This window comes from Acidobacteriota bacterium, from assembly GCA_026707545.1.
In the GTDB taxonomy this organism is placed as follows: Bacteria; Acidobacteriota; Thermoanaerobaculia; order Multivoradales; family Multivoraceae; genus Multivorans.
Map to the genome: position 1 here is coordinate 172,128 of JAPOWR010000005.1, position 57,671 is coordinate 229,798.

45 protein-coding genes (2 of these 45 cut by a window edge) are annotated in these 57,671 nt (G+C 69.3%); 34 read left to right on the top strand and 11 right to left on the bottom strand.

Annotation, left to right across the window (positions count from 1 at the left end):
• From OXG83_16810 to OXG83_16840, 7 genes are all read left to right on the top strand, one after another.
• Positions 1-1,148: the final stretch of a hypothetical protein gene (locus OXG83_16810; GenBank protein ID MCY3966682.1), read on the top strand. It extends 1,315 nt beyond the left edge of the window; only the last 1,148 of its 2,463 coding nucleotides appear in the window; its start codon lies beyond the left edge, outside the window; its stop codon occupies positions 1,146-1,148.
• 121 nt (positions 1,149-1,269) lie between these two features.
• Positions 1,270-2,466: a hypothetical protein gene (locus OXG83_16815; protein ID MCY3966683.1), complete on the top strand. Its 1,197-nt coding sequence runs from the start codon at positions 1,270-1,272 to the stop codon at positions 2,464-2,466.
• 141 nt (positions 2,467-2,607) lie between these two features.
• Complete coding sequence (locus OXG83_16820; protein ID MCY3966684.1) at positions 2,608-3,852, top strand: hypothetical protein; 1,245 nt, start codon at positions 2,608-2,610, stop codon at positions 3,850-3,852.
• On the top strand, positions 3,840-5,444 hold the full coding sequence (locus OXG83_16825; GenBank protein MCY3966685.1) for a hypothetical protein: 1,605 nt from the start codon (positions 3,840-3,842) through the stop codon (positions 5,442-5,444). Before OXG83_16820 ends, OXG83_16825 begins: the two co-directional genes overlap by 13 nt.
• A gap of 40 nt (positions 5,445-5,484) precedes the next feature.
• Positions 5,485-6,648, top strand: a complete 1,164-nt coding sequence (locus OXG83_16830; protein ID MCY3966686.1) for a glycosyltransferase — start codon at positions 5,485-5,487, stop codon at positions 6,646-6,648.
• Positions 6,645-8,786, top strand: a complete 2,142-nt coding sequence (locus OXG83_16835) for a radical SAM protein (protein ID MCY3966687.1) — start codon at positions 6,645-6,647, stop codon at positions 8,784-8,786. Before OXG83_16830 ends, OXG83_16835 begins: the two co-directional genes overlap by 4 nt.
• Positions 8,787-8,788: 2 nt before the next feature.
• Positions 8,789-9,817, top strand: a complete 1,029-nt coding sequence (locus OXG83_16840) for a Gfo/Idh/MocA family oxidoreductase (protein ID MCY3966688.1) — start codon at positions 8,789-8,791, stop codon at positions 9,815-9,817.
• A 389-nt stretch (positions 9,818-10,206) separates the two neighbouring features.
• Here the strand turns inward: OXG83_16840 and ilvD are convergent, their stop codons facing one another.
• Positions 10,207-11,883, bottom strand: coding sequence for a dihydroxy-acid dehydratase (gene ilvD / locus OXG83_16845; protein MCY3966689.1), 1,677 nt, complete (start codon positions 11,881-11,883; stop codon positions 10,207-10,209).
• 88 nt (positions 11,884-11,971) lie between these two features.
• Here ilvD and OXG83_16850 point away from each other — a divergent pair, with 88 nt between their 5' ends.
• Positions 11,972-12,316, top strand: a complete 345-nt coding sequence (locus tag OXG83_16850; protein MCY3966690.1) for a hypothetical protein — start codon at positions 11,972-11,974, stop codon at positions 12,314-12,316.
• A gap of 81 nt (positions 12,317-12,397) precedes the next feature.
• On the opposite strand, the gene OXG83_16855 is transcribed toward OXG83_16850, so the two are convergent.
• Entirely contained in the window at positions 12,398-13,483 is a 1,086-nt protein-coding gene (locus tag OXG83_16855) for a protein kinase (GenBank protein MCY3966691.1), read from the bottom strand.
• A gap of 373 nt (positions 13,484-13,856) precedes the next feature.
• On the opposite strand from OXG83_16855, the gene OXG83_16860 reads away from it, so the two are divergent.
• The 16 genes from OXG83_16860 (at position 13,857) to OXG83_16935 (ending at position 36,215) form a co-directional block, all read left to right on the top strand.
• Positions 13,857-15,683 (top strand): VWA domain-containing protein, encoded by a 1,827-nt coding sequence (locus OXG83_16860; protein MCY3966692.1) that lies wholly within the window; start codon positions 13,857-13,859, stop codon positions 15,681-15,683.
• Between the two features lie 440 nt (positions 15,684-16,123).
• Positions 16,124-17,872, top strand: a complete 1,749-nt coding sequence (locus tag OXG83_16865) for a VWA domain-containing protein (protein ID MCY3966693.1) — start codon at positions 16,124-16,126, stop codon at positions 17,870-17,872.
• A 1,150-nt stretch (positions 17,873-19,022) separates the two neighbouring features.
• Positions 19,023-20,267: a prolyl oligopeptidase family serine peptidase gene (locus OXG83_16870; protein MCY3966694.1), complete on the top strand. Its 1,245-nt coding sequence runs from the start codon at positions 19,023-19,025 to the stop codon at positions 20,265-20,267.
• 108 nt (positions 20,268-20,375) lie between these two features.
• On the top strand, positions 20,376-21,434 hold the full coding sequence (locus OXG83_16875; protein ID MCY3966695.1) for an ATP-binding protein: 1,059 nt from the start codon (positions 20,376-20,378) through the stop codon (positions 21,432-21,434).
• Positions 21,435-21,582: 148 nt separating this feature from the next.
• Positions 21,583-21,795 carry a hypothetical protein gene (locus OXG83_16880; protein MCY3966696.1) on the top strand — a complete coding sequence of 71 codons (213 nt, stop codon included), beginning with the start codon at positions 21,583-21,585 and terminating at the stop codon, positions 21,793-21,795.
• Positions 21,792-22,127, top strand: coding sequence for an SCP2 sterol-binding domain-containing protein (locus tag OXG83_16885; protein ID MCY3966697.1), 336 nt, complete (start codon positions 21,792-21,794; stop codon positions 22,125-22,127). The genes OXG83_16880 and OXG83_16885 overlap by 4 nt, the downstream gene beginning before the upstream one ends.
• Before the next feature lie 34 nt (positions 22,128-22,161).
• Complete coding sequence (locus OXG83_16890; protein MCY3966698.1) at positions 22,162-23,343, top strand: DUF2235 domain-containing protein; 1,182 nt, start codon at positions 22,162-22,164, stop codon at positions 23,341-23,343.
• Between the two features lie 516 nt (positions 23,344-23,859).
• Positions 23,860-25,062, top strand: a complete 1,203-nt coding sequence (locus OXG83_16895; GenBank protein MCY3966699.1) for a hypothetical protein — start codon at positions 23,860-23,862, stop codon at positions 25,060-25,062.
• Positions 25,063-25,273: 211 nt separating this feature from the next.
• Positions 25,274-26,371 (top strand): hypothetical protein, encoded by a 1,098-nt coding sequence (locus OXG83_16900; GenBank protein MCY3966700.1) that lies wholly within the window; start codon positions 25,274-25,276, stop codon positions 26,369-26,371.
• Positions 26,372-26,383: 12 nt separating this feature from the next.
• Positions 26,384-27,415, top strand: a complete 1,032-nt coding sequence (locus OXG83_16905; protein ID MCY3966701.1) for a hypothetical protein — start codon at positions 26,384-26,386, stop codon at positions 27,413-27,415.
• Positions 27,416-27,546: 131 nt separating this feature from the next.
• Complete coding sequence (locus OXG83_16910) at positions 27,547-27,909, top strand: DUF1640 domain-containing protein (GenBank protein ID MCY3966702.1); 363 nt, start codon at positions 27,547-27,549, stop codon at positions 27,907-27,909.
• A gap of 148 nt (positions 27,910-28,057) precedes the next feature.
• Positions 28,058-28,492, top strand: coding sequence for a hypothetical protein (locus OXG83_16915; GenBank protein MCY3966703.1), 435 nt, complete (start codon positions 28,058-28,060; stop codon positions 28,490-28,492).
• A gap of 10 nt (positions 28,493-28,502) precedes the next feature.
• On the top strand, positions 28,503-29,303 hold the full coding sequence (locus tag OXG83_16920; GenBank protein MCY3966704.1) for an ABC transporter permease: 801 nt from the start codon (positions 28,503-28,505) through the stop codon (positions 29,301-29,303).
• Positions 29,293-30,342, top strand: coding sequence for a glycosyltransferase family 2 protein (locus tag OXG83_16925; protein MCY3966705.1), 1,050 nt, complete (start codon positions 29,293-29,295; stop codon positions 30,340-30,342). The genes OXG83_16920 and OXG83_16925 overlap by 11 nt, the downstream gene beginning before the upstream one ends.
• 10 nt (positions 30,343-30,352) lie before the next feature.
• Positions 30,353-31,732 carry a GNAT family N-acetyltransferase gene (locus OXG83_16930; GenBank protein ID MCY3966706.1) on the top strand — a complete coding sequence of 460 codons (1,380 nt, stop codon included), beginning with the start codon at positions 30,353-30,355 and terminating at the stop codon, positions 31,730-31,732.
• 1 nt (position 31,733) lies between these two features.
• Positions 31,734-36,215, top strand: coding sequence for a PKD domain-containing protein (locus OXG83_16935; GenBank protein MCY3966707.1), 4,482 nt, complete (start codon positions 31,734-31,736; stop codon positions 36,213-36,215).
• A 44-nt stretch (positions 36,216-36,259) separates the two neighbouring features.
• Here OXG83_16935 and OXG83_16940 read toward each other — a convergent pair whose 3' ends face one another.
• Both OXG83_16940 and OXG83_16945 read right to left on the bottom strand, forming a co-directional pair.
• Complete coding sequence (locus tag OXG83_16940; protein MCY3966708.1) at positions 36,260-36,655, bottom strand: nucleotidyltransferase domain-containing protein; 396 nt, start codon at positions 36,653-36,655, stop codon at positions 36,260-36,262.
• Entirely contained in the window at positions 36,606-36,995 is a 390-nt protein-coding gene (locus tag OXG83_16945; protein MCY3966709.1) for a HEPN domain-containing protein, read from the bottom strand. Before OXG83_16945 ends, OXG83_16940 begins: the two co-directional genes overlap by 50 nt.
• Positions 36,996-37,169: 174 nt before the next feature.
• Between OXG83_16945 and OXG83_16950 the strand changes: the two genes are divergently transcribed.
• The 6 genes from OXG83_16950 (at position 37,170) to OXG83_16975 (ending at position 41,678) form a co-directional block, all read left to right on the top strand.
• Entirely contained in the window at positions 37,170-37,463 is a 294-nt protein-coding gene (locus tag OXG83_16950; GenBank protein ID MCY3966710.1) for a type II toxin-antitoxin system prevent-host-death family antitoxin, read from the top strand.
• Positions 37,454-37,885: a type II toxin-antitoxin system VapC family toxin gene (locus tag OXG83_16955; GenBank protein MCY3966711.1), complete on the top strand. Its 432-nt coding sequence runs from the start codon at positions 37,454-37,456 to the stop codon at positions 37,883-37,885. Before OXG83_16950 ends, OXG83_16955 begins: the two co-directional genes overlap by 10 nt.
• Positions 37,886-38,174: 289 nt before the next feature.
• The gene (locus tag OXG83_16960) at positions 38,175-38,690 is read left to right on the top strand and encodes a macro domain-containing protein (protein MCY3966712.1); all 516 of its coding nucleotides are present in this window, start codon (positions 38,175-38,177) and stop codon (positions 38,688-38,690) included.
• Between the two features lie 4 nt (positions 38,691-38,694).
• A complete protein-coding gene (locus OXG83_16965) occupies positions 38,695-39,111 on the top strand; it encodes a hypothetical protein (protein ID MCY3966713.1) in 417 nt (138 codons plus the stop codon).
• 11 nt (positions 39,112-39,122) lie between these two features.
• Complete coding sequence (locus tag OXG83_16970; protein ID MCY3966714.1) at positions 39,123-40,391, top strand: 2,3-bisphosphoglycerate-independent phosphoglycerate mutase; 1,269 nt, start codon at positions 39,123-39,125, stop codon at positions 40,389-40,391.
• 270 nt (positions 40,392-40,661) lie between these two features.
• Positions 40,662-41,678 (top strand): hypothetical protein, encoded by a 1,017-nt coding sequence (locus tag OXG83_16975; protein MCY3966715.1) that lies wholly within the window; start codon positions 40,662-40,664, stop codon positions 41,676-41,678.
• A 312-nt stretch (positions 41,679-41,990) separates the two neighbouring features.
• Here the strand turns inward: OXG83_16975 and OXG83_16980 are convergent, their stop codons facing one another.
• From OXG83_16980 to OXG83_16995, 4 genes are all read right to left on the bottom strand, one after another.
• Positions 41,991-42,278, bottom strand: a complete 288-nt coding sequence (locus OXG83_16980; protein ID MCY3966716.1) for a hypothetical protein — start codon at positions 42,276-42,278, stop codon at positions 41,991-41,993.
• 82 nt (positions 42,279-42,360) lie between these two features.
• Positions 42,361-42,948, bottom strand: coding sequence for a Maf family protein (locus OXG83_16985; protein ID MCY3966717.1), 588 nt, complete (start codon positions 42,946-42,948; stop codon positions 42,361-42,363).
• Complete coding sequence (locus OXG83_16990) at positions 42,945-45,680, bottom strand: VWA domain-containing protein (GenBank protein MCY3966718.1); 2,736 nt, start codon at positions 45,678-45,680, stop codon at positions 42,945-42,947. Before OXG83_16990 ends, OXG83_16985 begins: the two co-directional genes overlap by 4 nt.
• 153 nt (positions 45,681-45,833) lie before the next feature.
• Positions 45,834-48,386 carry a VWA domain-containing protein gene (locus OXG83_16995; protein ID MCY3966719.1) on the bottom strand — a complete coding sequence of 851 codons (2,553 nt, stop codon included), beginning with the start codon at positions 48,384-48,386 and terminating at the stop codon, positions 45,834-45,836.
• Between the two features lie 1,115 nt (positions 48,387-49,501).
• Here OXG83_16995 and OXG83_17000 point away from each other — a divergent pair.
• From OXG83_17000 to mnmA, 3 genes are all read left to right on the top strand, one after another.
• Positions 49,502-50,131 (top strand): transposase, encoded by a 630-nt coding sequence (locus OXG83_17000; GenBank protein ID MCY3966720.1) that lies wholly within the window; start codon positions 49,502-49,504, stop codon positions 50,129-50,131.
• A 485-nt stretch (positions 50,132-50,616) separates the two neighbouring features.
• Entirely contained in the window at positions 50,617-51,786 is a 1,170-nt protein-coding gene (locus tag OXG83_17005; GenBank protein ID MCY3966721.1) for a cysteine desulfurase family protein, read from the top strand.
• 68 nt (positions 51,787-51,854) lie between these two features.
• Positions 51,855-52,922 (top strand): tRNA 2-thiouridine(34) synthase MnmA, encoded by a 1,068-nt coding sequence (gene mnmA, locus OXG83_17010; GenBank protein MCY3966722.1) that lies wholly within the window; start codon positions 51,855-51,857, stop codon positions 52,920-52,922.
• 400 nt (positions 52,923-53,322) lie between these two features.
• On the opposite strand, the gene OXG83_17015 is transcribed toward mnmA, so the two are convergent.
• Positions 53,323-54,174, bottom strand: a complete 852-nt coding sequence (locus OXG83_17015; protein MCY3966723.1) for a hypothetical protein — start codon at positions 54,172-54,174, stop codon at positions 53,323-53,325.
• A 194-nt stretch (positions 54,175-54,368) separates the two neighbouring features.
• Between OXG83_17015 and OXG83_17020 the strand changes: the two genes are divergently transcribed.
• Positions 54,369-55,016, top strand: coding sequence for a hypothetical protein (locus tag OXG83_17020; GenBank protein MCY3966724.1), 648 nt, complete (start codon positions 54,369-54,371; stop codon positions 55,014-55,016).
• Between the two features lie 12 nt (positions 55,017-55,028).
• On the opposite strand, the gene rsmI is transcribed toward OXG83_17020, so the two are convergent.
• On the bottom strand, positions 55,029-55,751 hold the full coding sequence (gene rsmI / locus OXG83_17025) for a 16S rRNA (cytidine(1402)-2'-O)-methyltransferase (protein MCY3966725.1): 723 nt from the start codon (positions 55,749-55,751) through the stop codon (positions 55,029-55,031).
• Between the two features lie 7 nt (positions 55,752-55,758).
• Positions 55,759-57,671 carry the 3' portion of a transglycosylase SLT domain-containing protein gene (locus OXG83_17030; protein MCY3966726.1) on the bottom strand. It continues 337 nt past the right edge of the window, so only the last 1,913 of its 2,250 coding nucleotides appear in the window; its start codon lies beyond the right edge, outside the window — the gene reads right to left on this strand; the stop codon is at positions 55,759-55,761.

Sequence of the window (57,671 nt, forward strand, 5' to 3'; positions counted from 1 at the left end):
CGATCGGCCCGATCGGTCCCATGGCGGCGAGCGATCTGACCGTCACCGCGATCAGCCAGAACGAGCTGGAGCTGCGCTGGCGCGACGTCTCCCACGACGAGAGCGCCTTCGACATCTACGAGCGGATGGTCGACAGCGACTTCGAGCGCATCGCGACCCTCGAGCGGAACAGCACCTCGGTCATCATCCAGAACATCCCGCCCGCGACCTACCGCGCCTACCAGGTCGTGGCGCGGAACAGCCGCGGCAGCGCCGATCCGACGCCGGAAGCGGGCGCCACGACCTTCGCCGAAGTCGCCGAATGCGTGGAGGACGGCGACACCCTGTGCCTGAACGAAGGACGCTTCCGGGTCGAAGTGCGCTGGGAGACCGCCGACCGGGGCGATCGGGCCGAAGCCGTGTCCCTGAACAACGACACCGGCGACTTCTGGTTCTTCTCGCCGGACAACGTCGAACTCATGGTCAAGGTCCTGGACGGCTGCGCGTTCAACGAGCGCTACTGGGTGTACGCCGGCGGCCTGACCGACGTCAAGGTCATCATGACCGTGATCGACTCCGACACCGGAGTCGCCGCGACGTACTACAACCCGCCGGGCACACCCTTCGTACCGGTCGGGGACACGAAGTCCTTCGCCGTCTGCTCCCAGGGCGGGAACCTGTACGGTCAGAGCCGGTTCCTGCTGACGTCGGGCGAGATGGAATCGGTGCGCGGAGGCACGGATCGGGCGTCCCGCTCCGCCGAGCTGCCCGCCTGGGCGTTCCGCCCCGGCCAGGTCGCGTTGCCGCAGGAAGCCGGCGCCTGCGAGGCCGACGATCGGACGCTGTGCCTCGAGGGTGGCCGCTTCGCGGTCCGCGCCCGCTGGGAGACGGCGGACCGCGGCGGCGACGCGAAAGGCTTGCGGCGCACGCGGGATACCGGCCTCTACTGGTTCTTCGGGTCGAACAACCTGGAGATGATGATCAAGGTGCTCGACGGATGCGCGATCAACGGCCACCGCTGGGTGTTCGCGGGCGGTTTGACCGACGTGGGCGTGACGATGACCGTCACCGACAGCGAGACGGGCGAGGAGATGACCTGGGAGAACCCTGCCGGCACGCTGTTCGAGCCGATCCAGGACGTGAAGGCGTTCTCCTGTTCGGCCCGGTAGCCGCTCGCTCTGACGCAGCCCGCTTCCGAGCCGATTTGCCTTTTGCTATAAATTGGGCGTAATCTACTGACAGGCCTACACTTCTCACCCAACGCCGGTGGCGCACCGGAAAGGGAAAACCATGAGACTGAGCAACCGCCGCATCGTTCGAAGCCTGACTTGCCTGACGGTCCTGCTGGTGTGCGCCTCGGCGCCGCTCGCGGCCCAGCAGGGAATCGACCTGCTGGACGCGGAGCAGGTCCTGGGGCGCGCCGCGCCGGGCGCCAAGCCGGCGGAAGCCAAGACCACGGTACGGGTTTCACTGAGCGATGACCCGGAACGCGTGGTGCTGGCGACACATGATCAGGAGACCTACAAGTACGACGACGGGGACTTCGAGAACTACGAGGACACCTACAACCCGTTCAACGCTCTCGAACCGTATGCCACGGAGTACGCCCAGCGCTTCAATCTGCGCCGTAGCGGCACGGTCGTAAGCGTCCATGTCTGCTTCGACCGCCCGGACAACGTGGCGACCCGGAGCGTTGCCTTCGACGTGGTGTTCTACGGCGACGACGAGGACAGAAACGACAATCCAATCCCCGGCCGCCGAAGCCCTCTCCGCTACCAGCCGGAATCGACGATCTCCCAGAGGGGAGGGCAGCGGTGCATCAATGTCGGCAGCGCGGTTGCGGGCAAGACCCTCAGGCGCGGCGCGCACTGGATCGGTATCGCGGTGGAGCGCAGCATCAACAAGCGTCTCGGCGAGGACCAGTACACGACCGACGACCCCCTCCCGACCGACTCCGACGACATCGAGACGGAACTGGCGACGCGAACCCGGCAAGACGAGGACGACGATTGGGGAGACTGGATGGCCCACGGCGCGGGCACGCGCAGGACGATCAAGGCCTACGGCATCCGCATGGTCGTCGATCATTCCGACCACACGACTCCGACTCCCGATCCCGGTCCCGATCCGACTCCCGATCCCGGTCCAGCTCCCGCGATGACCTGCAGCGGTGGCACCTGCCAGTTGGAGGACGGCCGCTTCCGCGTACGGACGCGGTACGTGCTCGCCGGCATGCCGGGCCAGACAGCCGAAGGGACCATGTCGGGCGGCGCCGGGCTGTTCACCTTCGGCGGCGATGATCCGGAGCTGCTGGTGCGGATGGTCGACGACTGCGGCGGCAGCGGCTACTGGATGCTCTACGCCGGCGCCGCGACGGACGCGGACTACGCCATCGCCATCCGGGACACGATGAGCAACACGCTCAGATGGTTCCGGGCACGCGCCGGGGGGTCGATCCGCGACATGGCCTTCGCCTGCGCGAACTAAGGCAACAAGACCTGGAACAGCGGGCCGGCCGGTTTCGGCCCGCTGCATGAGGTACGCGGCCTTTTTTGGGCCGCGTACCTCGCCTCTTCGCCGTGAAGAGCGGTCGTCTGGCACGCCGCGTGCAAAGCTCTCGGTGGGCAGATGACCGTTCACGATCACCGAAGGGGGCTCGTCGTGGTGCACCGGATGCTGGATCGTCCTTCTTCCGTCTTTCTCGCCGCCCTGCTTGTCGTGTCCGCGGCCCCGCTCGCGGCGCAGGGTGGCCGCGACCTGCTCGCTCCGGAGCCGCCCGTGCGCGTCGGGGCGGTTCGCTCGGGACTCGCCCCGCGGGCCGCGGATGTCCCGGTCTCGGTGCGGGTCCGGGATGTGCGCTCGACGTACCGCGATGCGGTCGGTGTCCCGCTGGCGGCCACCGAGCTGTACCAGTACGACGACGACGAGTTCGAAGCGGACCTGTACCTGGTCGACTCCGAAACCGATGAACCGCTGTTCGAGTTCGAACTCGCTCAGCGCTTTCGCCTGTCCGGGCCGGGGACGGTCGCCTACGCGGTCATCTGCATGGGGCGCGGAATAGACGACACGAACCCCGACGTGGACTTCGGGCTCAACTTCTACTCCGACGCCGGCAGCACGCCCGAATCCCTGCTGGGCGCGTTCGAGGGGACAGTGCAGATCGAGCAACCCGGAAGGTACTCCTGCTTCACCCTTCGCGGCGCCGTACAGGGCCTCGCGCTCGATGGCGGCCCGGTCTGGGTCGCCGTCTCGTGGCTGCGGGCGACGCCGGTGGACAACACGAAGTTCCTGATGGCGGACGAGAACGGGCCCGGCGGCGGCAGGCGTGCCTTCCGGGCGCGCGTGGCCGAGGGCGAGGACTGGACAGACTGGGCGGCCGATACCGGTGCGGACATCAAGGCCTACGGCATCCGGCTGGCCGTCGACCACCCCGACCCCGCCCCGGATCCGGAACCTGATCCCGACCCGGACCCAGAGCCGGATCCCGACCCCGATCCCGAGCCTCCGACCGAAGAGGGCTACACGAACTGCGAGCCCCAGACGACGCCGCTCGTGTTCGACGGCGGCTACGGCGTCGGGCTCTGCTACGAAACGCCGTCCGGCCAAATCGGCGAGGGCAAGGGCGGTATCTGGGCCTCGGGCGAGTCCGGCCTGCTCTGGTTCTTCAGCCGCGGCAACGCGGAAGTGCTGGTCAAGGTGCTGAACGGTTGCGCCCACAACGGCCATCGCTGGGTGTTCGTGGCGCCGGTCACCGACGTGGCCTTCAATCTCTACGTGACGGACGGGGAGAGCGAACGCTGGTCGCACCGCAACCGGCAGGGACAGGTTGCCGTCCCCGCGAGGGATACGTTCGCCTTCCCATGCCGCGAGTAGCACCGCTTCCACTCCTGTTCGCCTTCCTCGTGGCGGCCCCCGCCACCGCCACGGTCTACGTCCTGCCGACCGACGAGTCGATGGTCGAGCGTTCGCCGGTCATCGTGTTCGGCGAGGTCCGGTCCGTTGTACCGGCGTTCGGTGTGGACCGGCCGTCGACGGACTACGCGGTCGAAGTCGAGGACGTGCTGAAGGGCTTCGTCCCGGGCGGCACGATCCTCGTTCGTCAGCCGGGCGGTGTCGGGCCGGACGGCGTGGCGATGAGGATTCTCGGCCTGCCGATGCTGGCCGAGGGCGACCGGGTCCTCCTCTTCCTCGAACCGACGGACGGTGTCTACCGTCCCGTCGAGTTCGGTCTCGGCCTGTTCTTCGAGGTCCGGGCGGGGGACCGCGTCCTGCTCGCGGGCGAGCCGAACCGCCGGCCCCGCGACGCGGACCGGTTTCGCCGCTGGATCGCCGACCGCGTCGCGGGCACGGACCGGCCGGCCGACTACTTCGAGGCCGATTGGCCGGCCGGGCCCCTGGGGGTCGCCGAGCCGTTCCGGCTCACCAGGAGTCCGCCTTCGTGCTTCCACGACGGTCTCGCGCTGAGGTGGCGAGAGTTCGACCGGGAGCGCAGCGTCGGCGTGACCGTCCAGGCGAGCGGTCAGCCCGGGGTACGCGGCGGCGGTCTGACCGAGGTGCGCACGGCGATCCGCGCCTGGAACGACGATCCGGCGAGCCGGGCGAACCTGGTCCTTCGCGGCACGTTGGACACGGAGTTCCGGACCGACGAGGTCGACGGAGTGAACTCGATCTCCTACGAGGATCCGTTCGACGAGATCCCGGGCTCGTATCGGCATGGCCAGGGCGGCACGATCGCGATCACGTACACCTTCTTCCACTGCCACTCGGGCATCACGCCGCACGAAGTTCCGGGGAACGAGGAGGTCGAGGCGCTCGCGATCGTCGAGGCGAACGTCACGACGCAGGACGGCTACCGGGAGTGGCTGAGAGCGACGTCGAATCCGCGCAAGGCCCACGAAGAGATCATGGGTCACGAACTGGGTCACGTTCTGGGGATCTCTCACCCGTGCGGCGACAGCGCGAGCGGTGCCTGCGACAGCGTGACCGTCCAGGCGCTGATGCGCGCCTACGCCCACGGAGATGGCCGAGGGGCGGCGCTGAACAGTGACGATCGTGCCGCGGTACGCGAGCTGTACCCGCTTACGGACCCCTTCGCTCCGCCCGCGGGACGGGGCTTCACGCAGTGCCGTCCGCAGACCACGCCACTCGTGTTCGAGGGGGGTTACGAGGTACGAATGTGCTACGAGACACCGTCCGGCGAAATCGGCGAGGCGAAGTCCGGCATCTGGGCGTCGTCGGAGTCGGGTCTGCTCTGGTTCTTCAGCCGCGGCAACGCGGAGGTCCTGATCAAGGTGCTCGACGGATGCCGCTTCAACGGGCACCGCTGGGTGTTCGTCGCGCCGGTGACCGACGTCGCCTTCAATCTCTACGTCACAGATGGCGGCGACCGCACCTGGAGCCATCACAACCGCCAGGGCGAGACCGCGTCGGCCCGTAGCGACACGTTCGCGTTCCGTTGCCAGTGACCGTTCGCTGCTTCGTCCCCGTCCTGTAGCGTCACGCATCATGCGGGTCGCCGTCGTCTGGAACCACGGCACGCCCCTGAGTCAGTGCTCGTTCCGGTTCGAGGAGTACATCCGCGGGCTCGAGGAGCTGGGTCACGAGGCGTTCGTCGTCTGCCCTGAGGCGTCGGACGACGGCTTCCCCGTGCCGACCTTCTGCCCGGCGCTCGACGAGGGGCTCGCGAACCGCGAGTTCTGGCTCGATCTGAAGGTCCAGGCCGCGATCGTGCCGTCCTTCCACCAGATGTCCGGCCTGCTCGAGCTGCTGGTGCGGGTCGGCGTGCGCACGATCGCCATGGGCGACTCGGACGGGCAGATGGGCCTGCGCGCCTTTCCGCTCGCGACGATGAGGCGGACGGTGCATGCCGGCGTCTCGGACCGGAGCGAGCGGCGCCGGCGGCTGGCCAGGCTCGCGTTTCGCTACCTGCGCTCGTTCCTGCGCCGGGATCCGCAGGACGCCGAGTTCCTGCGCAGCGCCAGGTTCTCCGACGCGCTGATCCTGGGCAACGCGGAGTCGCGCGACCACTTCCGCCGCTTCCTGCGCAAGGCGGGCGCCGCCGGCCGTGCCGAACGGGTCCACGTGGCGCCGCTCGCGATCAACCGGGTGTTCTGCGAGTTCCCCGACCTCGAGCGCGAGCGGCGCGGGCTGGTGGCGATCGGCCGCTGGGACGACCCGCAGAAGAACGCGCCACTCCTGGCCCGTACGCTCACCCGCTACCTTGAGCGCGCCGGCGACGACCAGGGCCAGCCGGTCCGGATCTTCGGTCCGGGCGGCGAAGAGCACTTCAGGGACCTCTGCGCGCGCTTCCCGAACGTCGTCCACCACGGTCCCCAGCACCCGCCGGTGCTGGCCGAGGCGCTGGCCGAAAGCCGGTCGATCGTCTTCTCCTCGCGCTGGGAGGGCTCTCCTCACGCCGGCTGCGAGGCGCTCAGCATGGGCGCGACGATCGTCGGCACGCCGATCCCGAGCCTCCGGAGCTGGTCGGAAGGCGGCGCCTACGGCCGGGTCGCTTCCGCCCACCGCGCCGGCCCCCTGGCCCAGGCGATTGCGGCCGAGCAGGACGCATGGCGCCGAGGTGACCGCGACCCGGCTACGATCGCCGCCGTGTGGCGTGAACGAAGCTCCGGTTTCGGAGTCTGCAAGGCGATGCTGGCGGCCCTGTCATGAACGCGTTACGAAGCCGTCCGCTAGAGGTCATCCTGGATACGACCGAACGGTGCAATTTGAAGTGCAAGATGTGCTATTTCTCTGCAGTCGACCGGTTGCAGTTCCCGCCCTACGACCGCAACCTGTCGCGTACCGGAATGATGCCGCTTGAAACCTTCGGCCGGGTCGCGGCCGACCTCTTCCCACGGGCCCACAAGGTCGCGCTCGGGTGCGCCGCGGAGCCGCTCGTGCATCCGAAGTTCATCGACATCGTCCGCGAGTCGGCCCGTTACCGGATCCCGGACCTCTGGTTCCCCACGAACCTGCTGCCGCTGACGCCGCCCAAGGCGGAGGCGATCTGCGAGGCCGGCGTCCGGACGGTGGCTGTGTCGATGGACGGCACGCGGGCCGAGACCTACGAGGCGATCCGGGTGGGCGCCACCTACGCGCGCTTCCGGCGCGTCCTCGATCTGCTGAACGACGTCCGCCGCGGCACCGCCACGCGCCTGCGGCTGATCTTCGTCTGGATGCGGACGAACCGCGCCGACCTCGCCGATCTCCCGCGCTTTGCGGAGGAAGTCGGCGCCCGCGAACTCGACGTCCGGTTCGTGGCGCCGACGGCCCACGTCACCGCCGAGGACGAACTGCTCGACGGCGAGGATCCCGGGGCGCTGCGTGCCGAGCTCGCCTCGGCCGCCGAGGACGCGGCGGCCCGGGGCCTGAAGCTCGTCTCCTACCCCGACTTCGACGACGGCGGCCCGATCGGCCTTCGCGGCCACCTGCTCCGCTGGCGCGCCGGACTCTACGACCGCCGTCGCCTGCTCGGCCGCGCCCGGACCGCCGTCGCCGGCTGCGCCTGGCCCGGCCACACCGTCGTCGTGCGCCCGAACGGCGCCGTCTCCCCCTGCATCTTCTGGGAAGACCAGCCGATCGGCCTCTACCCCGAGACATCGCTCGCCGAAGTCGAACGCTCGCCGCTCCTCTCCGCGATCACCGACGGCCTCCGCACCGGCAACCCCTGCGGCACCTGCCGCACCTGCACCGAACGCAAACACGCCCTCTACTTCCGCCTCCAGTGGCGCCAGCAACAGGAAGAACGCCTCGAACAACTAAGCCCCGGCCCCGGCGCCTCCGGCCTGGTAGACACCGCATCACCTCCTTCCGGGGACGCCCGCAGTGACACGAGTTCGGTTGCAGTAGAGGACCCCGCCGCCTCTGACGCCGTATCTCTGGGTGCGCGGACCTTCTGGTCCGCACCAAGCGCGACGCCGCGAAGCGGCGAGCCCGAATCACCCTTCCCCACCCCCGCCACCTGGCTGCCCCAACATGCCCCCACCACCCCCCACAACCGCGTCCTCCTCCTAGGCGACGCCACCTGGGCCCCCGAACTCCTCCGAACCGGCTTCGCCACCCAAGTCGACGTAGCAACCGTCCCACTGGGTGCGCCAACCCCACTGGGTGCGCCGGCCTTCTGGCCGGCACCAAGCGCGATGCCGCGAAGCGGCGAGCCCGAGTCGCAGCCCCACCCCATCAACCACCTCCTCCTCGACCCCCGCCGCCCCGAACTCCCCACAGCCGCCTACCAGGCCGTCGTCTCCCTCGGCGGCTTCTCCGCCCACCTGCGCCTCGAGCGCCTGCTGATCGCAGTGCTCGACGCGCTCGAACCCGGCGGCCGGCTGATCGTCGACGACTACGTGGGTCCCGCCCGGCACCAGTGGAACGACCGCAGCCGGGCCGGAGCGGCCGCCGCCGAGGCCTTCCGCCGTCTCCCGGCCGCCGCCCGCCGCTTCGACCGTCTGCCCCTGCCGCCGATCGCCGGCGACTGCGCCCGCGCCATCCGCTCCCGCGACCTGGGGCGCCTGGTGCGTACCGGTTTCCGGGTCGAATCCACCCGCCCCTACGGCGGCGATCTGATCGCCCCCCTCGGCGCCTCCGTGGACTGGAGCCGGTTGTCGCCCGACGAACTACGGCGCCTGACGGAGGGCTCCGGCCGCTCCGAGGCGCACTACGCTCTGATCGTGGCGCGGCCGCACCGCGGCGCGGCCAGGCGGCTCGCCCGCCTCCGCTACCGGTTCGGACCGAAGGTGCGCCGCCTGTTCATCTACGAGCCGCGGCGCGCCCGCGACCTCGTCCTGCAGACACTGAGAGGGCAGGTGTAGCCGTGATCGACACCGTTCGTTGGGGCATCCTCGGCCCCGGGGCCATCGCCCGCACCTTCGCCACAGCCGTGGACGCGCTGGACGGTCACGCAGTGACGGCCACCGGCAGCCGCGACCCGGAACGTGCCCGCGCCTTCAACGTCGAGCGCGGCTACACCGGTGCCGAGGCCGGGACCTACGCCGAGCTCGCGAGCAGCGACGCCGTCGACGCCGTCTACGTCGCCACGCCCCATTCCGGCCACCTCGAGCACGCGTCGCTGGCGCTCCGGCAGGGCAAGGCGGTCCTCTGCGAGAAGCCGCTCGCCGTCAACGCCTCCGAGGCCCGTGCGATGTGCGACCTCGCCAAGCGGCACGGCGCCCTGTTGATGGAGGCCATGTGGAGCCGCTTTCTGCCGGCGACCCGCCAGGCGGCGGGCTGGCTGAAGGCCGGCGCGATCGGCAAACCCCTCCGCCTCGTCTGCTCCTTCGGCTTCGAGGCCCCGTTCGACGCGAAGAGCCGGCTCTTCGCCCCCGAACTCGCCGGCGGCAGCCTGCTCGACATCGGCTGCTACACCCTCTCTCTCGCCTCCCTCGTCTTCGGCGAGGCGGTGATCGGCCCGGAGGCCCCGGAAATCGAGGTGGAGGCTGAGCTGGCGCCGACCGGTGTCGACCAGCAATGCGAGATCATCCTGCGGTTCCCGTCGGGGGCCGAAGCGCGGCTCGACAGCTCGATCAGCCGTCCGTTCGACGACACCGCGTCGATCAAGGGCACCCAGGGCAACATCGAGATCCACCGGTTCTGGCGCGCCCGGCGCACCGTGCTCTACCGGGGCTGCCAGCGCGTCGTGACCGCCGAGCTCCCCTTCCTCGCCAACGGGTTCGAGTACCAGATCCAGGAGGTGGAGCGTCTGCTGCGGGAAGGCGCGACGGAGAGCCCCCTGCTTCCCCACGCCGAGTCGATCGCCCTGCTGGAACTGATGGACGAGGTTCGCCGGCGGATGGGCGTGCGATACCCGTTCGAGAGCGCGATCGGCGTGACGGCGGCAGCGTGATCTGAAAGCCGCCGGCCGTTGGCCGGCGGTGGTCTGGTGTGAGCGGTCGCCGGCCGTTGGCCGGCGGCAGTGTTCCTGGGGCTGCGCCGCTTCGCGGCTCCGCCCCAAGCGGACCATAAGGTCCGCGCACCCAGAGCACGGCCTTGCCCGGTGGGCGAATCTCTACCGCAAGCCCACTGCCCGCAGTGACGCCATGTCATCCGCATGTAGAGAACCCCGCCGCACCGGGGTCGCTCTCTGGGTGCGCGGACCTTCTGGTCCGCACGCCCGCAGCGGTGTCATGTCAGCCGCATGGAGAGAAGCCCGCCGCACCGGTGCCGTTCTCTGGGTGCGCGGACCTTCTGGTCCGCATCAGGCGCGACGCCGCGAAGCGGCGAGCCCGAGCCCCGTCACCCATCCGTCACACACCCCGTCGACGCCGAACTCACCGTCTTCACGTACCGGTACAGCGTTCCCCGCGTCGCCTTGAGCGGCGGCGCCACCCACGCCACCCTGCGCGCCTCGATCTCCTCCTCGTCAAGCGCCACGTCGATCGTGTTGCGGACCGCGTCGATCTCGATCCGGTCGCCATCGCGCACGAGGGCCAGCGGACCGCCTTCCTGCGCCTCGGGCGCGACGTGGCCGATGAGGAAGCCGTGGGAGCCGCCGGAGAAGCGGCCGTCGGTGACCAGCGCGACCTGGTCGCCGAGGCCGGCGCCCATCAGCGCCGAGGTGGGCTTGAGCATCTCGGGCATGCCCGGGCCGCCCTTCGGGCCCTCGAAGCGGATGACGATCACCGAGCCGGCGCGGATCTCGCCGCGCTCGAGGGCCTCGACCATCGCCTCCTCCGAGTCGTAGACCTGGGCCGGGCCGGCGAACCGCTCGCCTTCCTTGCCGGTGATCTTCGCCACCGAACCCTCGGGCGCCAGGTTGCCGCGCAGGATCTGGAGATGGCCGGTCGACTTGATCGCCTCGTCGAAGGGGAGCACGACGTCCTGACCGTCTTCGAGGTCCGGCAGCGAGGCCAGGTTCTCGGCCAGCGTGCCGCCGGTCACGGTGAGGCAGTCGCCGTCGATCAGACCCCTGTCGAGCAGCATCCGCAGCACCGCGGGGGTGCCGCCGACGTCGTGCAGGTCCTCCATCAGGTAGCGGCCGGAGGGCTTCAGATCGGCAAGGAAGGGAACCCGGTCGCTGACCTTCTGGAAGTCGTCGATCGAGAGGTCGACGCCCACCGAGTGGGCCATCGCCAGCAGGTGGAGGACCGCGTTCGTCGATCCGCCGAGCACGGTGATCAGCACCATCGCGTTCTCGAACGCCGCGCGGGTCATGATCGCGCTCGGACGGAGGTCCCGTTCGAGCAGGTTCCTCACCGCGGCGCCGGCGCGGCGGCACTCGTCCAGCTTCTCCTCCGCCACGGCCGGCGTCGACGAGCTGTAGGGCAGGGACATGCCGAGAGCCTCGATCGCCGCCGCCATCGTGTTCGCCGTGTACATGCCCCCGCAGGCGCCGGCGCCGGGACAGGCGCGCCGCACGATCGTCTCCCGGTCGTCCTCGCTGAGATGGCCGCTGATCGCCTCGCCGTAGCTCTGGAAGGCGGAGATGATGTCGATCTTGCCGCCCCGGAACTCGCCCGACCGGATCGTGCCGCCGTAGATCACGAGCGCCGGGCGGTCGAGCCGCGCGATCGCCATCATGCAGCCCGGCATGTTCTTGTCGCAGCCAGGGATCGAGATGTTCGCGTCGTACCATTGCGCCGCCATCACGGTCTCGATCGAGTCGGCGATCAGGTCCCGGGACTGGAGCGAATAGCTCATCCCGTCCGTGCCCATCGAGATGCCGTCCGACACCCCGACCGTGTTGAAGCGCAGACCCAGGCACCCGGCCTCGTCGACGCCCTCCTTGGCCGCCGCGGCCAGCTCCAGGAGGTGCATGTTGCAGGTGTTGCCCTCGTACCAGACGCTGGCGATCCCGACCTGCGGCTTCGCCATGTCGTCGGACGTCAGGCCGGCCCCGTAGAGCATCGCCTGCGAGGCTCCCTGCGACTTGTCCTGGGTGATGCGGGAGGAGTAACGGTTCAGTCGGATCATGGGCGGGGACTATTGCATGCTTCCCTGTGCTAACGTGCCTGCCACAACGGTACCCAACCCCTGCTTCGAAGCGACTGGAGGACTCACCATGAAGAAGGCACTGTTTGCGGTTCTGGCACTCTCGTTGATGTTCGGCGCCCCCGCGCTCGCCGGCGACACCTGGACCGGCGAGGTCCTCGACATGGTCTGCTTCGGCAACGGCCAGAAGGGCGCTGGTCATGCCGGTTGCGCCGCCAAGTGTCTGGGCGATGGCAACGAGATGGGTCTGCTCGTGGGCGACGATGTCGTCAAGATCGACCGCGCCGGCTCCGACGCCGATGCGATCAAGACCCTCGAGAAGCTCGGCGGCAAGGCCGCCAAGGTCACCGGCAAGGCGATGAAGGCCGACGACGGCACCGTCACGGTCACGGTCAGCGCCGCCGAAGCCGCCTGACGGTCGGATCAGCGAACGACCTCGAAAGCGGGCCTTCGGGCCCGCTTTTCTTTTCCCCTTGGCTTCCTTGGCGCGAGGGCCCTAGAGCAGGAACCACACGGCGACCGCGGCGGCGGTCAACAGCAGGGCCAGCAGCGGACCGGCGAGCACGCGCCACAGTGCGGGCGCCGGGCGTTCGCGGGCGAGGTGGCGGCGCCGCCGGTTGATCCGCGACATCGCGGACTGCCACTCGGGCTCGGCCGGGCTCGCGGCGGAACGGTCGGTGGCTGCGGCGGCCTTCCGGGCCCGGGTTCGGGCGACGCTGTCGGCCGGTGGTTGGACACGCGGCAGGAGTTCGTCGCGGACCTGGCGCAGCTTGCCGATCACGTCGTCCAGGGCGGCGCGGCGACGGTCCGCGTCCCGGTCGAGGGCGGCTTCGAGCACCGCCTCGAAGGCCTCGGGCGCGCTGCCCGGAAGCGTGCCGGCCAGGTCGACGGGCTGCACGGCGACGGCTCGTCTCATCGCCGAGTAGGTGTTGGCGATGAAGGGCAGCTCCCCCGTGACGAGTTCATAGAGGACCACGCCGCACGTCCAGACGTCGTCGGCGGTCGTGAACGGGACGGGTGAGCCGGTGATCGCCTCTTCCGCTCCCTTCGTCTGCTCGGGCGAGAGATAGGCCGCGGTCCAGAGCGTCGGCGACTCGACCGCCTCGTTGGCCACCGCCAACGTGACCGGCCCCAGGCTGGACGGCGCCAGCAGGCCGACCCTGCCGCCGTCCTGCAACTGGACGTTCGCCGGACGAAGGCCGCCGTGAACCGCACCGGCCCGGTGCAGACGGCGCAACGCCCGGGCGAGCTCCAGACCCAGATCGGCGGCCTGCTCCGGGCTGAGCGGCGAGCGCTGCAGCCGGCGGCGGAGCATCTCGCCGCCGCCCAGGGACCAGGCGAGGAGCGCCGGCGGATCGAAGGACTTCTCGACCAGGGGCGGGAAGTCCGGTTGCAGGAGCTCCGCCCTCTCGGCCGCCTCCTCGACCTCCTGTCGCGGAGCGTCCTCGGGAAAGCGCTGCACCACGACCCAGGACCGGGCAGCGATGTCCTGGGCCCGGTAGAGCGGTAGCGGGAGTTCGCCCGGCAGGCTGGGAAGTGGGCCCTGCACACGGAACCGCGAGATGATGTCGCCGGCCTTCACGGCGTGGATGTTGGCATGTTGCTGGGCTTGGGAGGGTGAAGGTCGCCGGCCGCAGGCCGGCGGCAGTGTTTCTGGGGCTACGCCGCTTCGCGGCTCCGCCCCGAGCGGACCAGAAGGTCCGCGCACCCAGGGGACGGCCCTGCCCGGTGGGAGAATCTCTACTGCAAACCCATTGCCCGCAGTGACGCCATGTCATCCGCATGTAGAGAAGTCCGCCGCACCGGTGCGGCTCTCTGGGTGCGCGGACCTTCTGGTCCGCTTGCCGCCGGAGGCGGCCAGAGATACGCGCCGGCCGCAGGCCGGCTCCGCTCAACACGCCACTTAGCCGACTCCCGGAACCCATATAGTCCCTCTCCACCCCCGGAGGAACAACATGACGACGCGCCAACGACGGTTCGAGCTCCCCCGGAGCCTGGTCCTCGCAGCGCTCGTACTTGCAGGCGCGGCACCGGCCCCAGCCCAGCAGGACGAACCGGCCGTCTTCTCGGATGTGATCGACGTCCGGGTCGTCAACGCCGAGATCGTCGTCACCGACCGGGACGGGAACCGGGTCCACGGTCTGGCGGCCTCGGACTTCGAACTCCTCGTCGACGGCGAGCCGATGCCGATCAGCTACTTCACCGAGATCGCGGAGGGGTTCGCGCAGGGGGCGACGCCAGGCGCCGTGGCCGGAGTGCCGGACCTCGCCCCGTACGCGCCGGTCGGCACGAACTTCCTCATCTTCATCGACGACTTCTTCTCGATCGAACGCGACCGGAACCGCGTGCTCGACAGCCTGGAAGAGGACCTGCTGCAACTCGGCCCGGTGGATCGCGTGGCCGCGGTCGCGTTCGATGGCGACGGCCTGGAGGTGCTGACCGCGTGGACGAACGACTCGAGCGTGATGGAGCAGGCGCTCGATCGCGCGCGCGGGCGGAGCGCCTACGGCCTGGAGCGGCTGAGCGAACTGAAGATGAGCGAAGCGGACCGGGAGACCCAGGCGATCTTCGAGGCGGCCGCCGATCAGGCCTTCGCCCCGGACCAGCGGGAGGCCGGAGAACTCGACATGATCGAAATGGAAGCCCAGGAGGGTGGGATCGGGGCCGGGCAGGCCGCGCGGGCTCAGTCCTTTGCCGGGGACGACGAGGCCGCGCTGAAGGACCTGGTGGGCACGTCTCTCTCCGCTCAGGAACTCCGCTACGCCCGGAGGCTGGAAGACCAGTTGGAGCTCTCCGTGCTGGCGGCCATGGCGACGATGCGCAGCCTGTCCAACCAGCCCGGCCGCAAGGTGATGCTGCTGCTCGCGGGCGGCTGGCCGAGATCGGCGGCGCTCTTCACCGTGGCGGGCAAGGGGGACACGAGCAGCTTCGCCACCTCGGCCGACGGTTCGCTGATGAGCGAGGACGAGCTCTACGGACCCCTGGTAGCGGCCGCGAACCTGATCGGCTACGCGCTCTACCCCGTGGACCTGCCGGGCGTGAGCGCGAGCTTCTCGGGCGACGCGTCACGCGCGTTCGGTCCCGACGCCCAGCCCGACGACACCCGCGCCGGCCCCGGTTCACTGGAGCGCGAGGACATGCTCCACAGCACCCTGGATCTGCTGGCCGACTCGACCGGCGGCGTATCGATGCTCAACGCCGACCGTGACCAGGCGCTCGCGGCAGCGGTCGAGGACACCCGCTCCTACTACTGGATCGGCTTCGAGCCGACGCGCCGCGAAGACGAGGCCTTCCACGACATCGAGGTGCGTGTGACCGGCCGGGAGGACCTCCGCGTGCGCACGCGCGAGGGCTACGTCGACATGTCGCGCGACAGCGAAGTGTCGATGACGGTCGAAGCCGCGATGCGCTTCGGCATCCCCCCGGACACCCGTCCGCTCGAGGTGCACTTCTCCGATCCGGTCCGCGCCGGCCGCCGGAAGATGTCGATGGCCGTCGAAGTGGTCATTCCGCTCGACCACGTCGAGCTGATGCCCGTGGCCGGCGGCTGGCGGAACGAGCTGGAGGTCCGGGTCACGGCGATGGACCTGGACGGCAACCGGTCCGAGATGTCGAGGGAGCGGATCCTGATCGCCGGCCCCACGAAGCCGCAGCCGGGCCAGGTCTTCTACTACGAGACCGATTTGGTGTTCCGGCGCCGCGACCACACCTGGGTGATCGCGGTCTTCGATCCGTTGACGGGGATGGTCCTGACGTCCAGGGGAGAGGTGGCTCGGAGGTAGGGGTCGTCGGCCGTTGGGAGTAGCAAGGTCGCCGGCCGGAGGCCGGCGGCTGTGCTTCTGGGGCTGCGCCGCTCGGCGGCTCCGCCCCGAGCGGACCAGAAGGTCCGCGCACCCAGAGCACGGCCTTGCCCGGTGGGAGACTCTTTACTGCAAGTCCATTGCTCGCAGTGACGCCATGTCATCCGCATGTAGAGAACCTCGCCCCACCGGTGCGGTTCTCTGGGTGCGCGGACCTTCTGGTCCGCTCGCCGCTGCGGGCACAATCCAACTGCAGCAGGGAATCCCGCAGAACCCCGCGACCGTTCTCTGGGTGCGCGGACCTTCTGGTCCGCTTGCCGCCGGAGGCGGCCAGAAACACGCGCCGGCCGGAGGCCGGCTCCGCTGCCATCCGATAATCTCCTAACCCCTCAGCCACCCGACCGAGGCAGGAAGACGAACCCATGACCAAGCCGCGACGACCCCTCCACCTGCCCCGGATCCTCGCCGCTCTGATCCTCCTCGCGGCCGTGGCCGCCACCGCCGCACCAGCGCTCGCCCAGCAGGACGACCTCCCGGCCGTCTTCTCCGAGGTGATCGACGTCCGGGTCGTCAACATCGAGGTCGTCGTCACGGACAGGCAGGGCAACCGGATCCATGGTCTGAAGGCGTCGGACTTCGAGCTCCTGGTCGACGGCGAGCCGGTGCCGATCAGCTACTTCACGGAGATCGAGGAGGGCCTGGCCCAGGAGACCGAAGGTAGCGACGTCGCGGCCGTGCCGGACCTGGACGCCAACGAGCCGGTGGGCACGAGCTTCCTCCTCTTCATCGACGACTTCTTCTCGATCGCGCGCGACCGCAACCGGGTGCTCGACCGCCTGGAGAAGGACCTCGCGCAGCTCGGTCCCGCCGACCGGGTGGCGGCCGTCTCCTTCGACGGCAAGGCGGTCACCATGCTGACCTCCTGGACCAACTCGCCGAGCCAGTTGGCGGACGCGCTGCAGCGGGCCCGCCGCCGCCGGGCCCACGGCCTGATGCGCATGGGCGAGCTGCGCACGAACGACCAGGAGCGCATGGACCGGGCGAACCTCAGCGCCCTCGCGGACCGCTTCGCCGAGGACGGCGGCGTCGACCTGCCCGAGGACGTGCTCCGCGGCAACCTGCGCGGCACGGAGCTGCGCTACGCGACGAACCTGGAGAACCAGTTGGAGCGCTCCGTGCTGGCGGCGGTCGCCACCCTGCGCAGCTTCGCCAACCGCCCGGGCCGCAAGGTGATGCTCCTGCTCGCCGGCGGCTGGCCGGAGTCGCCGGCCCTCTACACGATCGCCGACCGCATGCAGGGCCTGCAGGGCATCGGCGCGGCCGCGGACACCCGGATGATGAGCCAGGACGACCTCTACGGTCCGCTCGTCTCCGCCGCGAACCTGATCGGCTACACCCTCTACCCGGTCGACGTACCGGGGTTCCGGCCCGAGTTCGCGCTGGACGCGTCCGTGGGGTTCGACGCCAACTCGCCGACCGACCCGTCCCAGGGCGCCCTCGGCGGCATGATGCAGGAACGGGAGATGATGCAGCACTACACGCTCGAGCTGCTGGCCCGCTCCACGGGCGGCGTGCCGATGATCAACTCCCAGCGCGACACGGCCCTGGCGGAAGCCGTGGCGGACACCCGCTCCTACTACTGGCTCGGCTTCGAGCCCCAGCGCCGCGAGGACGACGCGGTCCACGACGTCGACGTGCGGCTGGTCGGCTATCCCGACTACCGGGTGCGCTCCCGCGAGGGCTACGTCGACATGTCGCGCGGCTCCGAAGTCACGATGATGGTCGAGGGTGCGCTGCTCTTCGGCAATCCGCCCAGCGCGAAGCCGCTCGGCGTGCGCTTCGGCAGGCCGCAGCGCGCGGGATTCGGCAAGATCATGGTGCCCGTCCGCGTCGCGATCCCGCTGGACGAGGTCACCCTGCTGCCCGTCGCCGGCGTCTGGCAGAACGAACTGGAGTTCCGCGTCACCGTGATGGACCGGAACGGCAACCGCTCCGAGACCCCGGTGGAGAAGATCCGCATCGCCGGCAACCAGCAGCCCCAGCCGGGCCAGTACTTCACCTTCGAGACCGGACTCGAACTGCGCCGCCGCGAGCACACCTTCGTTATCGCCGTTTACGACCCGCTGACTGGAACGATCCTGTCCTCCAGCGGCGACATCGGGCCGCGGTAGGGGGGTGCTGCGGCGGTGGTTGCGGTCGCCGCTTCGCGGCGGCGTGTTTCTGGCCGCCTTCGGCGGCGAGCGGACCAGAAGGTCCGCGCACCCAGAGAGCCGCCCCGGTGTGGCCCGCTTCTCTACATGCGGATGACATGACGCCGCTGCGGGCCAAACCAACTGCAGCAGGGCATCTCGCTGAACCCGACGACCGTTCTCTGGGTGCGCGGACCTTCTGGTCCGCTTCCGAGGAACACAGCCGCCGGCCGCAGGCCGGCGACCTTGCTCTACTGCTCGCGCTACAGTCCGCGCGTGCCCGCAGACCCCACCCCCTACGGCGCCTGGCCGTCGCCTATCTCCGCCCAGGACGTCGCCGAAGGCGCACGCCGCATCGACGACATCGCCGCGGCCGGTGATTGCATCTGCTGGATCGAGCGGCGCCCGGACGAAGGCGGCCGCAACGTGCTCGTACGCCGCCGCCCCGACGGCGCCACCGACACCCTGACGCCATCCGGCTACGACGTCCGCAGCCGCGTCCACGAGTACGGCGGCGGCGCCTTCTGCCTGATCGGCGAAGCGCACGCCTTCGTCAACTTCAAGGACCAGCGCGTCTACCTCGCGGCCAGCGGCCCGCCGACCGCCCTCACCCCGCCCGACGGCGCCCACTACGCCGACCTCGTCTTCGACCCGCACCGCAACCGCCTGATCGCCGTCCAGGAACGCCCCAACCCCGCGGGCGGCGAACCGATCGCCGCCTTGGTGACGATCCCCCTGCCGCCGACCGCATCCGAACCGCCCACCGACCCGCCGCCCTCCGACCCGCCGCCGCCGATCGAGCTCGTCTCCGGCGCGGACTTCTACAGCAGCCCCCGGCTCTCGCCCGACGGCATGCAGCTCGCCTGGCTGAGCTGGAACCACCCCGACATGCCCTGGGACGCCACCGAACTCCGCCTCGCCGACCTCGACGACCGCGGCCTGCCGACCGCCCCCCGCCTCATCGCCGGCGGCGACCCCGCCTCCCCCGAAGCCGTCCAGCAACCGAGCTTCGACCCCCAGGGCCGCCTCACCTTCGTCTCCGACCGCACCGGCTGGTGGAACCTCTACCGCCTCGAAGACACCAGGTCGGTCGCAGTAGAGAAGCCCGCCGACACCGACGCCCGTTCTCTGGGTGCGCGGACCTTCTGGTCCGCATCAAGCGCGACGCCGCGAAGCGGCGAGCCCGAATCGCCCCTCGTTACCGCCCTATATCCCCACGACGCCGACTTCGGCATTCCCCCCTGGCTCTTCACCATGTCCACCTACGCACACAGACTCCGGCATCGTCGCCGCCTGCTGCGAACAGGGCGTCTGGAACCTCCTCCTCATCCCCTCCGCCGGCGACCCCACACCCATCCCAACCCCCTACACCTCCATCACCTGGCTCCGCCCCGCCGCCCCCGACACCGCCATCTTCCTGGCCGCCGCCCCCGACCGCCACGCCGAACTCGTCCGCCTCCACCTCCCCTCCGCCACCGCCGCCCCAGCCACCCCGCAACTAGACATCCTCACCACCACCGGCCCACTCCCCGATCCCCGCTACCTCTCCACCGGCCAGCCGATCGACTTCCCCTCCGCCGACGGCCGCCGCGCCTACGCGTTCTTCTACCCGCCGAAGAACGACGACGCCCTCCCTCCGGCCGGCGCCAGACCGCCCCTGATCGTCAAGAGCCACGGCGGCCCGACCTCCGCCGCCGAGCACGTCTACGACCCGGGCGTGCAGTACTGGACCTCGCGCGGCTTCGCCGTCGTCGACGTGAACTACGGCGGCAGCACCGGCCATGGCCGCGCCTACCGCGAGTCCCTGCGCGGCCGCTGGGGAATCGTCGACGTCGAGGACTGCGCCGCCGCCGCCGAGGCGCTCGCCGACCGCGGCGAGGCCGACGCCGCCAGACTCCTCATCCGCGGCGGCAGCGCCGGCGGCTATACCACCCTGGCCGCACTCGCCTTCAAGGACACCTTCGCCGCCGGCGCCAGCCACTACGGCGTCGCCGACCTGGCCGCCCTGGCTCGCGACACGCACAAGTTCGAGTCTCGCTACCTCGACCGCCTGGTCGGCCCCTACCCGGAGCGCGCCGACCTCTACCGCGAGCGCTCGCCGCTGTCCGCCCGCGACGGCTTCTCCTGCCCGGTCGTCTTCTTCCAGGGCGACGAAGACCGCATCGTGCCCCCGAATCAGGCCGAGGCGATGGTCGAGGCGCTGCGCGCCAGGGGCCTCCCGGTCGCCTACCTCCTCTTCGAGGGCGAACAGCACGGCTTCCGCCGCACCGGGAACATCGTCCGTGCCCTGGAGGCGGAACTCAGCTTCTACGGCCAGGTCCTCGGCTTCGAGCCGGCCGGCGGCATCGAGCCGGTCACCCTTCTCGGCCCCGCATAGGCTCGCTCTGAGTAGGCGGGATTCCGAACGACGCCGATGGCCACCAAAACGCGTTCATCTCTGCATCTTCCAAGCCTGAAGATCACGGGGTTTCGCGGGTTCGACCGCTTGACGATTCCGCGCTTGGGGCGCGTGACGTTGCTTGCAGGGCGGAATCGCGTCGGCAAGACGACGGTGCTGGATGCCGTTCGGATCTTTGCGGCGCGCGGTCGGCCGAGTGTTCTAGCGGATCTCCTCCAGGAGCGAGAGGAACTCGCCGCCGGTCTGGACAAGGACCAAGGGGCGTTGGCGGTCCCGGACGTAGCGGCTCTCTTCCATGGGCGGGGCGAGGCCCCCAACAACGGCATCGCCATCGGACCGGGACCGGGTCAGGACGCCCTCAGGCTGGCACGTTCGCTGCGCGACGAGTGGACCGACAAGCAGAAGCGATTCAACATGAACGTAGAGGCACTGAAGGTCGAGTACGCCGATTGGACGGACTTCGTGTCGTGGTCACTGGCGGGGGACACGTCCTCCATGTCGTCCCCACTGCTGCCTCTGCTGTCCGGGCGAGGACGCTTCGACGAGACCGGCTGGCCTGAGCGGGTCAAATGCGAATCACTCGGTCCAGGTCTTCCGGACAACAACCACTTGGCCGTTCTATGGCGGCTCATCCACCTGACCGATGACGAGGACTTGCTGGTACAGGTTCTCGGTCGGCATCTCGGCGAGGAGATACAGCGGATCGGCGTCGTCAACGATCTGGGTGGCTCGCCGGGCTCGCTATCCAAGAACGGGGTCATGGTCAAGCTCAAGGGGCACAGTCGTCCGGTGCCTCTGAGGAGTTTCGGTGACGGCGCCGTGCGGTTGTTCGGCGTCGCTCTGGAGCTGACCTACTGCCGCAGCGGCCTCCTACTGCTCGACGAAGCCGAGAACGGTCTCCACCACACCGTTCACACGGACTTCTGGAGGATGGTTCTTCAGGCCGCCCACGAAGGTGAGGTGCAGGTCTTGGCGACAACCCATAGCTGGGATTGCATCGTGGGCTTTGCGCGAGCCGCAACCGAGTGTGCCGACACCGACGGCGTTCTGGTTCGGCTGGAAGCCGGCGCCGAGGGGTGTCGAGCCGTCGTCTACTCCAAAGAAGAGCTCGAGATCGCGGCCGAACAGAGAATCGAAGTCCGGTAGGAGGAGTGAGCCGCCGACCTTCGACCGGCGCGGTACCGCGGCCTGAAGGGCTTGATTAGGATACGGGCGTCCGCGGTCGTTCGGCCGGGAGTCCGACGAGCGCGGGATGCCGACATTCTGACCGCCCTCAAGGACGAGGAGCCTTTACATGAAGGACACTCTTTACGCCTTTCTCTTGGCCGTGGTCGTCTTGACAGCCGTCGCCATCTTGGTAGTTGGCTCCGCGATGTTGCCTGACGCCTTCGCGGCGGGCCTGCTGCTCTGCCTCTCCCTCGCTGCCCTTACCTACGTATTCCGCACAGACGTCAAGAGGTGGCGCGAGAATCGAGAGAGCGACGCCGCGCCCAGGAGAGTCCCATGACCGATACCGCCGCCGCCGTGAGAGAGATCATCACGAACATGCCAAGCCGCCTCGACCCGGACGTCGCCGCCGGCCTCGACGCCACGATCCAGTTGGACCTTTTCGGCGAGGGCGGCGGCGTCTGGCATTGCACGATCAAGGACAGCGCCTGCACGGTCCACGACGGCGCCCACGACGCGCCGACGATGACGATCTCGATGGAAGCGGCCGACTACGTCGAGCTCATCGCCGGCCGGCTCAACGGCATGACCGCCTTCATGGGCGGCCGGTTGCGGATCTCGGGCGACATGGGGCTCGCGATGAAGATGGAGAGCCTGTTTCGTTCGGGTTAGGCTCCACGCGCCCCGCCTACCCCCAAGTCTCCACTTGGCCGGCACGCGCAACATCGCACTCTGCTTCGACGGCACCTGGAACAGCGACGATCGGGCTTCGCCCACGAACGTTGTCAAGACCAGCCAGGCGCTCGTGCCCCAAACCGCGGCTGGCACGCCGCAGCTCCGCTACTACGACCGCGGCGTCGGCACCGGGCGCTTCGACCGGGTGCGGGGCGGCGTGGTGGGCCTGGGCCTTGCCCGCAACGTGGAGCTGGCCTACGTCTGGCTCAGCGCGCACTACCGGCCCGGCGACCGGCTCTTCCTCTTCGGCTACAGCCGAGGTGCCTATACCGCCCGCAGCCTCGCCGGGCTGCTCGGCCTCTGCGGCGTGCCCGACCCGGAGCGCTGCGCCGACGCCGGCCTCGGCGTGGCCGACGTCGCCCACGCGGGCATGGCGATCTACCGCCTACGCCGAGGCGCCGAGCGCTCCGACCGGGCGGCCCGCCACGTCGAGACCTTCGCCGTGCCCCAGGCCGCCGCCGCCCTTGGCCGCGGGCCAGCCGCGCCGCGTCCTCCCTGCCAGGTCCACTTCGTCGGCGTCTGGGACACGGTCGGCGCCCTGGGCGTGCCGGTCACCTGGCTGAACTGGATCGGCGCCCGCCGCCACCGCTTCCACGACGTGCGGCTCGACCGCCACATCCGGCACGCCTGTCACGCGGTGGCGATCGACGAGGGCCGCCGCCCCTTCGCCCCCACCCTGTGGGCGAACCGGCCGGCGCCCGGCCAGCAGGTCGAGCAGCTCTGGTTCCCGGGCGTTCACAGCGACGTCGGCGGCGGCCGGCCGAACACCGGGCTCTCCGACCGCGCCCTGCTCTGGATGTGGGCCAGGGCCCACGCCGCCGGCCTCGCCCTAGCGCCCGACGCAGTCCGCGCCCGCATCGCGCCGGACGAACTCGGCCCCCAGGGCGACTCGATGTCCGTGCTCTACCGGCTCTGGGGCCGCCACGACCGGCCGGTCGGCGAGCTACGGGCCGACGGCCTGCCCCTGGTCACCGGCGAGAAGGTCCACTTCTCCGCGTTGCGTCGCCTCGAGGCCCCGGAGACCAGCGCCTACCGCGAGGGGACCGCCGCCCGTACCCTGCTTCCGGCCCTGGAGCGCGGCTCCGTCCGCGCGGCACCGTCCGCCCCAGGCGAGGTGGACCCCGACGACTTCCCCTGGCACGCTCCACCGTGACCACTGGGCGCGCCGGCCTTCTGGCCGGCACTTCGGGCGCCGCGTAGCGGCGTCCGCACTCTGGCTGTTCCGCCGCCCGTAACTCCAATCCCATCAATAATTTGACTTCCACACCCCCACCCCTTGACGAATCCCCTCAAAGGCCCTATAGTGTCGTGCCTCGGAGGAACTAATCGGCAGAAGAAGCCGTATCCCGATCCGCCACGCCCCAACGTCTTGCGATGTGCCGGGCCACTGGATCTGAACGCTCGTTTCCGGTAAGGTTCCACCCACGTTTGGACAGACGGCCTTGAAGTCTTTTAGCGGGAGGTGATGCGCAGCATCAGCGTGTGACGGTCGGCGGTTCAGTTGAGCCGGGAACCGATCGTCAAGAGAGAAACGTCAGCGGCCATGGCAGCGCGGGTTGTCCGCATCGTCGTGGCCTGATCTTCGGATCGAAGAACTTCCGGGGTGGCACACGGCCATTCCCGGTAAACGAACGGCGGTAGGGAAGCCGCCCAAGGAGAAAACAAACTGATGAAGCTGGTGAAGCACATCACGATCGCGCTGGTTCTCTGCGCGATCCCTGCAATGGCGTTCGGTCAGAGCGTCACTTGCGACGACTGCACCCACGTGGTGTCGGTCTACAAGGGCCATGGCGGGCTCATCGCGATGGCTGCGGAAGACGCCGAGATGGTGACCTGGGTTGCCACCTGCGAAGGCGTCACCCGGAGCGACGAGTTGATGCCCAACGATGCCGGTATGGTCTCCATGCTGTTGATGGACGACACCGCCTGTTACGGGGACGACGAGGACAACTCGTTCGAGATCGGCCCCATCATGGACGGCGGCTGGTACTGGATCACGGACGCGACGAACTCGGCCGTGGGCGGTCTGGTCAACAAGGACATCCTCATGAACGAGACGACCATGCTCGCCGATGCGGGTGAGGGCGTCACGATGACGATGGGCAAGGGCGCGGTGCTCCTCAAGGAGACCGCCACCGGTCGTGTCGGCCTTCTGCCGAACATCCTGCCGGTGGAGCACATGGATGCGCCGCCGGCCAACCCGTGCGGCGCCTCTGGCGGCGGCACGGCCACCAACCCCTTCGTGCGCAAGGCTTCGGGGTGTTCGATGGGTGACGGTGGAACCATCACCCTGGCGAACTACTTCAGCGCGCACACCGGGGCCACCACCCGCGTGATGAGTGGTGACAGCGTGACCCGGCCCGCCACCGATCAGGCGACCACTACGATCACCATCGACCTCTGGGGCAACGGCACTGGCGCCATCTTCAGCGGTACTGATGGCGGCACCAACGGCATCAACTGGGTCCGCGGAAACGCGGCACTGTCCGGTGCCACCACGAGGGCTGCCGCCCGCTACGTGGGCGTCACCTACACGGCGCGCAAGGGTTCCGGCCCGGACGCGGCGACCTTGACGTCTGGTACGGCCGACGGCGGTGTCACGTTCACCGATGCCGGGGACAGCTCCGCCACGGTCGCGGTCACGGCGGATTCGGCCTACTGCAGCAGCTCCAACAACCACAGCCAGACGATTTCGGTTTCCGCTGTCGTCGTGGGGGACGATGCCACAGGCGCGGCTCAGGTGATTCCTTCCATCGCGAAGAACGCCACGACCAACGTCGCCGGAGGCATCAGCTTCACCATCGTCTGCCCGTCGGCCTCGGCCACCATGGGGCAGGAGTTGGTGCCGGAGAACCCGTTCCCGACCGAGTAAGGGAACAGCCGATTTCCCTGAGCTGAGGGGCTCGCACGAGTCCTGAGGCTCACAGGGAGAACGACTTCAAGGCGGCGCCTCCGCGTCGGGTTCACGCCCGGCGCGGAGGTTGTCGCCTTTTTCTCTGGACCGCACGTTCTCTCTGGACCTGCAGGGGTGTTTCCCGTAGGGTTGATTGACTGCGGCTAAGACCGCCTTGGGAGAACGACCGATGAAGCACATCCTGGTCGCGCTGGCGCTCTGTGCGCTTCCGGCCTTGACGTTCGCTCAGAACGTCAGTTGCCAGGCGTGCGACCACGTGGCTCCCTACTTCCGGGGCTCCGGCGGTTTCATCGGCACGGTGGCCGAGGGAGTCGACGAGGTCACCTTTGTCGCCTCCTGCAACAGCGTGACGACCACCGGGGAAGCCAACATCCACGGCGACACCGCGTCCCAGTTGTTCAACCACGCCAACGGCGCCGCCTGCGACCAGGAAGGCGGCTCGCTGGAGATCGCCGGTCTGGAAGACGGCGGCTGGTACTGGATCACGGACGAAACGAACTCGGCCGTCGGTCCGCTGCTCCGGGCGGACGTGCTCGACAATGAGACGACCCCTCTGACCAGTGCCGGCGACGGGGTGACCATGTCGGAGGGGCGGGGCGCGGTCTTCCTCAAGGAACTCAACACCGGCCGGGTGGGCATCCTGCCGAACATCCTGCCGGTACCGGACGTGGATCCGGAGCCGGTCAACGTCTGTGACTACACCGGTGCCGGCACCACCGCGAGTCCCTACCGGCGGGAGACCAGCAACTGCGTGATGGGCGACGGCAAGCCGGTGCTCCGCGTCCTGGGTCCTCAGGGCCTCTACACGGGCGAGCGGAGTGCGATCCCGCCCGGCGGCCAGGTTCTCCGGCCCGTTGGTGCAGGCGGCTCGGTCGACGTGAAGTTCGACCTCTGGGGCAACGGCTCAGGTCACTTCACCACGGCCGCAACTGGCGACGCCCGACTCGGCCACTCGGGAGGAACCCCGCTGACCGCTACCTTCACCGGCACCTACAGCTCGGGCGGGGCGGGCGGCGGCACGAGCATCGACTCAGCCGGCGGGACGAGCGAGAGCGCCGCGGGGCTGTCGATCGCGACGGCCGACAACGTGGCGACCGTGACGATCACGCCGAACGCGGCCTACTGCAGCGACGACAACGACTACTCGGTTACCGTCACCGTGACGGCCGACGCGACGGAAACGGATCAGGTGACCCCCGGCATCGTCGAGAATCCACCGGACAACGACGAGGCGGCGACCAGCTCGGTCGTGGTCGTCTGCCAGTAGAGGAGAGAAGCCGTGAAGCAGATCATCCCCGTCGCACTGCTCGCCGGTGCGTTCCCGGCTCTGCTCGCGGGCCAGACCGTCACGATCGACTGCCCGCGCTGCCAGGTGGCGCCCTACTTCGCGGGAAACGGCGGCTTCGTTGGCGAGTCGGCCGAGCGGGGCGGCGTGACCGGGGTCGAGTTCTTCCTGGTCTGCGGCCAAACGACGATCTCGTCCAAGATCCAGCCCGACAGCGACGGCATCGTGCGCCAGGTTCTGAGCAGCGCCAGTGGCTTCGCCTGCGCCGATGGAGCAGCCGGGACGCTCGAAGTTGACAACCTGAAACCAGGCGCCTGGTACTGGATCAACGACGACCAGAACTCGGCGGTGGCCCCCTTCATCCCGAAGGAGGCGATCGACGCGGAGCTGATCGACGTCACGGACCCGGGCGGCCTGGAGATCGACACGCCGGCGGGCGGCATCGGCACCTACGTCAAGCACGTTCCCACGGGCCGGGTCGGCATCATCCCGCGCATCGTGCCGACGAAGCCGATCCGCGGCTGTAGCGGCATGGTGGGAGACGAGACCGCGAGCGACTGCCATCTCGGTTCGTCCGACGGCTGGCGACTCACCCTGAGTGCCTCCGAGATCATCCGGCCGACCGGGACCGCCCCGGAGAGGGAGGTCGTCATCACGCTCCACGGGGAGGACTTCATCACGACGCAAAGGCTCTCCGTGCGTGGGGCGATCGAGCACCACACGAGCGTGAACGCCATCCGGTTCGGGAACGACGGCGGAGCACCGACCGACGAGCGGGAAGAGGGTGTCAACAAGTGGTCGGTGTTCGTCGGCACGGACGACAACCGGTGCCTGGCCGCCAACAACGATCCCGACCGCCTGAACGAGCAGACGATCACCTTCGAGGTCGCGGCAATGGCCGGGGCGATTCCGGGCCTGGGAGAAGACGGCCTCGAGACGACCTTCGAGGTCAACTGCCCCGACGATGCGGCGGCGAGCACAGGCGCCGAACTGGTGCCGGAGAACCCGTTCCCGGTCGACGAGTAGGCGCTACCGAAAGCGCGCACGCCGGTATCGTCCCGCTCGGCATAAGAACCAGCGCCCCTTTCCGTCCTAGTCCATAGAAGTGCCTGCGGTCGCTCTGACCCGTCGGCCCTTCCGGTACGATGAAGGAACTGATGAGCGTCGCCACGTTCGACACCCTCGCGGCCGTTCGCAACCTGGAGAAGGCCGGCATGGGGACTTCCCAGGCTGAAGCCGTTACCGAGACGATCCGCATCGCGGTTTTCCAGGGGGTCGCCACCAAGGAGGACATCGGCGACTTGCGTGGCGAGATTGGCGAGTTGCGGTCGGCTACGCAGTCGGACATCGCCGAGCTGCGTGCCGAAATGAAGGCGGAAACCGCCGATCTGCGCATGGGTCTAGAAGCGCTCCGCGCCGACGTAGAGAAAGTCCGCGCCGACATGACTTGGCGCATGGTGCTGATCATGGGCGCGATGCTCGGACTCTTCACCGCGCTCGACCGGTTCTTCCTCAACTAACGCTTTCAGACTTGGGCGCCTGCGCCCGGCGGCGCTCGTAGCAGGAAGGAGAACGAAGACCAGAACCAGCAACGACCAGGCCGACCCGACGTCAGTCAACCGGACGCACTTGGATCGTCAGTCGGAGCGATCCGAGTACGAAAGCCTGTTGCGGTATGGGGAGCTTGAGGACGCTCTGGTGGGGGGCGAGCTTTGGGCCGCGTTGGAGGCTCTCGGCATGGAAGTGCAGTGGACGTGCGGGGGTTTGCACGTCCAGCGCGGCGGCAAGGAGTTCGCCCTGGGACCCATGGCGACGACTCGCAACGAAGTCGTGGCCGTCTTTCTGGAGACGACAATGCGCTTCGAGTGGATTCAGTACTTCCTGGCCACCTTGTCCAGGTTCCTCGACTGGCAGCCGGCCCACCGACATAGGAAGATCCACGGCGCGCTGGCCTATCTGAATTGCGAGGACGAGGCGAGACGGTACGCGGAGCGCGTGGGGTTGTTCCTCATCCGAGTCGTCGATGGTCGCGCGAGCGTCGAGAACGGCCCCGGCTTCGAACCGCGCTGCTTTGGCCGCGGGGCGGCGCGGCCACCGCGCTAGAGTGAGTCTGATGAGCGTGTCCGTCCCGCTCGGCGGCCGCCGCGCGCGGCAGTCGCTGTTCCTGCTGCGCGAACTCGTCGTGCGGAACCTGCGGTCGCGCTACGCGGGCTCGGTCCTGGGCCTCCTGTGGTCGCTGGTCAATCCGCTGTGGCAGCTCGCGCTGTTCACGTTCGTCTTTGCGCACGTGGTCAAGTTCGGGATCCCGGGTGAGCAGACGGAGAGATTCGCCGTTTTCCTGTTCTGCGGGCTGCTGCCCTGGTTCGCGATCCACGAGGGGGTGAGCCGCTCCGCGTCGGCGATTACGGACAGCGCCGACCTGGTCAAGAAGATGCTCCTGCCGGCCGAGCTCCTGGTGGCTTCCCTGGTTCTGGGTGCGATGCTCCACTCCGGAGTCGGCGCCCTGGCGTTCATCGTCGTCCTGGCCCTGCTGGGTGAACTGTCGGTGGCCAGCCTTCCCCTGCTGCTGGTCGCGGTCGTGCTGCAGGCGGCGATGACCTTCGGCATCGGCCTGGGCCTGGCGGGAGCGAACGTCTATTTCCGCGACATCGCGCAGGCGACGGGCCTGATCCTGAACACCTGGTTCTTCGTCACGCCGATCATCTACTCGATCAACTTCATCGAGAACGGGACGCTTCGGCAGTTGCTGGAACTCAACCCGCTGACTGGCCTGGTCTACCTCTACCGCGCGGCGTTTCTCGGCGGCGGGCTTCGGGTCAGCCTGGTGCCGCTGATCGCCTTTGCCACCGGAGCCGTGGTCCTGGGCGGAGCGCTGTTCGCCCGGTTGAAGGACGGCCTGGCGGATGAAATCTGACCCGTCGATCACGGCGGTCATCGTCCACTACCGGACGCCGGACTTCCTCGCGGCTTCGGTGGAGGCCCTCCAGGCGGACGCGCGCGACGCGGACCTGAGGGTCCAGATCGTCGTCGTGGACAACGGGGCGGCCTCGGCGTCGCCGGAAGAGCGGCTCGACACCGGGCATCTCCGGACGTGCGTGATCGAGCCGCCGTCCAACCTGGGGTACGCGGGCGGGGTCAATCTCGGCGCCCGCGCGCCGGCGGGCGACGTGCTGCTGCTGATGAACGCGGACGTCATCGTCGTGCCGGGGTGTCTTCGGGCGCTCGTCGAGGCACTGGGCGAGGCGGATGTCGCCGGTCCACGGCTGTTCTGGGACCGGGGCGGCCGGCTGATGCTGCCGCCGCAGCAGGTCCGCACGCGCGCCGCCGAGCTGGACGCGGTCTGCGCCGAGCGGTCGAAGCTCTGGGGCCGTTCGTACCGCCGGCGGTGGCGGCGCCGCGCCCGGGCGTTCTGGTCGGCCAGCGAGCCGATGCCCTGCTTCGAGCTGACCGGCGCCATGCTCGCCATGAGGGCGGACTGCTGGCGCCGGGTCGGGCCGTTCGACGAGGGCTTCCGGCTCTACTTCGAGGAGACCGACTGGCTGTTGCGGGCGCGGGCGAAGGGCGCGCGGGCGGTGCTGGCGCCGGCGGCGCGCGCGGTGCATGCGTACGACCAGAGCGCGCAGCGTGAGCCTCGGGCCCAGCGATGGTTCGAGGAGTCGATGAAACGTTTCCGGCGTCGGCGCTACGGCGCCTGGTTCGCGGGGTTGCTTGGGCTGGTCGAGCGTCTGCCGCGCCGCTTCGCCGATCCGCCGGCGCTCCCCGCCGCGCCGGTGGAAGGCGAGGCGTGGATCGAGGTTACGACCCTGCCTCTGGGCGTGCCGTCGGCCGGCTGCCGCCTGGCTGCGAAGGCCCCGGCGGACTTCGAGCTCCCGGCCGAAGTGGTCCGGGAGGCGCGCGCGGACCTGTCGGTTCGGGCGAGCGGCGCGGGCTGCCGCGATCTGCGGGGCAAGTAGCATCGCCTTCGTGAACGCGGAGCGCGGCTCGGAGACGGCCACCGCGGCGGTCGAGGCCTGGCAGCGTTGCCTCGAACGCCGCCGTGCCGGCGCGGAGCCGGAAGGTGGTCTCGACCAGGCGGTGGCGGCCGTGCTGCCGCGTGGCGGTCTGACGGCGATGCCGCGCGAGGGGCTTCGCGTGGTGGTTGGTTCCGAGGCGATCCGCGCCGTGGAGGAGTTGCCGGACGAGGTGCTCGTCGGGTGGGCGTACGATGCGGCTGCAGGCGAGTCCGCACCGAGCGGCTACGACCGGCTGATCGTGGATCTGCTGGAGGGAGGGTTCCGGCTGGTGGCCGAGCGGGGCGGGCTTCCCGCTCCGGTCGCGGGGCAGGAAGCGGCGCCGCCGTTCCGCGTGGTGCGCGGGCGCCGCGACGGCTACCGGGTGCGCGGCTATCGCCCGGGCGATGAAGACGGCATCTTCGACTTGTTCCGGGAGACGTTCGGTGCCGATCAGGATCCGGAGCACTGGAAGTGGCGGTACGTCGACAATCCACGTGGCGGTCCACGGATCTCGCTTGCCTTCTCGCCCGACGGCGAGCTCGTCTGCCAGTACTGCGCGTACCCGGTGCGCTGGCACGGCCTGCCGCCGCTGAGCCCCGACGACAGCCACCAGGTCGGCGACACGATGACCCGCCCAAGTGCCCGCGCCGTGGGCCGCGGGCCGACCAGCCTGCTGACGCGGACGGGGAGACACTTCTATCTCACACACTGCAGGAACCGGATTGCCTTCAACTATGGCTTCAACACCGGCAACATCACGAAGTTCTCCTGTCGTTTTCTCGAAGCCGAGGTGGTGGAGGACGCTCCCTACCGTGAATTGCCGCCGGGAGCGCCGCTCGGCCGCGGCAGCCGGTTGCGCCGCCACTACGACCTGAGGCGCGTCACGGAGCCGTCGGAGGTCGGAGCGGCGTTCGACGCCTTGTTCGAGCGGGTGAGCGGCCGCTACGGGCTGCTGGTCGAGCGTTCGGCCGAGTACCTGCGCTGGCGCTATCTCGACTGCCCGGTCGAGGGTCCCGGGTTGATCGCCGCGTACCGGAGGGGACGCCTGGTGGCATGGGTGGCGGCGATGCGGTTCCGCGATCGCGTGGAGTGGGGCGATGCGCTGGTCGATCCGGCCGAGCGGCCCGCCCTGCGCGCGCTGCTCGAGGAGATGCGCGCGCCCGATCTCCCGATCGTTGGCTGGTTCAGTGAACGGCCGCGCTGGTGGTCAAGGGAACTGGACAGCCTCGGGTTCGTCCGGCGACCGGAGCCGCAGTCGCTGGTCACGATCCAGGTGCCGTTCGTTTGCCGCGACGCGCACTCGCGGTTGGGCCGGGCGTACTACACGAAGGGCGACAGCGATTTGTTCTAGGATGAACTCAGCCACCCCTATCCTGTCCCGGATCGCCGTAGGCCTCGCAGCCGCGATCAGCCTGCCCGCCGCGGCCACGGCCCAGCAGCTCTGGAGCATCGAGGAAGTCACGGCGCAACCGCTCTCGCGGATCGTGATCAACGGCATGGCGGTCAGCGCCGCGGCCGCGGGCAACCCAACCACCGCGGCGGCGGAAGTGCGGGTGGAGTTCGACTACCTGCGGCTCGGCATGGGCTACCTCGAGCTCCCCCTGCCGGACGGCTCGATGATTGCGGCCGAGAACGCGGTGTTTGAGGACCGCGGAGGCGGCAACCTGATGTGGACGGGGGAGGTGCCGGGGGCCGGTTACGAGAGCGTGCTGTTCACCGTCCAGGACGGGTACTTGGTGGGCTGGTTCGGGGAGCCGGGCGGCCCGAAGTACGTCGTCTACGCTGGACCGGACGGCAGTGGCTCGTTGGCCGTGGAGGTAGGGCCGGCCGGCGACTGGTGCGCTGCGGGGACCGAGCCGGCCGGCGACCTGGTGCGGGATGTTGCCGCGGCAGCGAACAGCCAGGGTTCAGTGGCCGCGCAGTCGAGCGACGACCGTCTGAACATCCTTACGCTCTACACAACCGGAACCGAGCGGTTCTGGCGGGTGATCGGCGGTCCGGCGATGGGCGTCCAGCAGCTCGCCGACTACCTGAACATGGCGCTTCGCAATGGCGCAATCAAGGAAACCGCGAACCTGATCCCCGTGCGTTGGGACCCCAAGCACGCGAACCACCCGCGGACGCAGGGATTTCATTTCCGCCGTGGGAAGTACTACGAGAGTGCTTGGCACTACGAATTCGGAGGTGACTCGGAGGTGGAGACTTACAGGAGGCGGCACATGCCGGACCTGGTGCACTTCATTCCCGATGTTGGCTTCGGGTCTATCGCCGGCGCGGCGACCGTGCGGCGCAGCCTTGATCCGTACGTGCTGACCGGCTGGTCCCTGCCGTTTCCCGGAACCTTCGCTCATGAGATCGGCCACAACCTTGGTGGGAACCATGAGCCGGCGACGTTCGGCGACCGCTTCGAGGAGGTCCAATCCTGGGAGCACGGCTGGCACGGCTGGCCCTACAGCTTTGGCCACACGGACCTGACGTCGTGCGCCAAGAGGGAGGGCCACGGCGACCAGGTGTTTTGTCCGATGACGATCATGAGCTATGGCCAGGATCTCCGGGACGATCCCGACCGCTACGGCTCTAAGGAACCCTTCTACTCCTCGGTCAGGCACAAGCCGAACGGCTGGACGATCGGCGTCGCCGGAACGAGCGAAGTGGAGCGTGCCTTTCACGAGACGGTGTCCGTGGCTGCGATCAGCGGCGAGGAGCCCTGGAGGTCCGAGCAGCATCCGCGTAGGGTGACCGGCGTCCGCTGGACGGGTCACGACACTGTGCGGGTGACCTGGTCGGAGGACTGGCGTTCCCAGGACGGGGGACAAGTGCGGCTAGAGCTCGCTGAAGGGGCCTACGACGTCTACCGGTGGCTTTGGGACTACGGCAGCAATCGAGACGATCCACCTCTTTACGAGGGTTCCGACGCGAACGTGACGCCGCTCGTCAGGGCCGATGGTTCCCAGGTCGGTGTCGAGGTATCGGGTTTGCGGCCGGGCGGCGGCTACAGGCTCGCCGTGCGGGGGCCGGAGCGTGCTGATTTGGCCACGCAGACAAACGTCGCTCCGTTGCCAAGCGACATCTTTCACCTGAAGCCGCGAGGGCGGGTATCCGATTCGCCGGCAGCCGCCAGCCAAATCGATGCGCGAGTGACTGGCCCCGACAGCGTCCGCCTTTACTGGCGCGACAACTCAGGAGTCGAGACCGGCTACGAGGTCTGGTATCGCAAGTGGTCCGGCGAGAAACCGGGCGAGATCTGGAGCCGCTTCGGCGAGCCGCTCCCGGCACGCACGCGGTATGTCGACGTCGAAGGCCTGGCAGTTGAAGAGGGGATCCAGGTCACGGAGGGCTACCACGACTCCAGAAAGCGAACCTGGGTCCCAGGGCAGACAGCCAAGATCGGGCGCTACTCGTTTGTCATCGTCGCCTACAACGACAAGGGTTGGAACGCTAGCGAGACGTTCCACTTGGAGTTCATGCCCGAGCGCTACCCGGAGCCGACTGCGCCCGGAGAGAACACGGACTGCTACGTTCGGACGACGGGGATCGGTCTGGACGGCTACCAGGTCGATGCTTGTCTGGAGACTTCTGACGGCTCCCGTCGGCGTGCGTGGGACTATCAACTTGAGGCCGACCAGTCGGGGCTCCTCTATTTCTTCGACCGGGACGACGCCGAGATTCTGGTCAAGGTGCTGGATGGCTGTGCGATCAACGGCCACCGCTGGGTGTTCGTGGCCCCGGTGACGACCCTGCCGTTCCGAGTCCAGATTGCGGAACGAGGCCCCTACATCGCGAATCGGAGACAGACCTGGTACTACGACTCCGAGCGCCGGCCGCAAGAGCAGATTCACGATCGCGCCGGCAACCCGAAGGACCGGACGGCTCGCACGGTGAGCGACACGACGGCGTTCCCGTGCACGACGGCGGAGATTGCGGCCGCGAAGGCAGCCGCATCGGGTAGCGAGAGTGAGTCGGGGTTTGGGCCGGCGGACCTGCCGCCGGCGGTGACCTCGCCGGTTTGGTTGAGCGCAGGTTCGAGCACGGACTGCGAGCCGAACGGCACCGCGCTAACGCTTCTCAGCGGCTACCGGGTGAGCATGTGCTACGAGACGGAGGACGGCGAAACGGGCGAGGCCAGGGACTGGGGGCTGGAGTCGAACCGGATGGGCTTGCTGTACTTCTCGGATCGCGATCTCGTTGACGTCCTGATCAAGGTACAGGACAACTGTGCGGCCAACGGCAACGTGTCGGTCTTCGTGGCGCCGGCCACCGAGGCGGCCTTCAACCTGCATGTAGAGAGTCCGGACGGCCAGGTCTGGACCCACACGAACCGACTCGGCCAGACCGCCGATTCGGTCAGCGACATCTCGGCGTTTCCCTGTGCTGGGGCACCTCCAGTGTCCGTATCGTTTGCGACGTCTCGCTACGAGGTCTCCGAGGGCGAGACGGTCCGGATTGCGGTGCGATTGAGCGAGGATCCTGGGCGGGACCTGGCGATTCCGCTCGTCCTGACGCACCTGGGCGGTGCGACGGATGCCGACTACTCGGACGTGCCGGACTGGGTCACGTTCAGCAACGGCGTTACGACCCGCGAGTTCGAGTTTGCCGCCACAAGCGATAGCGATGTCGATGACGGTGAGTTCGTCGTGGTGGGTATTGAGCGGCTGCCGCTGGGAGTCAGTGGAGGGGGTCAGACGACAGTCGCGATTCGCGATGCGCCTCCAATGGCTTCGTTCGCGGTGGAGGGTGTCGATTGCGGGCTTGAACTGTGCCGTGCGGTTACGGACCAGGTGGTGAGGTTCGTGGATCGAAGCAGCGGCGCGATTCAGTCCTGGCGCTGGGACTTCGGCGATGGTGTGGGGGCAACATACACCGCTACAGCCGATCACGAGTGGCTCGAGCCGGGCTTCTACGACGTGAAGCTCCGGGTGAGCGACGGCGTGCGGGAGTCAGAGACATCGAGGACGTTCCTGGTCGAGGCGAGCGATCCGGCGGGGACCTGCGAGCCGGACCACGAGACGCTCTGCCTAGGGGACTCGCGCTACAGGGTTCGTGCCCGATGGCGAACGGGCGGGGATGCGGAAGGGCAGGCCAGCGTGGCTCACGCGGGCACGAACGATTCGGGACTGTTCTGGTTCTTCGACCGCGAGAACTGGGAGATGCTGATCAAGGTGCTGGACGGTTGCGCGGTGAACGGCAACGTGTGGGTGTTCGGGGCGTCAACGACGGATCTCGGCTACACCATCAGCGTGACGGACACCGTAACGGGGGCTGTGAAGGTCTATCGCAATCAGCCCGGCAAGCCGGCGCCGGCGATCACCGATAGCAGGGCGTTTCCTGCGAGCTGTAGCGCCAACGCTGGAGCCGCGGCTACCGCGTTCGCGACTTCCGTTGACCCGGTTTCAGCCGCACCTCCGTCGGGCTCCCCCTCGAGGCTGGAGTCGCTGGACTCGGCGACCCGGGTCGGCCAGCCGTCGCATGGAGCCTGCGTTGATGCGCCGTGGGCTCTCTGCCCCCAGGATGGCCGGTATGAGGTCGTGGTCTGGTGGCAGTCAACGCCGGGGGGCGAGTACAACCTGGCCCAACGCGCTCCAGCCCGCACGAGGGATTCCGGGCTGTATTCCTTCTTCGACCCGAACAACTGGGAGATGCTGATCAAGGTGCTGGACGGTTGCGCGGTGAACGGGCAGCACTGGGTGTACGCGGCGTCCGCCACCGACCTGGGCTTCCAGATCCGGGTGACGGACACGGAGACGCACGCGAGGTGGTTGTACACGAAGCAACCCGGGAAGCCGGCGGAAGCGGTTACAGATTCCGAGGCGTTCCCGGACGCCTGCCGGCGCTAGGTGCTCAGCGGGGAAGTAGGGGTCATGCCCGGTTCACCCGCTCGCTAGCGCTGGCCCACCTTCGCCGCACGCGGCGGGACGCTGTTCCAGAGCCACTGCGCTTCTTCCTGCAGCGTACGTGCAAATCGGCCGCCGCCTGCCTGGAGGCGTCGCCACTCGTCCTGTGTGTAGACGATCAGGTCGGTTGGAACCGGGAGGGAGTCCGTTCGCCAGTCGATCGCTCGCTCCATCGACCGGCGGTGGTCGGATGCGACGATGAGAATCAGGTCCAGGTCGCTGCCGAAGCCTGCGTCGCCACGAGCGTAGGAGCCGAAGTAGCCGAGCGCGAGCAGGTCGTCCCGGCGTCTGGCGGCTGCCGCGCCCCAGGCGTTCAGGGCGTCGAGAACCGTCTCAGAGCTCGGCCAGTGCTTGACGGACGAAGTCGTGGATGTGACCGGCAAGACGAATCCCCAGTTCGCTGTGGATCGGACCGTAGTGTTCGAACGGCGCTCCCTCTTCATGGCCGTTCGGGTACCTCGCGGGAATGTAGAAGCCGTCGAGGGTGATTCCCGCTTCCACCAGCTCGTCGGGCACGGTCATCGGCAGATCGGCCAGAAGGCTGACGATGGCGTGCCCCCAGGCTTCCTGCCTGTGCGCCAGATGAAGCGCCTTGACGGCCTTCTCGGCCGACTGGTGCGCCGCGAAGCAGGCCCAATCGTGCCGTTCGTCGCTCCGCGCGGCTTCAGCGTGCTTCAGGTCGTGCCGAGCCTGGTTCCACCAGTCCTGCCACTGCTGCGCCATTCGTGACTCCTGAGAGGCAGTCTACTCGGGTGCGCTCCGATCGAGCGCCGGCGAGGCCGGAGGACGCCGTGACGGGTCGCCAGGGCGGCCGGAGAGTTGCGGCGGCACGCTTGTGTCTTGACCCCGGCCCATACATGGTCTATGTTGGACCATGTTCGACGAGAGGAACCACCCGTGAACGCAGAGCAGACCGATTCGCCAAGAGCCTGGACAGTCGCCGAGGCGAAGGCGCGTCTGTCGGAGATCCTCCGGCTCGCGGAGCAAGAGGGACCCCAGCAAATCGGTAGACGGAACACGTTCGTCGTTGTACCGAAGCGGGAGTGGGATCAGCGCTCTGCGCCGCAGAAGCCGCTCGGGCAGTGGCTTGTCGAGAACGTGCCCAGGGGGCTGGAACTCGAACTCCCCGACCGGAAGAACGAGCCTGAGCGCGAGATCCCCTTCCAGGGCGACGAGTGGGATTGGGATTGAGGGGGTTCCTGCTCGACACGAACGTCGTCTCGGAGTTGGCGAAGTCGGCGCCGGAACTCCAGGTCGTGGCGTTCCTGAACTCCAGAGACGACCTTTGGCTTTCGACCATCGTCGTTCACGAACTCCACTTCGGGTTGCGGTTGCTTCCCACGGGGCGCCGCCGGCGCGAACTCGGGAACGTGCTGTCCGCCATCGTTACGGAGCACGACAACCGCCTTCTCGGTGTCGGGCGCCGTGTGGCTCAGCATGCGGCGACGCTGCGCGCCCAGGCGCGCCGCGCAGGCCGGACCGCGGGTCTCGCGGATGCGCTCATCGCGGGAACGGCGACTGTGCACCACCTGACGGTTGCGACCAGGAACGTCTCCCACTTCCGAAGTCTGGGCGTCGATGTCGTCAGTCCGTGGGAACCTCTGACCGGTTAGGGGCTCGTGTCGGACCCCGCGACGCGACGCCGTGCGGAGCTACTCCGCGAGCGACAACACCAGCCGCACCAGGTCCGCCTGCCGGGAGATGGACTGCTTCTGACGGCCGCCCACGGAGGCGCCTGCCGGATCGAACTGCCGCATGCCCTGTGACACGGGATCTTCATCTGTGGGATAGAATCGCCGCGCTTCGACAAGTTCTGCAAATCCGTCGCTCCGCGGGCCGCTGGACGAAGGGGTCGGTGCGGCCTTCGGCGGGCAGCTTTGGGAGTAGGTTGTGGCCGTCAGGATGAACGATACGCTGCTCGAGCTGATCGAGGGCGACATCACGGAACTGGAAGTCGACGCGATCGTCAACCCCGCGAACGAGGACCTTCAGCTTGGCGGCGGCGTCGCGGGCGCCGTCCGCAAGAAGGGCGGCACCTCGATTCAGGACGAGTGCAACCGGATCGGCGGCACCCCGGTCGGCACCGCGGTGATGACCGGCGCCGGCACGCTGAAGGCGAGGCAGGTCATCCACGCCGTCGGCCCCCGGATGGGCGAGGGCGACGAGGATCGCAAGCTCGCCGCCGCGGTCAGGGCGTCGCTCGCCCTGGCCGATCGCAACGGCCAGCGCACGATCGCCATCCCGGCGATCTCCACCGGCGTGTTCGGCTACCCGGTCGACCGCTGCGCCCGCATCCTGCTGACGGAGGTCCACCGCTACCTCCAGGGCGGCACGAAGCTGGAACGCGTCGTCGTCTGCCTGCACGGCGACCAGAACTACCAGACGTTCCGGAACGAACTCCGCCGCGGCTTCCGCTAGCCAGTTGAGCCGGAACGCACAGCCGCTCCACGTGGCCTTCACGGCCACGCCGGAGATCTACGCGACCGACAGCAAGGGAGCGTTCGTCTACCCGTTGACGCACGAGCAGGGCGAGCGCCTGGACACGCATCGCTTCGACGAGATGCGGTTCGTCGTCTCGGTGTGGCACCCGCGCGAGGGCAAGAACATCGACCTGGACAAGGCGTACCTCGAGCTGCGGGCGAACTTCGCGGAGAACGGTCACTGGACGCGGCTCGCCGAGCTTGAACCGGTCGTGTCGCCGTACCAGCGGGGCGAGACGTTCGACGGCTGGATCGTCCTGCCGGTGCTGTCGGGCGACACGGCGCTGCGGCTGCACGGCGGGGGCTTCCAGCCCCGGGCGCGGGTGCAGATCCGGGCATCGGCGTACTTCGTGGCGTAGGCGGTGCCGGCATGACGCGTCAGGAGTTGTTGACGCGCCTCGCGCAGCGGAACGATCGCCGGATCGTCCTGCTGGTGCTCGACGGCGTCGGCGATCTGCGCACCGCCGCCCAGCCGCGGACGGCGCTCGAAGAGGCACGCACTCCGAACCTGGACAGTCTGGCGGCACGGTCGGCGCTGGGCCGCCTGGTGCCGGCGGGGCCGGGGATCACGCCCGGCAGCGGGCCGGGCCACCTGGCCCTGTTCGGCTACGAGCCCGCTTCGCCGGATGCGGACATCGGCCGCGGCGTGCTGGAGGCGCTGGGCCTTGGCCTGGACGTGGCGCCGGACACGGTGGTGGCGCGGGGGAACTTCGCCACCGTCGACGGGGAGGGCCTGCTGCTGGATCGGCGCGCCGGGCGGATCCCGACGGCGGAGTGCGAGCGAATCTGCGGGCTGCTCGCCCGGCGGATCGAGGCGGCGGGCGGGGTGCTCGGCGATGGCGTCGAGGTCGAGGTTCATGCGGGTGAGGCGTATCGGTTCGTGTTGCTGTTCCGGGCGGCCGAGGGGACGGCGGCGCTCGAGGCGGGGATCGCGGACACGGACCCGCAGCAGCTCGGCGTGCGGCCGCTGCCGGTCGAGGCGAGCGGCGGCGCGGGCGCGAGCGGCTCGGGCGAGGCGGCTCGGGAGACGGCAGGGCGGATCGCGCCGGTCGTCGAGGCGCTGCAGCGGGAGCTGCGGTCCGAAGAGCGCGCGAACGCGTTCCTGCTCCGGGGCTTCTCCAGGCTGCCGGCGCTTCCGGGCGTGGACGAACTCCACCGCCTGCGGCCCGCCGCTCTGGCCGGGTATCCCCTGTATCGGGGCGTGGCGAAGGCCTGCGGCATGGACGTGGTCGACTGCGGCAAGTCCTTCGACCAGGTGCTCGACCGGCTCGCGGAGTGCTGGGCGGACTTCGACTACTTCTTCCTCCACGTGAAGGGCACCGACATGGCCGGCGAGGACGGCGACCTCGCCGCCAAGGTCGGCGTGATCGAGGAGGTCGACGCGCTGCTGCCGCGCCTGCTGGAGCTGGGCCCCGACGTGCTGGCGATCACCGGCGACCACTCGACCCCGGCGCCGATGAAGGCCCACAGTTGGCACGCAGTGCCGCTGCTTCTGTCGTCGGAGTGCTGCTTCGTGGACGACTGCGCCCGGTTCACCGAGGCCGAGGCTATCCGGGGCTCCGTCGGCACGATCCCGTCGAGCGAGTTGATGGGGCTGTTGCTGGCGAACGCCGGGAAGCTGGCGAAGTTCGGCGCCTAGCTTGGCTATGGCTATAGTCGGAAGCGGATTGGCGCGGATCGTGTCTGGTTCCCGCGCCGCGAAACGACGAGAGGTAGGGATGCGATGAAGAACAATCGAACCGTAGCCGCATGGGCCTTGTGTTGCCTTGCCCTGGCGTTTGCACCGGCGCCCTTAGCGTCTCAGTTTCTGGACGCTCCGGCGGATGAACTCCACACGGCGCCCTGGTTTGCGGATCTTCGCGGGACGAGCAACATGAATGCCCGGCTCAACGGCCATGGAGGTGGATTCGTGGCTCAGGCCCTCCGGAATGCCGCCGACGACGGCTGGGCGGCGGTCACGTACTCCTACACGTGCGGCGGCACGACCCTCGCGCAGGAGGCGGCGCCGGACGCCGGGAGCGGCCTGGTGGCGGTTCTCGTCGACTGCGAGTCCGACACGACGCAGGACTCGGTCGATCTCCGCGTGCACGGCATCGAGAGCGGCGGCTGGTACTGGGTCTTCCGTCCGGTCGGGACCGACGTAGCCGCCGCCGCGGCGCCGCTGATCCGGATGGATGTGCTGGCCCAGGCGCCGCGGCAGCTTCCGCTGGAGCCCAACGTGGCGCAGATTCAGGCCGAGCGGCACGAGGTCATGGTCGATGACGACGGCCGCGGCTCCGGCGGCGCGACCCTGTTCACGGACGACGCGAACCGGCTGTTCGACGTTCTTCCTCACCCGGCCGCCGCGTTGCCCCCCGCGCCCTGTTCCGGAGAGTTCCTGGACATGGACGCCACGGACGAGGATTGCGGCCTGGGCATGGCGGACGACTGGCGACTGACGCTCGCGGACGGGGATGGCGATCCGCTCTCCGGCGCGGTGGTTCGGCCTGTCTCGACGGGCGCCTCCGTGCCCGTTGCCGCGACTCTCTCGATCGCGACGGGTCATCTCGTGGGTACCGGCTGCGCACCGACGGCTATGGTCGAACTGACCGGCGGAATGACCGGCAGTACGCCCCTGAATCTCCCCGGTGCGGTCGATATCGGCGGGGCTACCTCGGCCTCGGCGAATGCGGACGAGTGCCCGGCCGCCGCACTCACCTTCTCGTGGACGATCGACGTGGAGGCCGACACGACCCGCTGCGCGGCGGGCAACGCGGACAGGGGAACCGCCCAGACGGTTCGGGTGACGGCGACGGACCTCACCTCGACCAGGCCCACTCTGGCTGACGATCTGTTCCAGGAGTTCGAGGTCGTGTGCGGCGCTGCGCCGTCCGCGGCGCCGACGGCGGGCCGGGAACTGGTGCCGGACCCCGTCGGGAGTTCCTGATCAAGGTCGCCGGCCTTCGGCCGGCGGCTGTGTTGTTCGGGCTTCGCCGCTCCGCGGCTACGCCCGGAGCGGACCAGAAGGTCCGCGCACCCAGAGCACCGCTCCGGTGTGGCGCACTTCTCTACATGCGGATGACATAACGCCGCTGCGAGCTCAGCCCAACTGCAGTAGAGAACCACAACAGGGCCATGCCCGTTCTCTGGGTGCGCGGACCTTCTGGTCCGCTTGCCGCCGAAGGCGGCTAGGTAACGCGCCGGCCGAAGGCCGGCACTCTACTCTGGGGCGCCCGGATCTTGGGGATGCGCGGAGTCCTTACCGGTTGGCCCCCGGAGGTGTAGGAGAGATGGTCCTCGTCACGATGGGCATCTCCACGGTGGGCAACGCTGGTTCGCCGGCCTTCTTGACCAGGTAGCCGTGACCTTCGGTTCCGGTTCGCCAAACCTGCCTGTAGCCCTCGTAGTCGGCCGCCAACTCGTCGTCGTAGACGCCGATGAGTTCAGCGCCGTGTATCAGGAGGTACCGGCCGGCGTACTTCCGGCGGTACTCCTCAAAGTGCTCCTCGTAGAAGGCGATCTCTTCTGCGAGCGCTTTCCGGGTCATTGGGATCTCCTTTTCGATGGGCGACCGGGCGGTCGCCTAGTTCGTGAACTCGAAAGAGAACACCCCCTCAGGTGTGGAGATACTACCGCCGAAACGCCCTGACATCACTCCCCGCCCCCTCGAACAACTGCCGCACCGTCGGCAGCGGCAATCCCACGACGTTGCTGTAGTTGCCATCGATCTCCAGGACGAACAGGCTTCCAAGGCCCTGGACGGCGTAGGCGCCGGCCTTGTCGTCGGGTTCGCCGGTGTCGGCGTACCAGTCGATCTGCTCGGAGGTCAGTTCGGCGAACAGGACGCGCGTGCTCTCGACGGCGTGCAGGGTGTCGCCCTTGGGGGGCTTGAGGGCGACGCCGGTGAGGACCAGGTGCCAGCGGCCCTGGAGGCGCTGGAGCATCTCCCTGGCCTGGTCGCGGTCCTTGGGCTTGCCGAGGACGTCGCCGTTCTCGACGACGATCGTGTCGGCGGCGAGCACCCATTCGCCGTCTTCGGCCTGGGCCTCGGCCTTCTCCCGCGCCAGCCTCCGCACCAGGTCGCGGGGGCGTTCGCCGGGGTTGGGCGTTTCGTCGACGGCGGCGGGGCGGACTGTGAAGTCGAGGTCGAGGGACTCGAGGAGTTCGCGGCGGCGGGGGGATCCGGAGGCGAGGACGACCTGGGCCGCCCCGCTCACTGGAAGTAGCCCGGGATCGTCTGGACCTTGACGCCGCGGCGGCCCTGGGGTCGGGGGTTGGCGAGCTTCACGTCGACCTTGCGGAAGGCGTCGGGGTCGCCCTCGGGAGACTCGAAGGCGAGCAGGTACTGGGAGCGGACCTCGGTCTCGATCCGCTCGTAGACGCGCTTCAGCTCGGATGCTCCAGTGATGAAGAAGCACCGGCCGCCGGTCTCGTTGCAGAGCTGCTGTAGCCGGCCCCGGACGAGGAGTTCGCGCTGGTCGATGTCGATGCCGATGCTGTAGATCGCCACCTGGCTGCGCCGGGCGAAGTCGAGCACGTCGTCGAAGCGGTGCTCGCTGCTGGAGTCGCCGCCGTCGGTGAGCAGGATCAGCGCCCGCTTGCCGCGCAGGCCGCCGAAGTAGTAGAGGGCGTAGAGCACGCTGTCGTAGAGGGCGGTCTCGCCTTCGGTGGTCAGGTCCGCCAGGCCGCCGGCCAGGGTCTCCCTGGAGCCGGTGAAGCCGACGGCGAGCTCGGGCCGGTCGTTGAAGGTGATCAGGCAGGCGCGGTCCTGCGGGCCGAGGACGAGCTCGAAGAAGTGGAGGGCCGCCTCTTCGGCGGCGTCGATGCGGTCGACCATGGAGGTCGAGGTGTCGAAGAGGATGCCCGCGTGGACGGGCAGGTTCGCGGCCTGGTCGAAACGCTGGAGGGGCTGCGCATCGCCGTCGACGAAGACCTGGAAGTCGCTCTCGGCCAGGCCGGTCAGGGGCGCGCCGGAGCGGTCGGTGACCGAGACGTAGAGCTCGATCAGGGCGACGTCGACGTACTCGACCCGGTCGCGGGAGTTGACGAAGACGAGGTCCTCCGCCCAGGCGCCGGTCGCCAGGTGGGCCACCACGCGCACGTAGGACAGGGGCTCGCCCGGATCGATCCGGATCGGCTGCTCGAAGGGCGGCTGGTAGAGGGTCGCCGTGCGGGTGTCGTTGAGGAAGAACTCGACCCGGTCCAGCCGCTCGTGACGCGGCGCCTCGACCTCGGCGACCGCCCGCACGCTCCGCGTGTGGTTAGCTCCGCGTTGGGGCGAGGTCAGACGGACGGTGAAGCGGTGGGGCCCCGAGTTGAGCAGCACTTCGTCGCTTGCCAGCACGCTTCCCTGCGGGTCGTAGGCGTTCGCCTGCAGCGTGTGGATGCGCGGCGCCGGCCCGAGGTCGATCTCCACCTGGTAAGGCGGCCGTCGCTTGCTGATCAGCTCCCGGTCATTCAGGGAGAAGGCGATCCGGTGGATGTCCGCCCCCTCGGCGTCGGCGCCGATCCGGACCCGGCCGACGAGGAGCCGCTCGGGCAGCGGCAGGATGCGGACGGTGTGCTCGTCCGACTCGGTGTCGACGGGTGCGGCGGCGTTCGCCTCCGCGAGCCAGTCGGGTACGCCCGGAGCGGCAGACACTGGGTGCGCCGGCCTTCTGGCCGGCACCGGGCGCGCAGCCGCGGAGCGGCCCGGGCGAGCCGGATCGTCACTGGCCTCGATTTGGCTCGGTTCCGCGTCCCTCCGCGGGACGAGCGGCACGTCGATGTCGGCGTTAGCGGCGAAGTAGCTGCCGCTGTCCTGGTCGCGCACCTTGACCACGAGGCGGTACGCGCCGGGTCGCAGGTAACGCTGCATGACCAGGGGAATCGCTCCGCCGCCTGTGGCCGGCGAACGGGTCCGCGGCTCGAAGCGGTAGCGGAAGTTCTCGAACAGCTCGCCCTGGCGCAGCACCTCGCCGTCGAGCAGGAAGCGCCGGCGGCCGTCCTCGGCCTCGGGCAGGCGGGCCGGGTCGATGCCGACGATCGCCTGGACGACGGTGCGGCTGCCGCGGCGGCCCGGGTAGCGCATCGCGATCTCGGCCGGCAGTTGCGTCGCGCCGGCGGGCGCCTCCGTGCTGCGGTCGAGGAAGGCGAGCGCCCATTCGTCGTTGGCCCGTCCGGGCTCGGGTTCGCCGCCCATCGCCTCCCAGTCGAGCGCCAGCGCCAGCGCGGTCAGCACGTCGCCGCCGCGCGCGCACTCCCGGCTGATCTCCTCGATCCGGGAGTCGCGGTCGATCGTCGGGCCGGTGAAGACGAGGAGGCCGGAGAGCCCGTCCGCGACCGTCCACAACCGGTAGTCGCCGGCATGTCGCAGGAAGACGAGGTAGAACTCGCCGCGCACGACCGGGCTGTGCGAGTAGTGCCAGATGTGGAGCGTGCGGAGCAGCCGGCAGGTCGTGGTGAACGCGCGCTGCGGCTCCCCGTGCAGGAGCAGCGCCTCGAAACGGGCGCCCCGGGCGCCGCCGAAGCGCTCGTCGGCCAGCTCCCGCATGCGATCGAAGCGCTCCCGGAACTCGTTCTGCGGCGTCTCGGGATAGGGGTCGCGGACGCTCCAGAAGCGCTTGATGAAGGCGTCGCGCTGGTAGCCGTGCCGGAGTTCGCCGAAGACGCGCCGCTCCGTGTCGGTGAGGATCGCGTCGGCGGTGTCGAGGAAGTCCGCATGCCGGCGGTCGAGGGCGGCGGTCGCGACGTCCTGGGCCTGGGCGGCGGTGGCGAGGAGGGTGAGGAGAGCCGCGCACGCTGTGGCGAAGGTGCCGGCCTGCGGCCGGCGCGTGTTTCTGGCCGCCTCCCAGCGGTCACCGCTTCGCGGCGTCGTGTTTCTGGCCGCCTTCGGCGGCAGCGGACCAGAAGGTCCGCGCACCCAGAGAACGACTCCGGCGGAAGCGTGCCTCTGTTCTGCAACCGTCATGGCGTCACTACGAGCAGTTGGCTTGCAGTAGAGAGTGTCCCGGCGGGCACGGCCGTGCTCTGGGTGCGCGGACCTTCTGGTCCGCTTTCCGGACAACACGGCCGCCGGCCGAAGGCCGGCGACCTTCGCCGGCTGCGGGCTCAACCCACCACCTCACGGGTAGTACCCCTTGAGCGCGCGGATTGACACCCCCGGTGCCCTGGCGTCGACCTCGATCTCGCGGAAGCGGCGGTCGCCGCTGGTGTTCGTCGACTGGTAGGTGATCAGGTAGCGGGAGCGTAGCTCGCCGAGGATCTGGTCGTAGACGCCGGCGAGTTCGCCGACGCTGCCGATGAAGAAGGAGCGGCCGCCGGTCTGCGTGGCGAGGCGTGAGAGCGCCCGTCTGGCGGCGCCGACCTGGCGGCCCAGGCCGATCGCGTAGATCGCGACCCCGGAGCGTTGGGCGTACTCGAGGGTCTGGTCGAAGCTGAAGCGGCTGCTCTCGTCCTTGCCGTCGGAGAGCAGCAGCAGGGCCCGCTGTCCCTTGATCCCGTTCAGGTAGTAGAGGCCGAAGACGAGCGCGTCGTAGAGGGCGGTGCCGCGTTCGGCCTTGAGGCCGGCGAGCGACCCGGCGAGTTTGGCCGTGTCGTTGGTGAAGTCGGAGGCGAGGTAGGGGTGGTCGTTGAAGGTGACGAGGGCCGCGCGGTCGCGGGGGGTGATCGCGCTCTGGAACAGGCCGAGCGCGGCCTCGCGGGCGGTGCCCAGGCGGTCGACCATGGAGGCCGAGACGTCGAGCATCACCTGGACGTGGACCGGCAGGTCGGTGACCCGCTGGAAGCGCAGGATCTCCTGCGGCGCGCCGTCCTCGAGGATCGTGACCTGGTCGGCGCGGAGGTCCTCGTAGGGCCGGCCCGATCGGTGCAGCGCGGTCGCGTAGAGCTCGACGTACTGGATGTCGAGGATCTCTAGGTAGTCCGGTGCGTTGACGTAGACGACGGCGTCGGTGGAGTTGCCGTCGACGAGAAAGGCGGCGGCGCGCAGGTAGGTGATCTCGTCGCCGGGCGGAAGTTCGACCCGCTGGCTGAAGGGCTCCTGGTAGAGGGTGGCGACCGGCTCGTCGTTGAGGAAGAGCTCCAGGCGCTCGACCAGGCTTCCGTCGGGGACGGCGAGGTCGATTTCGACCTGGACTTCGCCTTCGTACTTGACGCCCTCTCGCGGTTCCGCGAAACGGAGGGCGAAGCGGTTGCGGCCGGAGTTCATGGAGATCTCGTCGGAGGCGACTTCGGCGCCGTCCTCGTCGTGGGCGGTGGCGCGCAGGACGTGGACCCTGGGTACCGAGCCGAGATCGAGCTCGACCGAGAACGGAGCGCGGCGCTTGCGGGCAACCTGATTGCCGTCGAGCCAGAAGCGCATCTCGGCGATGTCGCCGGTCGCCAGGGTGTCGAAGCGCACCAGGCCGGTCTGGAGTTCGCCCGGCGGTTCGAGAAGCTGCACGGTGGGCACCTCGCTCGAGAGCACGGCCTCCGCCTGGTCGATGATCTTCTGCACCGCCGGGTCGAGCTGGCGGGCGGCGGGCGCCTCGAGGGTCGGCACCTCGAGGGGCTGCTCCAGGCGGGCGAAGCGGGCGCCGTTCAGGTCCTCGATCTTGAGCACGAGGCGGTAGTCGCCCGGGCGCAGCCGCCGTTCGAAGGAGAGCAGGATTGGCGCGCCGTCGATGCTCGCGGCGCTGCCCAGCGGCAGGTCGAACTTGTAGCGGAAGTTCTCGAACAGCGCGTCCTCGCGCAGGACCTCCCCGGTGAGGAAGAAGTTGTAGCTCGACTGCCCGCCCACCGTGTCGGGGCGGGCGGAGGACGGGTCGATCTCGACCAGGGCTTCGACGACGGTCCGCGCCTGGTAGCGCGCCGGGTAGCGGACCTCGAGGCTGGCGTCCAGGGGCTCGGCGTCCTCCGGCACGTCCGTCGTGTAAGCCTCGAAGGTGAGCGTCCACTCCGCGGAGGGCGCCTCCGGCGGTTCGATCAGGCGCGCCATCAGCATGCCGAACTCCATGCCGTTCGAACGCAGCAGCCAGTTGATCGCGGACGCCGCGACATCGCCGTCCTTGCAGCTTTGGATCTCGCCGGCCACCGTCTGCGCGTTGACGCCGAAGTCCAGCAGCCGGTCGAGGCCGTCGGAGGGGTGCCAGAGTTCGTAGGTGGGCCGGTTGGCGCGGCGGTAGAACAGCAGGAAGAACTCGTGGCCGACCTGGTCGCTGTGCCGGTAGAACCAGATCTCGATCGGCCAGGTGACCATCGTGCACTGGAACTGGAGCCGCCCGTCGGGCTCCCCGTTGAGCAGGAACATCCACGCGCGGTCCGATCGCGGGCCTTCGAACTCCTGCTCGACGTAGAGCAGGCGCTCCTCCCAGCGCGCCCGAAACTCGTTGCGCGGCGTGTCCGGGTAGGAGTCCCGCACGCGCCAGAACCGTTCGATCCAGGCCCGGCGCTGGTAGTCCTGGGTGACCGTGAGGAACGCCTCACGCTCCGTCTCCGAGATCAGGTAGTGGACGTCGTCGAGGAACTTCTTGAACTCGAGCGGCAGCGCCTCTTCGGCCGCTTCCAGCGCCGCCCGGCGCTCCCGCCTCTCCTTGCGGGTCTCCTTCCTCTCCTCCTGCGCGGCCACCGGGGTCGTGAAGGCGAAGAAGAGGAGCGCTGCAAGGGCCGGAATCCAGGCTCTGCGGGCGGCTGTCATCAACGGTCAAGCGTACCGTGTGGGCGGAGGGCGAGGTGCGGTGGGGGAAGGTGCCGGCCTTCGGCCGGCGCTGTTTGTCGTCATGTCATCCGCTTGTAGAGAAGCTGGCCGCACCGGGGTGGTTCTCTGGGTGCGCGGACCTTCTGGTCCGCATCGCCGCCCCACGCGAGGTCAACTGCGGCAGAGAACCACGGTGCGACGAAGTCCGTCTGTGGATGCGGCGGCGAAGGTGCCGGCCTTCGGCCGGCGCTGCTTGTCTGGCCGCCTTCGGCGGCAAGCGGACCAGAAGGTCCGCGCACCCAGAGAGCGGGTGTGGGGTGTGGCGGAGTTCTCTACAAGCAGATGACCTGGCGCCGTTGCGGCGTTGCGGTCGCCGCTTCGCGGCGGCTGTTTGTCTGGCCGCCTTCGGCGGCAAGCGGACCGGAAGGTCCGCGCACCCAGAGAGTGGGCGTGGGGTGTGGCGGAGTTCTCTACAAGCAGATGACATGACGCCGTTGCGGTCGCCGCTTCGCGGCGGCTGTGTTCTGGCCGCCTCCGGCGGCAAGCGGACCGGAAGGTCCGCGCACCCAGAGAGCGGGCGTGGGGTGTGGCGGAGTTCTCTACAAGCAGATGACCTGGCGCCGTTGCGGCGTTGCGGTCGCCGCTTCGCGGCGGCTGTTTGTCTGGCCGCCTTCGGCGGCAAGCGGACCGGAAGGTCCGCGCACCCAGAGAGTGGGCGTGGGGTGTGGCGGAGTTCTCTACAAGCAGATGACATGACGCCGTTGCGGCGTTGCGGTCGCCGCTTCGCGGCGGCTGTGTTTCTGGCCGCCTTCGGCGGCTAGCGGACCAGAAGGTCCGCGCACCCAGAGAGCGGACGTGGGTTCTGCGGGGTGCTGTGCTGCAGTTGGGATGAGCCCGCAGCGGTGTCATGTCATCTGCTTGTAGAGAAGCTAGCCGCACCGGGGTGGTTCTCTGGGTGCGCGGACCTTCTGGTCCGCATCAAGCGCGATGCCGCGAAGCGGCGAGCCCGTGCCGTCCGAACGGACCCCTGGACACCCCGCCGATCCCGCCCGTACTTATCCCTTGGAGGGTCACGACAATCGTCTGGTAACAGCGCGAAACACCCTCGGCGAGTAATGGTCATTCAGAACGCAAGCCCGAACGAAGACGAACCTCTCGGTTGGTACTCCCGCGGCTACCACCCTCACCTGGACGATCCGCAGCGTCTCCAAAGCATCGGCTTCCGCCTTGCCGACAGTGTGCCGAACCATCTGCTGGAGCGATGGCGAGAGGAGGCCAGGCAAACCGGCGATCCCGGTGACCAGGTCCGGGCAGCGAATCTCGACCGGCTGATCGGCCGTTTCGAGGACGCCGGTCACGGCGCCTGCCACTTGCGCCACCCGCGGATCGCCGGCCTTGTGCAGGACACGCTCCTGTACGGCGACGGCGATCGCTACCGACTGATTGACTGGTGCATCATGCCCAACCACGTCCACGGGCTGATCGAGCCTCACCGGGCTTCGCTTCGGCGAATCGTCCAGACGTGGAAGTCCGTTTCAGCTCGCCGCGCCAATCTGATCCTGGGCCGAAAAGGGAGATTCTGGATGGAGGACTACTACGACCGCTACATCCGCGACCGTCGCCACTACGAGGCCGTTCGGCGGTACATCTGGAACAACCCCGTTACGGCAGGACTGTGCCGGAGGGCCGATCAGTGGCCGTGGTCGTCGGCCCGCTTGCGTGTAGGGGAGTTGGTGGGGGAGTAGGTTCGGGCTCGCCGCTTCGCGGCGGTGTTGTGTCCGCAGTGGCGGAAGGTCGCCGGCCGTTGGCCGGCGGCTGTGTTCCTGGGGCTGCGCCGCTTCGCGGCTCCGCCCCATAGCGGACCAGAAGGTCCGCGCACCCAGAGCACGGCCCCGGTGGGGCGTGCTTCTCTACATGCGGATGACATGGTGTCGCTGCGGGCGTGCGGACCAGAAGGTCCGCGCACCCAGAGAGCGACCCGGGTGCGGCGTGCTTCTCTACATGCGGATGACATGTCGCCGCTGCGTGCTCAACCCAACTGCAGCAGGGCATCTCGCAGAAGCTACGCACGTTCTCTGGGTGCGCGGACCTTCTGGTCCGCTTGCCGCCGAAGGCGGCCAGAAACACGCGCCGGCCGCAGGCCGGCACCTTTGGCACCCGTGCAGCACAAACGCACCGGCCGCAGGCCGGCACATTCAACACCGCCTTCGAACGTACAATCTCCACGACCATGCCCGCTCCCGTCTACCTCGACCACAACGCGACCACCCCGCTCGATCCGCGGGTGGCGGAAGCGATGGAGCCCTGGGTCGGGGGGCTCCACGGCAATCCGTCGTCGGTTCATTCCTTCGGGCGGACGGCGCGTGCCGCGGTGGAGTTGGCGCGGGAGCAGGTGGCGGAACTCGTGGGCGGGCAGCCGCCGGAGGTCGTCTTCACCGCGTCGGGGACAGAGGCGAACAACGCGGTTCTGCTGTCGGCGTTCGCCGGCGAGGGCGACGGCCACCTGGTGATCTCGGAGCTGGAGCATCCGTCGATTCAGGCGGCGGCAGACCGGCTGGAGGGACTCGGCGTCGAGGTGACGCGGCTCCGCCCGGGCGCGGACGGAGTCGTCTCCGCAGATTCGATCGTGGCGGCGCTCCGGCGGGACACCCGGCTGGTGTGCCTGATGCTGGCGAACAACGAACTGGGTACGGTGCAGCCGGTGGCGGCGGCGGCGGCAGCGTGCCGCGAACGGGGTGTGCCGCTTCTCTGCGACGCGGTCCAGGCGGCGGGCAAGCTGGCCATCGATGCCGGTGCCCTGGGAGCGGACTACGTCGTCGTCGCGGCGCACAAGTTCAACGGGCCGGTGGGCGCGGCGGCGCTCCGGATCCGCGAGGGCGCCGCATTCGAGCCGCTGATCCTCGGCGGCGGGCAGGAGCGGCGGCGGCGGGCCGGTACGGAGAATGTCGCCGCACTGGTCGGCTTCGGAGCCTGCGCGGCGCTGGCGTCAGAGGAACTTGACGAGCGCATCGAGCGCCTGGGCGAGCTGCGCGACGGACTGGAGGCGGGCCTTGCCGGTATCCCGGACGCTCGCCTGCACTGCGCGTCGTCGCCGCGTCTGCCCCATGTGGCACATGTGGCCTTTCCAGGTCTGATCGGCGAGGAACTGGTCGTTCGGCTCGACCTGGCCGGCTTTGCGGTCTCGACCGGCGCCGCGTGCGCTTCGGGCGTCGTCGAGCCGAGCAGGACGCTGCTGGCGATGGGCGTGCCGGCGGCCGAGGCCCTGGCGTCGATCCGGATCAGTCTGGGCACGACGAATGACGAGGCGGAGCTCGCGCGTTTTCTGCCGGTGCTGGCGGCCGAAGTGGAGGCGCTCCGGTCCCTCTGCGCGGAGCCTGTGGCCCAGGCGGTGGCCGGATGACCGCCCTGGCCCAGACAGCGGCACGGACGGGCAGGAGTGCCGTGCCCGCGCCCCTGACCGCGGTGGCGATGAGCGGGGGGCTGGATTCCTCGGTGGCCGCGTTGCTGCTCGAACGCCGGGGGACGCCGGTGGTCGGCCTGTCGATGCTGCTCTGGGATCGGTCGCAGCAGGTCCGGCACGGCCGCTGCTGCGGCTCGCTCGACCTCGGCGATGCGCGCCGGGTGGCGGAGCAGCTCGGCCTGCCGCACTACACGCTGAGGATGGACGGGGAGTTTCGCCGGCACGTGGTCGACCCCTTCGTGGACGGCTACGTCGGCGGCCAAACGCCGAGCCCGTGCATCTCCTGCAACACGGAGATCAAGTTCGAGGCCTTCTGGGAGCGGGCGCGCCGGCTGGGCGCCGGTCGGATCGCCACGGGCCACTACGCGCGCATCCGGCGCGGGGCGGACGGGCGCTACGAGCTGCACCGGGCGGTCGACGAGTCGAAGGACCAGAGCTACTTCCTGTTCGAGCTGAACCAGGAGCAACTGGCGCGTGCCGTCTTCCCGCTCGGAGAGCTGACGAAGGCCGAGGTGCGCGAGCTGGCCCGTGAGGCCGGGCTGGCGGTGGCGGAGAAGGGCGAGAGCATGGAGATCTGCTTCGTCGACCGGGGCGTGCGGGAGTTCGTCGAGAGCGAGCGACCCGACCTGTCCCGGCGGCCGGCACGGGTCAGCGCGAGCGACGGCGAGGAACTGGGCGCCGGAGCGCCCTACTACCGGTACACCGTGGGGCAGAGGCGGGGCCTGGGCGTCGCCGCCGGGCGCCGGCTGTACGTGCTCGACGTGCAGCCGGAAGACAACCGGATCGTCGTCGGCAGCCGCGACGAACTGCTGGCGCCGGGCCTGATCGGGCGCGGCCTGCACTGGATCTCCGGTGCCGCGGTGGACTCGGCGGTCGAGGTCGACGTGCGGATCCGCTCGCGGCACCCCGGCGTCGCGGCGACGGTCGAGAGCTTGCCGGCCGCGGACGGCGGCTCCGGCGGCTGCAAAGTCCGCTTCGCCGAACCCCAGGCCGGCGTCGCCCCCGGCCAGGCGGCGGTGTTCTATCGCGGTACCCAGATCCTCGGCGGCTGCTGGATCGAGCGGGCCCTTAGCTGAGGGCGGTCCGTGGTGAGAAGGTCGCCGGCCGTTGGCCGGCGGCTGTGTCGCCCGGAAGCGGACCAGAAGGTCCGCGCACCCAGAGAGCGGCTCCGGTGCGGCCCACTTCTGTACATGCGGATGACATGACGCCGCTGCGGGCCGATCCCAACTGCAGCAGGGCATTTCGCAGAATCCCACGCACGTTCTCTGGGTGCGCGGACCTTCTGGTCCGCTCGCCGCCGAGGGCGGCCAGAAACCCGCCGCCGCGAAGCGGCGACCGCAAGACGCAGCGGCGTCATGTCAACCGCATGCACAGAAGTTCGCGAGATCGGGGTGGTTCTCTGGGTGCGCGGACCTTCCGGTCCGCTGCCGCCGCAGGCGGCCAGAAACCCGTGCCGGCCGCAGGCCGGCACCTTCCTCAACCCCCCGCAGGCTCCAACTCCACCACAAGGTCAGACCACACCCAGCCCGGCTGCGCGGGCTCGTTGTCGTAGTCGCCGCGGAAGCCGAAGCCGACAGCCACCTGCTGGCCGGCGTTGAACGGGATCTCGTCGATGTTCGGCTTGCCGATGGCGCGCATCACCTCGACGCCGCTCGAGTCGGCCAGCGCGAGGACGATCCGCCCTCCGGCGGCGTCGAAGTCGAAGCGGACGTCGTAGGTCTCGCCGGCCTGCATCAGGTACCGCTCAACCACCCGCTGCTTGCTCGTGTGCTTGACGCCCCAGTCGCTGCGGAAGAAGACCTGCGGCGGACCGCCCGGCCCCCGGGCGACACCGAAGCCGAACAGGTCGACGTGCCGGTTGCGGGCGAACCAGAACAGGTTCTGGTTGCGGGACGGGACGCGGTTCCAGCCGCCGTGATGCACACGGAAACGGAAGATGACCCGCCGGTAGGTCCCGGGCGGCGTGTCGAGCCGGGTTTCGAAGTCGGGCCGCTCTTCGGTCGCGCGGTGGAACGCGCCGGCCAGCGCGAGACGGACGACGCCGTCCTCGGAAACGGAGCGTTCCGGGCCGGCGGGGACGTCGGCCCCGGGCGCTTCGGCCGGATCGGTCGATGCGCTCACGTCCGGCCTCAGGGCTGCCGTGTTGGCCGCCCACTGGGCGCGTCGGCAGAAGTCGATGAAGGCGTCGCGTTCGTCGCAGTCCGGCAGGCTGCCGGCGACCTCGACGACCGCCGCGGTCATCGTCTCCGCGATGCGCCGCTGGAGTTCGACGATGCCGTCGCTGGGCTTCGGGTGTCTGAATGCCTCGACGATCTGGTCCCTGTTCATGCCGCTCCCCCGCTCTCCAGTTCGGAGGGCAAGACCTGGTGGGGTCTCGTCGAGGGGCAGCCAACCGGCCGGATCTCGCCCGGCTCGCGAGTCTACATCCGGCTGGTTTCGCTGACCGCTGCTTCTTGCACTACACTCGCCGCCCCACCGCTCAAGCTGACCTGCAACTCATCCATCAGAAAAGGAAGATCCCCATGAAGCGACTCCCCCTGGTCGCCGCGGTCACACTGGCACTGGCGTTCGTCGGTTCCGCTCTCGTTGCCCAGGACTACCTGCAGAACGCGCAGTTCCGGGTCGCATGGAAGGACGAGTCGATGGGGAAGTTCGCGAACCCGGCGGCCTGGTCGTCGGACCAGGGAGTCCTGTACTGGCTGGAAGACCAGCAGGAGACGGAGGCCCTCGTCAACATCCGCGAGCGAGACGGCCTCTGGAGGTTGGAACTGGCGGTGACGACGGAGCGTCAGTCGATCCTGTTTGCTGTGCACAGCGACACGGAGGCGATGTGGGCAGTGCGAACCGGTTTGGCCCAGGACGTCGTTCCGGGCTACGAGGGGGACTATCCGGAGTCCGCCGTGGTCTGCATGATCCCGCGGGGTGCGCGTCGCAACGCCTGGCGCTGCTACTGGGGAACGGCTCTGCTGCTCAACGACGCATGGGACCAGGACGGGCAGATCCCGGCCAAGTACTTCGAGCCCTATCCCAAGTGCCAGGGGTTGTTCGAGAGCCTGGTCGCGCTGGGGCAGCCGGACGTGCCGACGTATGGGGGGCGTCCTGCTTCTCAGTGTCCGCCCGCCAGCGCCAGCCCGACCCTGCCGGAAGGCTGGGTCGAGCCTGAACAGTAGCGCGACGCGCCGTCAGGAGCGCCGGTCGGACCCGCCGACCACGGCCGTCACCTCGCCGCGGAGGCCGGGACGTTCTCCGATCGCGGCGGCGAGTTCCCCGAGCCGACCGCGCAGCACCTCCTCGTGGAGCTTGGTCAACTCGCGGGCCAGGGCCGCGTCGCGGTCGGGGCCGAAGGCGTCGGCGGCGTCGGCCAGCGAGGCCGCCGCGCGCCGGGGCGACTCGAAGAACACGAGCGTGTGCGGGACCTCGGCGTGGGAGTCGAAGAAGCGCCGCCGCCGCCCCTTCTTCCGCGGCGGGAAGCCGAGGAACGTGAACGGGTAGGGCGGCAGACCGGAGACCACGAGGGCGGTCAGGATGGCCGAGGGGCCCGGCAGCGCCTCGACCGCGAGACCCTGCCGCACGGCGGCCCGCACCAGGCGGTAGCCGGGGTCCGAGACGAGCGGGGTGCCCGCGTCCGAGACCAGGGTCACCGCGCCGCCTTCCTCGAGTGTTTGCAGCACGCGGCCGATCTGCCGGTCCTCGTTGTGGTCGTGGAGCGGAAGGAGCGGCGGCCGGGCTCTCGCGCCGGCGGCGCCGAGGTTCTGGTACAGCCGCCCGGTGCGTCGGGTGTCCTCGCAGGCGACGAGGTCGGCCGAGAGCAGGGCGTCGCGGGCGCGTGGGGAGAGATCGGCCAGGTTGCCGATCGGCGTGGCCACGATCCGCAGCCGGCCCGCCGCCGGCTTGGGCGAGTTCACGGCGGGCTCAGCCCGTCTGGTCGTAGAGGTCGTGGTACTGGGCCACGTTGTGGAGCACCTGCTCCACGTAGTTCCGGGTCTCGCTGAAGCCGACCTTGGTGAAGTACTCGTCGGCGCCGTCGGTGTAGCAGTAGCGGCGCCAGAGGCCGGCCACCGGTTCGCCGGCGTTGTAGGCGGCGACCATCATGTGCGGCTCGTTGCCGAACAGGGCGCCCAGCTCGGCCAGATACGCGGCGCCGAGTTCGATCGCGAGGGCGGGGTCCTCCAGGTCGCGGGGCGATCGCAGCGGCGTGCCGGAACTCGCCGCCAGCCGCGCGGCGGTCGGATAGACGAACTGCATCAGGCCGCGCGCCGAGGCCGCGGAGACCGCCTGGTGGTCGAATCGGCTCTCCTGGCGCATGACCGCCGCCATCAGGAAGGGGTCGAGGCCACGCCGGGCGGCGGCGGAGTCGATCAGCTCGCCGTAGGCCCTCGGGTAGAGCGCCTTGCGGAGGGTCAGCGGGTGGAGCGGCTCGGGGAGGCGGCCAGGCGCCCGCTGAGCCAGGATCTCGGCAATCAGGAGCGCGCGGCGGGGCCTGGTCCCGGCGAGACCCTCGGCCGCGGTCAGGGCGAGGCGCGGACTGGCGACGGGGAAGTGCCGGTTCACGACCTCGACCGCGTCGCCCCAAAGGCCGAGCGCCAGCATCAGCTCCTGTGGATCGGAGAGCGACTGGTTCCAGAGAGGCCAGCTCTCGGCCGGCACGCCCTGCAGTGTCAGGAAGGAGCGGATGGCCGAATCGGACGCCAGCCGCCCCTGGAGCGTCTGCCGGGCGGCCTCCGCGTTGTCGCCGCGCCGGTCGTAGAGCAGCCAGGCCCGGTAGAGCGACGCGGGGTTCTGGGAACGCGCCATCTCGCCGGCGATGCGCTGGGCATGAACCGCGAGCGGCGGCGCCTTCAGGCGCTTCGCGGCCGCCTCCGCCAGGGGGTGGAAGGGATCTGCCGCGAGCACGTCGGCGTAGTGCTCGATCGCGCGGTCCAGGCCGCCGCGGGCTTCGAGCAGCCGGCCCTGCCAGTAGCGCACCTCGAGCGCGACGCTCCGGCTCGTGGCCGCGGCGTCGGCCAGCCAGTCCCCGGCTCGGTCGAGGCGGCCCTGGACGATGTCCGAAACGGCGAGGAACAGGCTGCCGCGCGCGACCACGGCGCGGTCGCTTCGAATCTGGAGCAGCACGGGGTATAGCTCGAGTGCCTCGTCCTCGAGTCCGCGGCGCCAGTCGAGGCGCATCGCGCCGAGCAGGGCCGCCGCCGCGAAGTTGCCCTGGGGTTGGGCCAGATAGGCGCGCCGGAAGGTGTTCGAGGCGGCCGGCCAGTCGCTGAACAGCTCTTCGGACCGGGCCTTCTGGTAGAGCGCCTGGGCCGAACGGCTGGCCGAGCTCACGTTGCTGGCCAGCACTTCGTAGTGCCGGGCCGCATCTTCGAGACGCCCCTGCCAGAAGTGGCTTCGCGCCCACCGGTAGTGGACGTCGAAGTCGGAGTTCGAGCGCACCTCCAGGTCGATCACGATCTGTCCCAGCAGTTGGTTGGAGCGGTCGAACGCGCGGTGTTCGTGGAAGGTCGTCCCGAGCAGCAGCACTTCGTCGGGATTCTCGAGTTCCGGTCGGAGCCAGTGCAGGCGTTCGGCCGCCTCGAAGGCGACGAGGTCGTTCGACCGCTCCTCGAGCAGGGCGACCAGCTCGACGACCCCTTCGTCCTGCACGCCCGCGGCGAGCCGGCACTTGGCGCGGCTCAGGGTCAGCAGACGGCGTTCGGATGCCGGCATGCGGGATACGGGGATTCCGGCGAGGAGCCGGCAGTCGCCGCCCCGGTCGAGGCTCGACGCGAGCAGTTCGGCGGCCGGCCGCACGAGCACCCGGGGCGGACGGCCGCCGAGCAGCGTCGCGGTGA

What these genes read in the sequence shown, in the direction of transcription:
- OXG83_16815 (MCY3966683.1), top strand. Translation starts at nt 1,270, where the DNA reads ATGAGACTGAGCAACCGCCGCATCGTTCGAAGCCTGACTTGCCTGACG.
- OXG83_16820 (MCY3966684.1), top strand. Translation starts at nt 2,608, where the DNA reads ATGACCGTTCACGATCACCGAAGGGGGCTCGTCGTGGTGCACCGGATG.
- OXG83_16825 (MCY3966685.1), top strand. Translation starts at nt 3,840, where the DNA reads ATGCCGCGAGTAGCACCGCTTCCACTCCTGTTCGCCTTCCTCGTGGCG.
- OXG83_16830 (MCY3966686.1), top strand. Translation starts at nt 5,485, where the DNA reads ATGCGGGTCGCCGTCGTCTGGAACCACGGCACGCCCCTGAGTCAGTGC.
- OXG83_16835 (MCY3966687.1), top strand. Translation starts at nt 6,645, where the DNA reads ATGAACGCGTTACGAAGCCGTCCGCTAGAGGTCATCCTGGATACGACC.
- ilvD (MCY3966689.1), bottom strand. Translation starts at nt 11,883, where the DNA reads ATGATCCGACTGAACCGTTACTCCTCCCGCATCACCCAGGACAAGTCG.
- OXG83_16850 (MCY3966690.1), top strand. Translation starts at nt 11,972, where the DNA reads ATGAAGAAGGCACTGTTTGCGGTTCTGGCACTCTCGTTGATGTTCGGC.
- OXG83_16860 (MCY3966692.1), top strand. Translation starts at nt 13,857, where the DNA reads ATGACGACGCGCCAACGACGGTTCGAGCTCCCCCGGAGCCTGGTCCTC.
- OXG83_16865 (MCY3966693.1), top strand. Translation starts at nt 16,124, where the DNA reads ATGACCAAGCCGCGACGACCCCTCCACCTGCCCCGGATCCTCGCCGCT.
- OXG83_16880 (MCY3966696.1), top strand. Translation starts at nt 21,583, where the DNA reads ATGAAGGACACTCTTTACGCCTTTCTCTTGGCCGTGGTCGTCTTGACA.
- OXG83_16885 (MCY3966697.1), top strand. Translation starts at nt 21,792, where the DNA reads ATGACCGATACCGCCGCCGCCGTGAGAGAGATCATCACGAACATGCCA.
- OXG83_16895 (MCY3966699.1), top strand. Translation starts at nt 23,860, where the DNA reads ATGAAGCTGGTGAAGCACATCACGATCGCGCTGGTTCTCTGCGCGATC.
- OXG83_16900 (MCY3966700.1), top strand. Translation starts at nt 25,274, where the DNA reads ATGAAGCACATCCTGGTCGCGCTGGCGCTCTGTGCGCTTCCGGCCTTG.
- OXG83_16910 (MCY3966702.1), top strand. Translation starts at nt 27,547, where the DNA reads ATGAGCGTCGCCACGTTCGACACCCTCGCGGCCGTTCGCAACCTGGAG.
- OXG83_16920 (MCY3966704.1), top strand. Translation starts at nt 28,503, where the DNA reads ATGAGCGTGTCCGTCCCGCTCGGCGGCCGCCGCGCGCGGCAGTCGCTG.
- OXG83_16925 (MCY3966705.1), top strand. Translation starts at nt 29,293, where the DNA reads ATGAAATCTGACCCGTCGATCACGGCGGTCATCGTCCACTACCGGACG.
- OXG83_16935 (MCY3966707.1), top strand. Translation starts at nt 31,734, where the DNA reads ATGAACTCAGCCACCCCTATCCTGTCCCGGATCGCCGTAGGCCTCGCA.
- OXG83_16945 (MCY3966709.1), bottom strand. Translation starts at nt 36,995, where the DNA reads ATGGCGCAGCAGTGGCAGGACTGGTGGAACCAGGCTCGGCACGACCTG.
- OXG83_16960 (MCY3966712.1), top strand. Translation starts at nt 38,175, where the DNA reads ATGAACGATACGCTGCTCGAGCTGATCGAGGGCGACATCACGGAACTG.
- OXG83_16970 (MCY3966714.1), top strand. Translation starts at nt 39,123, where the DNA reads ATGACGCGTCAGGAGTTGTTGACGCGCCTCGCGCAGCGGAACGATCGC.
- OXG83_16980 (MCY3966716.1), bottom strand. Translation starts at nt 42,278, where the DNA reads ATGACCCGGAAAGCGCTCGCAGAAGAGATCGCCTTCTACGAGGAGCAC.
- OXG83_16990 (MCY3966718.1), bottom strand. Translation starts at nt 45,680, where the DNA reads ATGACGGTTGCAGAACAGAGGCACGCTTCCGCCGGAGTCGTTCTCTGG.
- OXG83_16995 (MCY3966719.1), bottom strand. Translation starts at nt 48,386, where the DNA reads ATGACAGCCGCCCGCAGAGCCTGGATTCCGGCCCTTGCAGCGCTCCTC.
- OXG83_17000 (MCY3966720.1), top strand. Translation starts at nt 49,502, where the DNA reads ATGGTCATTCAGAACGCAAGCCCGAACGAAGACGAACCTCTCGGTTGG.
- OXG83_17005 (MCY3966721.1), top strand. Translation starts at nt 50,617, where the DNA reads ATGCCCGCTCCCGTCTACCTCGACCACAACGCGACCACCCCGCTCGAT.
- mnmA (MCY3966722.1), top strand. Translation starts at nt 51,855, where the DNA reads ATGAGCGGGGGGCTGGATTCCTCGGTGGCCGCGTTGCTGCTCGAACGC.
- OXG83_17015 (MCY3966723.1), bottom strand. Translation starts at nt 54,174, where the DNA reads ATGAACAGGGACCAGATCGTCGAGGCATTCAGACACCCGAAGCCCAGC.
- OXG83_17020 (MCY3966724.1), top strand. Translation starts at nt 54,369, where the DNA reads ATGAAGCGACTCCCCCTGGTCGCCGCGGTCACACTGGCACTGGCGTTC.